The sequence below is a fragment of the Micromonospora sp. WMMD975 genome (assembly GCF_029581215.1).
Lineage (GTDB): Bacteria > Actinomycetota > Actinomycetes > Mycobacteriales > Micromonosporaceae > Micromonospora.
Genome location: NZ_CP120739.1, coordinates 2309902 through 2365051 on the forward strand (window position 1 = coordinate 2309902; position 55150 = coordinate 2365051).

At 74.2% G+C, this 55150-nt stretch carries 58 protein-coding genes (2 of these 58 running past the window's edge); 31 read left to right on the plus strand and 27 right to left on the minus strand.

Features of this window, described 5'->3' with window-relative positions:
* A protein-coding gene (locus tag O7613_RS09810; RefSeq protein WP_282293414.1) for a histidine phosphatase family protein crosses the window boundary here: on the minus strand, positions 1-169 show its beginning. Its footprint begins 443 nt before the window's first position; 169 of the gene's 612 nt are visible here — the first part of the coding sequence; its start codon is at positions 167-169; its stop codon lies off the left edge, out of view.
* A gap of 159 nt (positions 170-328) precedes the next feature.
* On the opposite strand from O7613_RS09810, the gene O7613_RS09815 reads away from it, so the two are divergent.
* Positions 329-523: a CsbD family protein gene (locus O7613_RS09815; protein ID WP_281589449.1), complete on the plus strand. Its 195-nt coding sequence runs from the start codon at positions 329-331 to the stop codon at positions 521-523.
* 114 nt (positions 524-637) lie between these two features.
* On the opposite strand, the gene O7613_RS09820 is transcribed toward O7613_RS09815, so the two are convergent.
* A complete protein-coding gene (locus tag O7613_RS09820) occupies positions 638-2026 on the minus strand; it encodes a lysine 2,3-aminomutase (RefSeq protein ID WP_281590294.1) in 1389 nt (462 codons plus the stop codon).
* Between the two features lie 173 nt (positions 2027-2199).
* Here O7613_RS09820 and O7613_RS09825 point away from each other — a divergent pair, with 173 nt between their 5' ends.
* From O7613_RS09825 to O7613_RS09865, 9 genes are all read left to right on the plus strand, one after another.
* Complete coding sequence (locus tag O7613_RS09825; RefSeq protein WP_282294515.1) at positions 2200-3249, plus strand: zinc-binding alcohol dehydrogenase; 1050 nt, start codon at positions 2200-2202, stop codon at positions 3247-3249.
* A 4-nt stretch (positions 3250-3253) separates the two neighbouring features.
* Positions 3254-4825 (plus strand): amidohydrolase family protein, encoded by a 1572-nt coding sequence (locus O7613_RS09830; RefSeq protein ID WP_282293415.1) that lies wholly within the window; start codon positions 3254-3256, stop codon positions 4823-4825.
* Positions 4822-6378 carry a lysine 5,6-aminomutase subunit alpha gene (locus O7613_RS09835; protein WP_282293416.1) on the plus strand — a complete coding sequence of 519 codons (1557 nt, stop codon included), beginning with the start codon at positions 4822-4824 and terminating at the stop codon, positions 6376-6378. Before O7613_RS09830 ends, O7613_RS09835 begins: the two co-directional genes overlap by 4 nt.
* 53 nt (positions 6379-6431) lie before the next feature.
* Positions 6432-7187 (plus strand): OAM dimerization domain-containing protein, encoded by a 756-nt coding sequence (locus O7613_RS09840; protein WP_282294516.1) that lies wholly within the window; start codon positions 6432-6434, stop codon positions 7185-7187.
* Positions 7184-7576 carry a hotdog domain-containing protein gene (locus tag O7613_RS09845; protein ID WP_282293417.1) on the plus strand — a complete coding sequence of 131 codons (393 nt, stop codon included), beginning with the start codon at positions 7184-7186 and terminating at the stop codon, positions 7574-7576. Before O7613_RS09840 ends, O7613_RS09845 begins: the two co-directional genes overlap by 4 nt.
* A gap of 118 nt (positions 7577-7694) precedes the next feature.
* On the plus strand, positions 7695-9029 hold the full coding sequence (locus O7613_RS09850) for a glutamate mutase L (protein WP_282293418.1): 1335 nt from the start codon (positions 7695-7697) through the stop codon (positions 9027-9029).
* 531 nt (positions 9030-9560) lie between these two features.
* Complete coding sequence (gene lnt / locus O7613_RS09855) at positions 9561-11111, plus strand: apolipoprotein N-acyltransferase (protein WP_282294517.1); 1551 nt, start codon at positions 9561-9563, stop codon at positions 11109-11111.
* A gap of 22 nt (positions 11112-11133) precedes the next feature.
* A complete protein-coding gene (locus O7613_RS09860; protein ID WP_281589439.1) occupies positions 11134-11910 on the plus strand; it encodes a polyprenol monophosphomannose synthase in 777 nt (258 codons plus the stop codon).
* A 51-nt stretch (positions 11911-11961) separates the two neighbouring features.
* The gene (locus O7613_RS09865; protein WP_282293420.1) at positions 11962-12495 is read left to right on the plus strand and encodes an FxsA family protein; all 534 of its coding nucleotides are present in this window, start codon (positions 11962-11964) and stop codon (positions 12493-12495) included.
* A gap of 72 nt (positions 12496-12567) precedes the next feature.
* On the opposite strand, the gene O7613_RS09870 is transcribed toward O7613_RS09865, so the two are convergent.
* The 4 genes from O7613_RS09870 to O7613_RS09885 all read right to left on the minus strand — a co-directional run bounded on the left by O7613_RS09870 (position 12568) and on the right by O7613_RS09885 (position 16423).
* Positions 12568-12909 (minus strand): RNA polymerase-binding protein RbpA, encoded by a 342-nt coding sequence (locus O7613_RS09870; RefSeq protein WP_007460094.1) that lies wholly within the window; start codon positions 12907-12909, stop codon positions 12568-12570.
* A 258-nt stretch (positions 12910-13167) separates the two neighbouring features.
* Positions 13168-13758 (minus strand): pyridoxamine 5'-phosphate oxidase family protein, encoded by a 591-nt coding sequence (locus O7613_RS09875; RefSeq protein WP_281589435.1) that lies wholly within the window; start codon positions 13756-13758, stop codon positions 13168-13170.
* A 130-nt stretch (positions 13759-13888) separates the two neighbouring features.
* Positions 13889-15070: a hypothetical protein gene (locus O7613_RS09880; RefSeq protein WP_282293421.1), complete on the minus strand. Its 1182-nt coding sequence runs from the start codon at positions 15068-15070 to the stop codon at positions 13889-13891.
* 12 nt (positions 15071-15082) lie between these two features.
* On the minus strand, positions 15083-16423 hold the full coding sequence (locus tag O7613_RS09885; RefSeq protein ID WP_282293422.1) for an MFS transporter: 1341 nt from the start codon (positions 16421-16423) through the stop codon (positions 15083-15085).
* 67 nt (positions 16424-16490) lie between these two features.
* On the opposite strand from O7613_RS09885, the gene O7613_RS09890 reads away from it, so the two are divergent.
* From O7613_RS09890 to O7613_RS09905, 4 genes are read left to right on the plus strand one after another with little or no spacing between them, the layout of a single operon-like run.
* Positions 16491-17135, plus strand: coding sequence for a TetR/AcrR family transcriptional regulator (locus O7613_RS09890; protein ID WP_282294518.1), 645 nt, complete (start codon positions 16491-16493; stop codon positions 17133-17135).
* A 56-nt stretch (positions 17136-17191) separates the two neighbouring features.
* Positions 17192-18502, plus strand: a complete 1311-nt coding sequence (locus tag O7613_RS09895) for an NAD(P)-binding domain-containing protein (RefSeq protein ID WP_282293423.1) — start codon at positions 17192-17194, stop codon at positions 18500-18502.
* Positions 18499-19323, plus strand: a complete 825-nt coding sequence (locus tag O7613_RS09900) for an SDR family NAD(P)-dependent oxidoreductase (RefSeq protein ID WP_282293424.1) — start codon at positions 18499-18501, stop codon at positions 19321-19323. Before O7613_RS09895 ends, O7613_RS09900 begins: the two co-directional genes overlap by 4 nt.
* A 10-nt stretch (positions 19324-19333) precedes the next feature.
* Positions 19334-19843, plus strand: a complete 510-nt coding sequence (locus tag O7613_RS09905) for an NUDIX domain-containing protein (RefSeq protein WP_282293426.1) — start codon at positions 19334-19336, stop codon at positions 19841-19843.
* Here O7613_RS09905 and O7613_RS09910 read toward each other — a convergent pair whose 3' ends face one another.
* The 4 genes from O7613_RS09910 to O7613_RS09925 form a co-directional block, all read right to left on the minus strand.
* Entirely contained in the window at positions 19844-20860 is a 1017-nt protein-coding gene (locus tag O7613_RS09910) for a LacI family DNA-binding transcriptional regulator (RefSeq protein ID WP_282293428.1), read from the minus strand. It abuts the gene before it with no gap.
* Complete coding sequence (locus O7613_RS09915) at positions 20857-23280, minus strand: glycoside hydrolase family 3 C-terminal domain-containing protein (RefSeq protein WP_282293429.1); 2424 nt, start codon at positions 23278-23280, stop codon at positions 20857-20859. Before O7613_RS09915 ends, O7613_RS09910 begins: the two co-directional genes overlap by 4 nt.
* Positions 23281-23520: 240 nt before the next feature.
* Positions 23521-24747: an ROK family transcriptional regulator gene (locus tag O7613_RS09920; protein WP_282293430.1), complete on the minus strand. Its 1227-nt coding sequence runs from the start codon at positions 24745-24747 to the stop codon at positions 23521-23523.
* A 71-nt stretch (positions 24748-24818) separates the two neighbouring features.
* Positions 24819-27152 carry a TIM-barrel domain-containing protein gene (locus O7613_RS09925; RefSeq protein ID WP_282293432.1) on the minus strand — a complete coding sequence of 778 codons (2334 nt, stop codon included), beginning with the start codon at positions 27150-27152 and terminating at the stop codon, positions 24819-24821.
* 114 nt (positions 27153-27266) lie between these two features.
* Between O7613_RS09925 and O7613_RS09930 the strand changes: the two genes are divergently transcribed.
* Entirely contained in the window at positions 27267-29276 is a 2010-nt protein-coding gene (locus tag O7613_RS09930) for a beta-galactosidase (protein WP_282293434.1), read from the plus strand.
* A 13-nt stretch (positions 29277-29289) separates the two neighbouring features.
* Here the strand turns inward: O7613_RS09930 and O7613_RS09935 are convergent, their stop codons facing one another.
* Positions 29290-29940 carry a LysE family translocator gene (locus O7613_RS09935; RefSeq protein ID WP_282293436.1) on the minus strand — a complete coding sequence of 217 codons (651 nt, stop codon included), beginning with the start codon at positions 29938-29940 and terminating at the stop codon, positions 29290-29292.
* Between the two features lie 100 nt (positions 29941-30040).
* On the opposite strand from O7613_RS09935, the gene O7613_RS09940 reads away from it, so the two are divergent.
* Positions 30041-30589, plus strand: coding sequence for a GNAT family N-acetyltransferase (locus O7613_RS09940; protein ID WP_282293438.1), 549 nt, complete (start codon positions 30041-30043; stop codon positions 30587-30589).
* 31 nt (positions 30590-30620) lie between these two features.
* Here the strand turns inward: O7613_RS09940 and O7613_RS09945 are convergent, their stop codons facing one another.
* Positions 30621-30806, minus strand: coding sequence for a YkvA family protein (locus tag O7613_RS09945; RefSeq protein ID WP_282293439.1), 186 nt, complete (start codon positions 30804-30806; stop codon positions 30621-30623).
* 285 nt (positions 30807-31091) lie between these two features.
* Here O7613_RS09945 and O7613_RS09950 point away from each other — a divergent pair, with 285 nt between their 5' ends.
* Positions 31092-31706, plus strand: a complete 615-nt coding sequence (locus O7613_RS09950) for a hypothetical protein (protein ID WP_282293440.1) — start codon at positions 31092-31094, stop codon at positions 31704-31706.
* A 141-nt stretch (positions 31707-31847) separates the two neighbouring features.
* Positions 31848-32339 (plus strand): DUF1992 domain-containing protein, encoded by a 492-nt coding sequence (locus O7613_RS09955; protein ID WP_282293441.1) that lies wholly within the window; start codon positions 31848-31850, stop codon positions 32337-32339.
* A 24-nt stretch (positions 32340-32363) separates the two neighbouring features.
* Here O7613_RS09955 and O7613_RS09960 read toward each other — a convergent pair whose 3' ends face one another.
* Complete coding sequence (locus O7613_RS09960; protein ID WP_282293443.1) at positions 32364-33044, minus strand: TetR/AcrR family transcriptional regulator; 681 nt, start codon at positions 33042-33044, stop codon at positions 32364-32366.
* A gap of 61 nt (positions 33045-33105) precedes the next feature.
* On the opposite strand from O7613_RS09960, the gene O7613_RS09965 reads away from it, so the two are divergent.
* Entirely contained in the window at positions 33106-33984 is an 879-nt protein-coding gene (locus O7613_RS09965) for a 2-dehydropantoate 2-reductase N-terminal domain-containing protein (protein WP_281589402.1), read from the plus strand.
* 162 nt (positions 33985-34146) lie between these two features.
* On the opposite strand, the gene O7613_RS09970 is transcribed toward O7613_RS09965, so the two are convergent.
* The 5 genes from O7613_RS09970 to O7613_RS09990 form a co-directional block, all read right to left on the minus strand.
* The gene (locus O7613_RS09970; RefSeq protein WP_282293444.1) at positions 34147-34701 is read right to left on the minus strand and encodes a hypothetical protein; all 555 of its coding nucleotides are present in this window, start codon (positions 34699-34701) and stop codon (positions 34147-34149) included.
* Positions 34698-35474 carry a class I SAM-dependent methyltransferase gene (locus O7613_RS09975; protein ID WP_282293445.1) on the minus strand — a complete coding sequence of 259 codons (777 nt, stop codon included), beginning with the start codon at positions 35472-35474 and terminating at the stop codon, positions 34698-34700. The genes O7613_RS09970 and O7613_RS09975 overlap by 4 nt, the downstream gene beginning before the upstream one ends.
* Before the next feature lie 19 nt (positions 35475-35493).
* Complete coding sequence (locus tag O7613_RS09980) at positions 35494-35913, minus strand: nuclear transport factor 2 family protein (protein WP_281589396.1); 420 nt, start codon at positions 35911-35913, stop codon at positions 35494-35496.
* A gap of 229 nt (positions 35914-36142) precedes the next feature.
* Positions 36143-36601, minus strand: a complete 459-nt coding sequence (locus O7613_RS09985; RefSeq protein ID WP_282293446.1) for an HNH endonuclease — start codon at positions 36599-36601, stop codon at positions 36143-36145.
* Between the two features lie 135 nt (positions 36602-36736).
* A complete protein-coding gene (locus O7613_RS09990) occupies positions 36737-37045 on the minus strand; it encodes a hypothetical protein (protein ID WP_282293447.1) in 309 nt (102 codons plus the stop codon).
* Between the two features lie 206 nt (positions 37046-37251).
* On the opposite strand from O7613_RS09990, the gene O7613_RS09995 reads away from it, so the two are divergent.
* The gene (locus tag O7613_RS09995) at positions 37252-38082 is read left to right on the plus strand and encodes a pentapeptide repeat-containing protein (RefSeq protein WP_282293448.1); all 831 of its coding nucleotides are present in this window, start codon (positions 37252-37254) and stop codon (positions 38080-38082) included.
* 41 nt (positions 38083-38123) lie between these two features.
* On the opposite strand, the gene O7613_RS10000 is transcribed toward O7613_RS09995, so the two are convergent.
* Positions 38124-38942, minus strand: a complete 819-nt coding sequence (locus O7613_RS10000; RefSeq protein WP_282293450.1) for a TIGR04222 domain-containing membrane protein — start codon at positions 38940-38942, stop codon at positions 38124-38126.
* 114 nt (positions 38943-39056) lie between these two features.
* Here O7613_RS10000 and O7613_RS10005 point away from each other — a divergent pair, with 114 nt between their 5' ends.
* The 4 genes from O7613_RS10005 to O7613_RS10020 all read left to right on the plus strand — a co-directional run bounded on the left by O7613_RS10005 (position 39057) and on the right by O7613_RS10020 (position 41444).
* Positions 39057-39545, plus strand: a complete 489-nt coding sequence (locus O7613_RS10005) for a GNAT family N-acetyltransferase (protein ID WP_282293452.1) — start codon at positions 39057-39059, stop codon at positions 39543-39545.
* 91 nt (positions 39546-39636) lie between these two features.
* A complete protein-coding gene (locus tag O7613_RS10010) occupies positions 39637-40203 on the plus strand; it encodes an isochorismatase family protein (protein WP_282293453.1) in 567 nt (188 codons plus the stop codon).
* A gap of 129 nt (positions 40204-40332) precedes the next feature.
* The gene (locus O7613_RS10015; RefSeq protein WP_282293454.1) at positions 40333-40860 is read left to right on the plus strand and encodes a DUF2087 domain-containing protein; all 528 of its coding nucleotides are present in this window, start codon (positions 40333-40335) and stop codon (positions 40858-40860) included.
* 149 nt (positions 40861-41009) lie between these two features.
* Positions 41010-41444: an Hsp20/alpha crystallin family protein gene (locus tag O7613_RS10020; RefSeq protein WP_281589383.1), complete on the plus strand. Its 435-nt coding sequence runs from the start codon at positions 41010-41012 to the stop codon at positions 41442-41444.
* A gap of 5 nt (positions 41445-41449) precedes the next feature.
* Here O7613_RS10020 and O7613_RS10025 read toward each other — a convergent pair whose 3' ends face one another.
* Entirely contained in the window at positions 41450-42472 is a 1023-nt protein-coding gene (locus O7613_RS10025; protein ID WP_282293455.1) for a YafY family protein, read from the minus strand.
* An 83-nt stretch (positions 42473-42555) separates the two neighbouring features.
* Between O7613_RS10025 and O7613_RS10030 the strand changes: the two genes are divergently transcribed.
* The gene (locus tag O7613_RS10030; protein WP_282293456.1) at positions 42556-43542 is read left to right on the plus strand and encodes a tyrosine-type recombinase/integrase; all 987 of its coding nucleotides are present in this window, start codon (positions 42556-42558) and stop codon (positions 43540-43542) included.
* A gap of 134 nt (positions 43543-43676) precedes the next feature.
* Here the strand turns inward: O7613_RS10030 and O7613_RS10035 are convergent, their stop codons facing one another.
* Positions 43677-44708 carry a hypothetical protein gene (locus O7613_RS10035; RefSeq protein ID WP_282293457.1) on the minus strand — a complete coding sequence of 344 codons (1032 nt, stop codon included), beginning with the start codon at positions 44706-44708 and terminating at the stop codon, positions 43677-43679.
* A gap of 229 nt (positions 44709-44937) precedes the next feature.
* A complete protein-coding gene (locus O7613_RS10040; protein WP_281589377.1) occupies positions 44938-45309 on the minus strand; it encodes a VOC family protein in 372 nt (123 codons plus the stop codon).
* Between the two features lie 123 nt (positions 45310-45432).
* Here O7613_RS10040 and O7613_RS10045 point away from each other — a divergent pair, with 123 nt between their 5' ends.
* Positions 45433-45891, plus strand: coding sequence for a hypothetical protein (locus tag O7613_RS10045; protein ID WP_281589376.1), 459 nt, complete (start codon positions 45433-45435; stop codon positions 45889-45891).
* A gap of 4 nt (positions 45892-45895) precedes the next feature.
* On the opposite strand, the gene O7613_RS10050 is transcribed toward O7613_RS10045, so the two are convergent.
* The 3 genes from O7613_RS10050 to O7613_RS10060 all read right to left on the minus strand — a co-directional run bounded on the left by O7613_RS10050 (position 45896) and on the right by O7613_RS10060 (position 48860).
* Positions 45896-46570, minus strand: a complete 675-nt coding sequence (locus tag O7613_RS10050) for a thymidine kinase (RefSeq protein WP_281590285.1) — start codon at positions 46568-46570, stop codon at positions 45896-45898.
* Between the two features lie 111 nt (positions 46571-46681).
* Positions 46682-48073, minus strand: coding sequence for an MFS transporter (locus tag O7613_RS10055; protein WP_281589374.1), 1392 nt, complete (start codon positions 48071-48073; stop codon positions 46682-46684).
* A 19-nt stretch (positions 48074-48092) separates the two neighbouring features.
* Positions 48093-48860: a glycerophosphodiester phosphodiesterase family protein gene (locus O7613_RS10060; RefSeq protein ID WP_281589372.1), complete on the minus strand. Its 768-nt coding sequence runs from the start codon at positions 48858-48860 to the stop codon at positions 48093-48095.
* A gap of 87 nt (positions 48861-48947) precedes the next feature.
* On the opposite strand from O7613_RS10060, the gene O7613_RS10065 reads away from it, so the two are divergent.
* Both O7613_RS10065 and O7613_RS10070 read left to right on the plus strand, forming a co-directional pair.
* Positions 48948-49418, plus strand: coding sequence for a helix-turn-helix domain-containing protein (locus O7613_RS10065; protein WP_281589370.1), 471 nt, complete (start codon positions 48948-48950; stop codon positions 49416-49418).
* Positions 49411-49779, plus strand: a complete 369-nt coding sequence (locus tag O7613_RS10070; protein WP_282293459.1) for a DUF4180 domain-containing protein — start codon at positions 49411-49413, stop codon at positions 49777-49779. The genes O7613_RS10065 and O7613_RS10070 overlap by 8 nt, the downstream gene beginning before the upstream one ends.
* Before the next feature lie 7 nt (positions 49780-49786).
* Here O7613_RS10070 and O7613_RS10075 read toward each other — a convergent pair whose 3' ends face one another.
* Positions 49787-50557: a lysophospholipid acyltransferase family protein gene (locus O7613_RS10075; RefSeq protein ID WP_281589366.1), complete on the minus strand. Its 771-nt coding sequence runs from the start codon at positions 50555-50557 to the stop codon at positions 49787-49789.
* Between the two features lie 149 nt (positions 50558-50706).
* Between O7613_RS10075 and O7613_RS10080 the strand changes: the two genes are divergently transcribed.
* The 3 genes from O7613_RS10080 (at position 50707) to O7613_RS10090 (ending at position 54727) form a co-directional block, all read left to right on the plus strand.
* Positions 50707-52119, plus strand: coding sequence for a cytochrome ubiquinol oxidase subunit I (locus tag O7613_RS10080; protein WP_282293461.1), 1413 nt, complete (start codon positions 50707-50709; stop codon positions 52117-52119).
* 13 nt (positions 52120-52132) lie between these two features.
* Entirely contained in the window at positions 52133-53131 is a 999-nt protein-coding gene (gene cydB / locus O7613_RS10085; RefSeq protein ID WP_282293463.1) for a cytochrome d ubiquinol oxidase subunit II, read from the plus strand.
* 90 nt (positions 53132-53221) lie between these two features.
* Complete coding sequence (locus tag O7613_RS10090; RefSeq protein WP_282293464.1) at positions 53222-54727, plus strand: hypothetical protein; 1506 nt, start codon at positions 53222-53224, stop codon at positions 54725-54727.
* Positions 54728-54739: 12 nt separating this feature from the next.
* Here the strand turns inward: O7613_RS10090 and O7613_RS10095 are convergent, their stop codons facing one another.
* On the minus strand, positions 54740-55150 hold the 3' portion of the coding sequence (locus O7613_RS10095) for a hypothetical protein (protein WP_281589358.1). It continues 279 nt past the right edge of the window; only the last 411 of its 690 coding nucleotides appear in the window; its start codon lies beyond the right edge, outside the window — the gene reads right to left on this strand; its stop codon occupies positions 54740-54742.

Here is a 55150-nt window from a genome sequence, read left to right on the forward strand (position 1 = left end):
GCCGTGGGCTGGACAGCACGCGTACGAAGCGTCGGCCGGCGAGCAGGGGGGCGAGCGCGCGGGCCTGTCGTTCGCCGTCGGGGGTCAGCTCCAGGTCGGTGTACGAGGTGTGCCGGTGGCTGGCGCTCCAGGTGGTCTCGCCGTGCCGGACCAGCAGGATCTCATTCACCGCCCCAGTCAAGCATGCCCCGGACGGGGCCGCTCGGCGTCCACCTTCAACCTATTATCCTAGGACGCTCTACCGGGTGTGCCCACCCGCACCGCGTTTGCCCACGCCCACACCGGGGACGCGACAAGCGCAACGGGCAGCCCAGACGAGGAGGGCGAGATGAGCTTCACCGACAAGGCGAAGAACAAGGCCCAGGAGATGACCGGCATGGCGAAGGAGCGCATCGGTGACGCCACCGACAACGAGCGGTTGCGGGCCGAGGGCGCCAGCGAGCAGAGCACGGCGCGCGCCAAGCAGGCCGGGGAGAACGTCAAGCAGGCCGGTCGCGACGTGAAGGACGCGTTCGAGAAGTGAGCGTGCGATCGGTGGGCCACCGAGATCCGGTGGCCCACCGACGTGTCTCCGGGGCGGGAACGGCGTCGCCCCCGCGGCCGGCTCGGCCTGCGGGGGCGACGGCTGGCGTGGAGATCAGTCGTCGCGGTGGGTGTGCCACCAGGACTGGCCGGCGTCGGGCAGGGTGTCGATCGGGTCGTAGTAGGCGTAGCGCTTGTTGAGCGCTTCCAGGTCGGCCGACTCGATCGAGGTGCGGTAGTTCTTGGTCCAGTAGGAGATGCCGTGCTCGCGGTCGTAGTCGGTGAGCATGTGCACCCAGCGCTTGCCGACGAACGGGACGTCGCAGACGATGCGCGGGGTGGCGTAGCCGGGCAGGTAGCCCATGATGTCGTGCTGGAGCTGCTGGGCGTGCCAGACCGGGACCCGCCAGTGTTCGGCGTTGGGGATCATGTCGCACATGTAGAAGTAGTACGGCAGGATGCCCGCCTCGCCCTGGAGCGCGAAGCAGAGGTCGAGCAGGTCGGCGCTGGTGGCGTTGACGCCGCGCATGAGCACGCCCTGGTTGCGGACGTCGCGTACGCCGACGTCGAGGGCGGTCTGGGTGGCCTTGGCGACCAGCGGGGTCAGCGACTGGGCGTGGTTGACGTGGGTGTGGATGGCGAGGTTGACGCCGCGGCGGGCAGCGGTGCGGGCGACGCGTTCGAGGCCCTCGACGACGTCGGGTTGGAGCCAGTGCTGGGGCAGGCCCATGAGGGCCTTGGTGGCGAGCCGGATGTCGCGGATGGTCTCGATCTCCAGCAGGCGCATGAGGTAGGACTCGAGGTTGCGCCAGGGCACGTTGGCGACGTCGCCGCCGGAGACGACCACGTCGCGGACGCCGGGGTGGGCCTTGAGGTAGGTGATGTGGGCGTCGTACCTGTCGACCGGTTTGAGGGTGAGCTTGAGCTTGTCGACGGCGGGGGTGGAGTTGCCGACGAGGTCCATACGGGTGCAGTGGCCGCAGTACTGCGGGCAGGTGGAGAGCAGTTCGGCGAGGACCTTGGTGGGGTAGCGGTGGGTGAGGCCCTCGGCGACCCACATGTCGTGTTCGTGGAGGCTGTCGCGGCTGGCGTAGGGGTGCGAGGGCCAGTCGGTGCGGCGGTCGGAGGCGACCGGGATCATGTAGCGGCGGATCGGGTCGGCGAGCAGCGCCTCGGTGGTCATGGGCGCGAACGGCACCATCGTGTTGATCATTTGTGGTGGCACCAGCATGGACATGGTGGCCAGGGCCTTCTGGTCGGCCTCGAGGTCGGCGTAGAAGCTTTCGTCGACGAGGTCACCGAGCACGGTGCGCAGCTGCTTGATGTTCTTGACGCAGTTGACCCGCTGCCACTGGGCGTTCTCCCATTGCTCGCGGGTGACGTGGCGCCAGCCGGGGAAGCGGGTCCAGTCGGGTTCGACCAGGGGGGCGCGCCGGTATTCGTAGGGCTGTCCGGCGGCGGGGACGGCGACCGGCGTGGAGCGGGGCGTCGGGATGGTTTCCACCGGTTGGGTCTGTGTCACGGCCCCTCCTCGTCAGTGGTGCGGGTAGATCAACCTTGCGAAGGCTACTGGAAAATCTGCGGTCTAGAAATTAGTCTGCCGTAAGTTTTCCCGCGACGCGAACCCTGGCCGGGGTTTCGGGCGGCTGGACATAGGGGGTCGGCGTGACGTCACCGGTGGGTCTGCACCGAGTCGTGGAACCTGCGGGGGTGCTGCCGCAGGCGGCCTGGCGCTTGGACGCCGATCCCGCTGTCGCGGCGAACGAGGTGCGGATCCGGGTGCAGCGGCTGAACCTGGACGCGGCGAGTTTCCGGCAGCTGGCGGAGAAGCACGGCGGGGACGGGGAGAAGGTCCGCGCCGAGGTGCTGGAGATCATCTCGACCCGGGGGAAGATGCAGAACCCGGTGACCGGTTCGGGCGGCATGTTGATCGGCGTCGTGGAGGAGGCGGGTCGCCGCTCCCCGCTGGGACTGCGGCCGGGGGACCGGGTGGCGACGCTCGTGTCGTTGACGTTGACGCCGCTGATGATCATCGACGGGCTGGCCCGGTGGGACGGGCGCAGTGAGCAGGTGCCGTGCGACGGCTACGCGATCCTGTTCGCGCGGTCGATCGCGGCGGTGTTGCCGGACGATCTGCATCCGGAGTTGTCCCTCGCGGTGCTGGACGTGTGTGGGGCGCCGGCGTTGACGGCGCGGGTGGTGGCCGAGCAGGTGGCGCGGCGTGGCCGGGAGGGTGATCCGCGTCCGGTGGCGGTGGCGGTGATCGGTGGGGCCGGCAAGAGCGGGTCGCTGTCTCTCGCGGCGGCGCGGCGGGCCGGTGCGGGTCGTACGGTCGGGGTGGTGCCGGTGGCGGCGGAGCGGGACGCGCTGGAGCGGGCCGGGTTGGCCGACGCGGTGGCCCTCGCGGACGCCCGGGATCCGGTGGGGTTGTCGACGGCGGTGACCACGGCGCTGGGTGTGCCGGCGGACGTGACGGTGGTGTGCGTGGACGTGCCGGGGTGTGAGCACGGCGCGGTGCTGGCCACGGCGGACGGCGGCACGGTGGTCTTCTTCTCGATGGCGACGAGTTTCGCGGCGGCGGCGTTGGGCGCGGAGGGCCTGGCGGCGGACGTGACGATGCTGGTGGGGAACGGGTTCGTGCCGGGGCACGCGGAGCTGGCGTTGGAGTTGTTGCGGGCCGAGCCGGGGGTGCGTGGTCTGTTCGAGGCGCGGCTGGCGGCAGACTGAGGCCATGACGAACCCCTCGACGCTGTACCGCGGTGGAGTGCTGCACTGTCCGGCCGAGCCGAGCGCGACGGCGCTGCTGGTGCGGGACGGGCGGATCGCCTGGTTGGGTGCGGACGCGGACGCGCCGCCGGCCGATCGGGTGGTGGAGTTGGCCGGGGCGTTGGTGACGCCGGCGTTCGTGGACGCGCATGTGCACGCCACGGACACGGGGCTGGCGTTGTCGGGGCTGGATCTGTCGGCGGTGCGGTCGGCCGGTGAGTTGTTGGCGGCGGTGTCGGCGTTCGCGGGCGGGTTGCCGGGTGACGCGGTGGTGCTGGGGCACGGGTGGGACGAGTCGTCGTGGGTGGATCCGGTGTTGCCGGACGCGGCGGCGGTGGATCGGGCGGCGGGGGGCCGCCGGGTGTATCTGTCGCAGGCGTCGATCCATTCGGCGTTGGTGTCGGCGTCGTTGCTGGCAGCGTGTCCGGAGGCGGCGGGGGCGGCCGGTTTCGACGGGTCGGGGTGGTTGCGGCGTGACGCGCACCATGTGGTGCGGGCGGCGGCGTTCGGGTCGGTGACGCGGGCGCAGCGGGTGGCGGCGCAGCGTCGGGCGTTGGCGCATGCGGCGTCGTTGGGGATCGCGGCGGTGCACGAGTGCGGTGGTCCGGACATTTCCGACGAGGAGGACTTCACCGGGCTGTTGGCGGTGTCCGGGGACGGGGTGCCAGAGGTGTACGGGTACTGGGGTGAGCTGCTGGGTGCGGCGCGGGCCCGGGATCTGGGTGCGGTGGGCGCCGGTGGGGATCTGTTCGCGGACGGGGCGTTGGGGTCGCGGACGGCGCACGTGTCGGCGGCGTACCTGGACGGGGAGTCGGGGGCGTGCGGGCACGGGTACGTGTCGGCGGAGCAGGTGCGTGACCATTTGCTTGATTGTGCGGCGCACGGGATGCAGGGCGGGTTCCACGCGATCGGGGACGCGGCGATCGACACGGTGCTGGCGGGGTTCGCGCAGGCGGCGGCGACGTTGGGCACGGAGCGGGTGCGGGCGGCCCGGCATCGGGTGGAGCACGCGGAGATCATGAGCAAGCGGTTGATCGCCGGTTTCGTGGAGTACGGGATCGTGGCGTCGATGCAGCCGGCGTTCGACCGGTTGTGGGGTGGTTCGGGGCGGATGTACGAGTCGCGGTTGGGGTTGGCCCGGTCGTTGGAGTCGAATCCGATGGGCGCGATGCACGGGGTGGGGGTGGCGTTGGCGTTCGGGTCGGATTCGCCGGTGACGCCGGTGGATCCGTGGGGGTCGGTGCGGGCGGCGGCGGCGCATCACAACCCGTCGCAGCGGATGAGTGTGCGGGCGGCGTTCGCGGCGCACACGCGCGGCGGGTGGCGGGCGGTGCACCTGGACAACGAGGGTGTGTTGGCGTTGGGTGCGCCGGCGACGTTCGCGGTGTGGGACACCCCGGCCGGGGTGGAGCGGGGGCTGCCGGTGGTGTTGGCGGAGGACCCGGAGTTGCGGGGGCCGGCGGATCCGACGCCGTTGCCGGTGTGCCGGGCCACGGTGTTGCGCGGTGACGTGATCTATCAGGAAGGCAGTTCGTGAGCAAGCTTGGGTTGGATCCGGCGCTTGTGGCGCGGGCGCGGGAGTTGGCGCGCCGGGCGGGGCAGCCGGTGGTGGATCTGGCGCGGAGTCACACCACGGTGTCGGTGGAGCGGGCGGTGCTGCGGTTGGCGGGGGTGTCCGGCGCGGACCCGGACGGTATTCCGTGGGTGAACCGTCTCGTCGACGCGGTGGTGGCGGACGTGGGGTTGGGGCACGGGGTGGCGTTGCCGGTGTTCGACGCGCTCGCGCGGGAGGGTGTCACGGATGTGACGTTGCTGGCGCAGAAGGCGGCGGCCGGGTCGGTGCGTTTCGACCGGCCGTCGGGGAAGGCGGCGACGGCGGCGCGGCGGGCGTCACGGCGGGCGGTGGCGGCGGGGATCCGGCAGGTGGATCGGCGGCGGGCGGAGCGGGACCGCCTGGTGAAGCGGTTCGGGGATCCGAAGCAGCGGCCGTGGATCTATTTGATCGTGGCGACGGGGGACATCTACGAGGACATTCCGCAGGCGCAGGCGGCGGCGCGGGCGGGCGCGGACGTGATCGCGGTGATCCGGTCGACGGGGCAGTCGTTGTTGGACTACGTGCCGGAGGGGGCGACCCGGGAGGGGTTCGCCGGGACGTATGCGACGCAGGAGAACTTCCGGTTGATGCGGGCGGCGTTGGACGAGTCGTCGAAGGAGTTGGGCCGGTACGTGCGGTTGACGAACTACGCGTCGGGGTTGTGCATGCCGGAGATGGCGACGCTGGCCGGCCTGGAGCGGCTGGACATGATGCTCAACGATTCGATGTACGGGATCCTGTTCCGGGACATCAACCCGATCCGGACGTTCGTGGACCAGCGGTTCTCCCGGCAGGTGCACGCGCGGGCGGGGATCATCATCAACACCGGTGAGGACAACTATCTGACCACCGCGGACGCGGTGGACGAGGCGCACACGGTGACGGTGTCGCAGTTGTTGAACGAGTTCTTCGCGCACGAGGCGGGGTTGCCGGACCGGTTGTTGGGGTTGGGGCACGCGTTCGAGATCAACCCGGATGTGCCGGAGTCGTTCCGGTTGGAGTTGGCGCACGCGTTGTTGGCGCGGGAGTTGTTCCCGGACGCGCCGTTGAAGTGGATGCCGCCGACGAAGCACATGACCGGTGACGTGTTCCGGGGGAATCTGCTCGACGGGTTCTTCAACCTGGTGGGCGCCATGACGGGGCAGGGGATCCTGCTGGTGGGGATGATGACGGAGGCGGTGGTGACGCCGTGGTTGTCGGACCGGGACGTCGCGTTGCAGAACGTGCGGTACGTGTTGGGCGCGGCGGGCAATCTGCACGAGGATTTCGCGCCGGCGGCGGGTGGGTTCATCCAGCAGCGGGCGAACCGGGTGCTGGGTGAGGCGGTGGAGTTGTTGGAGCGTATCGGTGGGCAGTCGTTGTTGACGGCGATCGCCGAGGGCACGTTCGGGATCATGAAGCGGCCCGCGGACCGGGGCAAGGGCATCGACGGTGTCGCGAAGCACGAGACCGGCTACTACAACCCGGCCACAGAGATCCTGGAGCAGCCGGCATGAGCGAACGCACCGAGCGCAGCGAGGGCCGTGAGGGCATGCCCAGCCGGCACGGCATGACGGGTAAGACGGTCGTGCGGCCGTACGGGGACACCACCGGCGACGGGATGGTGCAGGTGTCGTTCACGTTGCCGGTGCCGCACGACAAGCGGGCCGAGGGCGCGGCCGTGCAGTTGGCCAACAAGATGGGCATGGATCCGGCGATGCTCGTGCACGCCAAGCCGATCGGCGACGGGTTCACGTTCTTCGTGGTGTACGGGCGGGTGAACCACCTGGTGGATCTGGACCGGGTGCAGGTGGTGGAGCGGGACTTCCCGTTGTTGTCGGCCAAGGAGGTCAACGCGGTGGTGAAGCGGAGGTTGCGCCGCAAGTTGTCGGTGGTGGGCGCGTGTATCGGCACGGACGCGCACACCGTGGGCATCGACGCGATCCTGAACGTGAAGGGCATCGCGGGGGAGAAGGGCCTGGAGTACTACCGGGAGTTGAAGGTGACCAACCTGGGTGCGCAGGTGAGCGTGCCGGAGTTGGTGGAGGCGGCCCGGCAGGAACGCGCGGACGCGGTGCTGGTGTCGCAGGTGGTGACGCAGCGCGACGCGCATCTGCACAACACGCGGGAGATGTCGGCGGCGTTCCGGGAGGCGATGCCGGCGGGACGGCGACCGCTGCTGATCGTGGGTGGGCCGCGGTTCGACGAGACGATGACCGGCGAGTTGGGCGTGGACCGGATCTTCGGTCGGGGCACCACCCCGGGCGAGGTGGCCAGCTTCCTCGTGCACGCTCTGATCACCTCCAGGAAGGCGAACGCCGCATGAGTGACCCTCGGCTCGGTCTGACCGTCACCCACCGCCGGTATGTGCCGTACGCGCACGCCCACTACGCGGGGAACCTGGTCGACGGGGCGTACGCGTTGGGGTTGTTCGGGGATGTGGCGACGGAGGTGTGCATCCGCGCGGACGGCGACGAGGGTTTGTTCGCCTCGTACTCCGAGGTGCAGTTCCGCGCGCCGATGAGGGCCGGTGACGTGCTGGAGGTGGTGGCGACGGTGACGCGGGTGGGCACCCGTAGCCGCACGATCGACTTCGAGGCGCGGGTGGTGTGCCGGGGCCGCCCGGACCGGGGCGACTCGGCGGCCGAGGTGTTGGAGCCGCCGATCGTGGCGGTGACGGCGACCGGCACGGTGGTCGTGCCGCCGGCCCTGTGAGCGCGAGGAGCGAGCCGGTTCTGCGAGCCCCGCAGTCGCGAACGAACGACAGCCCTGTGAGCGCGAGGAGCGAGCCGGTCCTGCGAGCCCCGCAGTCGCGAACGACGGACAGCTCCGCGTGAGCGTCGTGGTCTGCGCCGACGTCGGGTCGACGTACACGAAGGCGGCGGTGGTCGACCTCGACGGCGGTCGGCTCGTCGGCGCGGCGTCCGCGCCGACGACCGTCGGTTCGGATGTGCTGCACGGTCTGGACGCCGCGGTCGGTGCGGCCCGCGCGGCGGCCGGGGTCGGTGACGTGCCGTGGTACGTGTGTTCGTCGGCCGGTGGTGGGTTGCGCCTGGCCGTGGTCGGCTACGAGCCTCTGGTGACGGCGCAGGCGGGCCGGCGGGTGGGCCTGTCGGCGGGGGCGAACGTGGTGCACGTGGCCGCCGGCCGGTTGGGCGCGGCGGAGTTGACGGCGTTGCGGGCGGCCCGCCCGGACGTGGTGCTGCTGGTGGGTGGCACCGACGGCGGCGACGCCGACACCCTCACCCACAACGCGACCCGGCTGGCGCGGGCCCGGTGGCGGGTGCCGGTGGTCCTCGCGGGCAACGTCGACGCCCGCGACGGGCTGTACGCGGTGTTGGCCGGCGCGGGTGTGCCGGTGACGGCGGCGGACAACGTGCTGCCCCGGATCGGGGTGTTGGCGCCGGGGCCGGCGCGGGCGGCGATCCGGGAGGTGTTCCTGCGGCACGTCATCGGCGGGAAGAAGTTGTCCCGTGGGGTCCGGTTCGCGCGGCTGGTGCGGGCGGCCACCCCGGACGCGGTGCTGACCGGCGTGGAGGTCCTCGCCGACACCGTCGGCGGTGACCTGGCCGTGGTGGACGTCGGCGGCGCCACCACCGACGTGTATTCGGTGTTGACGCCCGACGAGCGGGAGTCCGGCCCGGGTCGGGAGGTGACCGGCACGCTGTGGCGGGCCCGCACCGTCGAGGGGGACCTGGGCGTGCGGTGGTCGGCGCCGGGGGTGGTGCGGGCCGCCGCGGAGGAGCGGCTGCTCGCCGCCGGGGAGCGGGACGCTCTGGCGGTGGCGGCGGCGGCGCGGGCCGCCGACCCGGGGTTCCTGCCCGGCGGGGACGCCGAGCGGGCCGTCGACGGCCGGATCGCGGCGTTGGCGGCGACGGTGGCGTTGCGTCGGCACGCGCGCGGCGCGGCGACCGGGGAACGGGCCGGGCGGGACCTGCGGGAGGTGCGGCTGCTCGTCGGTTCCGGTGGGGTGCTGCGGCACGCCGAGCCGGCGTCGGCGGTGGGTGTGCTCGACGCGGTGCTCACCGATCATGCGGGCGGGTGGGCGTTGCCGCGGGCCGCCCGGCCGGTCGTCGACGTCGACTACGTGCTGGCGGCGGCCGGGTTGCTCGCCGGCGAGCATCCGGTCGCGGCGGCGGCGGTGCTGCGGCGCCACCTCGGCGGCTGACCGGACGGTCCACCCATCGAGACGCGCCGACGCGACACGCCGTGGCGCAGCACACGACAGGCCGGGGTGGGTTGACAGCGGCGGGGGTGCACGCCGTACCGTCTTTGAGTCCTACCACGGGAAGCGGCTGTTGTTCGCTTCGTCCTCTCGTCCGCTGGCCGAGCGACCGGAAGGTTGCGGCGGCCAGGTCCAGCGGGCGGGGGTCGGCGGGGCGGCGCGAACCGGTCGCGGTTACCGGTGTACGGGCAGGGTGAGAGGAACGGCCAGTAGACAACGGCCAGGCGGGGGCAGCCAGTCCACGTCGGGTCGGTCCGAAGGTCGGCGCCGATCATCTTCGCCCCACCGGCCGGGAAGGGCCTGGGAGCGTCGGGGCGCGGCTTACGCCGCGCCCCGATTTCCGTTTCCGGGGCCGCCCGTGGGCCGGTCGGCGGCCGGGCCGGGTAGCCTTCGGCCCGTGATCGTGGTGAGGTGCCGGTGACGACGCTGGACCGGGAACAGCCGCGTGCCACGGGCGGGGCACGCCCGGGCGGCGTGGCGCGTCGCCCGCTGCCGCTGACGCTGGCCGCGCCGGCCGCGGTGCTGGCGGGGCTGGCGTTGCTGCTGGCGTTCCCCCCGTACGGGGTGTGGCCGCTCGCGCCGGTCGGGGTGGCGTTGCTGGCCGCCGCGGCGCACCGGCGGCGGGTGCGCGCCGGCGCCGGGTTGGGGTTCCTGACCGGGGTGGTGCTGTTCGCGCCGCTGCTGGAGTGGACCAACCTGCACACCGGTTGGCTGCCGTGGGTGCTGCTGTCGGTGTCGCAGGCATGTTTTCTGGCGCTGCTCGGCGCCGCCACCGCCTGGGTGTCGCCGCTGGCCGACCGGCGGGCGGCGGCGTGGCCGCTGCTGACCGGTGTGTTGTGGGTCGGGCAGGAGGCGCTGCGTGACCGCATCCCGTTCGGCGGGTTCCCGTGGGGTCGGTTGGCGTTCAGCCAGGACACGTCGCCGCTGCTGCGCCTGGCGGCGCTCGGCGGCGCCCCGCTCGTGACGTTCGCCGTGGCGTTGGCCGGGGGCATCCTGCTCGCCGCCGGGTGGCGGGACTGGTCCCGCCCGGCCGGGCAGTGGCGGCCGGTCGCCGCGTTCGCCGCCGCGCTGGCCGCGTTGCTCGCCGCCGGGCCGGTCGTCCCGGCGGGGGTACGCGGCGCCGGGGACACCGTCACCGTGGCCGTCGTGCAGGGCAACGTGCCCCGCCTCGGTCTGGACTTCAACGCGCAGCGGCAGCAGGTGTTGAACAACCACGTCGACGCCACCCTGAAGCTGGCCGAGCGGGTCGGTCGGGGTGAGCAGGCCCGCCCCGACGTGGTGGTGTGGCCGGAGAACTCCAGCGACATCGACCCGCTGCGCAACCCGGCCGCCGGCTACCGGATCTCCCAGGCCGCCGACGCGATCGGCGCGCCGATCCTGGTCGGCGCGGTGCTGCTCGGCCCCGGCGAGGGTCAGGTCCGCAACGCCGGCCTGCTGTGGCGGCCGGGCAGCGGCGCGGACCTGACCCAGCTGTACACCAAGCGGCATCCGGTGCCGTTCGCCGAGTACGTGCCGCTGCGGTCGATCGCCCGGAAGGTCAGCGCGGAGGTCGACCGGGTCCGCTCCGACTTCGTTCCCGGTGACCGTCCCGGGGTGCTCGACGCCGGGCCGGCCGTCCTGGGCGACGTGATCTGTTTCGAGGTGGCCTACGACGGGATCGTCCGGGACACCGTCACCGGCGGCGCGCAGCTGCTGGTGGTGCAGACCAACAACGCCACCTTCGACGTGGCCGAGGCCCGCCAGCAGTTGGCCATGGTGCGGCTGCGGGCCGTGGAGCACGGCCGTGCCGCGTTGATGTCCTCCACGGTCGGGGTGTCCGGGTTCGTTTCCCCCGACGGGCGGGTAGACGGTGCCACCGGGTTCAACACCGCCGAGGTGGTGGTGCGGCAGATGCGACTCGGGGACGGGCGTACCCCGGCCACCGTGGCGGGGGTGTGGCCGGAGGTGGCGCTCGCGGCCCTGGCGGTCGCGGCCCTGGCCGGCGCGGCGGTGCTGCGCCGCCGCCGGGAGCCCACCGGCGGTTGAGCCGACGAGAGGCGGTGCGACGGTGGGTGTGGCAGCCGGCCATCCCGGGGTGGGGCGGGTCCTCGTGGTCATCCCCACCTACAACGAGGCGGACAACGTACGCCGCATCGTCGCCCGGGTCCGCGCGGCGGCGCCGGCGGTGGACGTGCTCGTCGCCGACGACGGCAGCCCCGACGGCACCGGCGGTATCGCCGACATGCTCGCCCGGGTCGACCCGCAGGTGCACGTGCTGCACCGGCGGAGCAAGGACGGCCTCGGCGCGGCGTATCTGGCCGGGTTCGGGTGGGCGCGTGAGCGCGGCTACGACGCGGTGGTGGAGATGGACGCCGACGGCTCGCACGCCCCGGAGGACCTGCCGGCGCTGCTGCACGCCGCCCGCGACGCCGACGTGGTGATCGGCTCCCGGTGGACGCCCGGCGCGCGGGTGCTGAACTGGCCGTGGCGGCGGCTGCTGCTGTCGCGGGTGGGCAACCTGTACGCGCGGGTGGCGCTGGGCATGCCGGTCAGCGACGCCACCGGCGGGTACCGGGTGTACCGGTCGACGGCGTTGGAGGCCATCGACCTGAACTCGGTGCGGTCCCAGGGGTACGCGTTCCAGGTGGAGTTGTCCCGGCTGGCGCACCGTGCCGGGGTGCGCATCGTGGAGGTGCCGATCACGTTCGCCGAACGGGAACACGGCGACAGCAAGATGAGCCCGTTGATCGTGGCGGAGGCGCTGTGGCGGGTCACCCGGTGGGGGGTGCGGGACCGGCGGGCGGCGGTGCGGGGCCGCCCGCGGGCGTTGGCGCGGTGGCCGTGAGCGCGGGCGTGTCATGCTGGAGGGGCGTGACGACGCACCGGATGGGGTGAGATGCGCCGAGGACTGCGATTCATACCACTGGCTCTGCTGCTGTTGACGCTGCTGGAGCTGGCCGTTTTCGTCCTGGTCGGCCGGGCCGTCGGGTTCGGCGCGGCGCTGCTGCTGGTGTTCGCGGCGTCGCTGCTGGGGTTGGTGCTGCTGCGCCGTGAGGGCATGCGGGCGTGGCGGCGTTTCCGGGCCGCCGCGCAGGCCGGGCAGCCGCCGGGTCCGCAGGTCACCGACGGGCTCGTCGGGTTGGCCGGTGCGTTGCTGCTGGCGTTGCCGGGGCTGGTCAGCGGGGTGGTGGGGCTGCTGCTGATGGTGCCGCCGGTGCGCCGGCTCACCGCCGCCGGGGTGCGCCGGTCCACCGAGCGGCGGGTGTCGTCGATGGTCGCCGGTGACCTGTTCGGCCCGCGTCGGGTGCGGGTCTACCCGGGCGCCGCGCAACCGGCGCCCCCGCAGCCGACGCCGACGCCGACGCCTGAGCAGCCCCCGGCCGCGCATCAGCCGGGCGCGGCGATCGAGGGCGAGATCGTCGACCGCTGACAAGCGACGCTCGTGACGTGACGAAACGCCCCCGGGGTGATCCCCGGGGGCGTTTCGACGGTTTCGGTTTGTTCAGGCGCGTCCGCGGCGGGTGCGGACCTCCTGCAGCCGCTCGGCGAGGATGTCCTCCAGCTCGGCGATGGAACGCCGCTCCAGCAGCATGTCCCAGTGCGTGCGCGGCGGCTTGGCCTTCTTCTGCTCCGGCTCGTTGCCGTCGACCAGCCGGGCGACGCTGCCGTCGAACTTGCACTCCCAGGTCGTGGGGACCTCGGCGTCGACGGCGAACGGCACCTCGAACTGGTGGCCCTTGGCGCACAGGTACTCGCGGGTCTGCCGCGGCGCGAGCTCCGTGTTCCGGTCGGATTCGTAGCTGACCGCGCCCAGCCGGCTACCGCGCAGCATGCGCTCGCCCATGATCGACTTCCCCTCGTCCGTGGTGCTGGTCCTCAGGTGTAACGGCCGGTCACCGCCCACCCATTCCCCACCCACGTCGGATGAGGCCGTCCGCGGGTCGGGAACCTCAAGGGTAACCGGCCGCGACAGCCCCTCGAATCGGTGGAGTGTTCCGGCCGTCACCGGGGATGGTACCGACCACGCGCGCCGGAGGTGACGATGAGCAGTGACGCGCCGGTCGGGGCCCGCCGGGAAGACCTTCCTCCGCCGCCGCGCGGCTCACCGCGCCGGGGTGGGCGGCAACGGCAACGGCAGGCCGGGCAGCCCGTCGATGCTCGTCGCCACGTGCTCCTTGCCGGCGAAGTACGCCGACAGCGACGCGTCGTCCTCCCGGGCGAACCGGCGGCCGTGCAGATCCCGGTCGGTGTCGTAACTCATCAGCGGCACCGCGTAGCCGCATGTGTCGCGGATCAGCTCGGCGCGCACCACGATCACTGCCCGCAGGCCGTGCGGGCCCGGGTCGATGTCGGGGAAGTGCCGCAACAGGTCGGGCCAGCGCGGGTCGTCGCGGAACACCGGCTCACCGCGCCCGTGCACCCGCACGATCGTCGGCGGGCCGGCGAACGCGCACCACATCAGCGTCACCCGGCCGTTCTCCCGCAGGTGGGCGATGGTCTCGGCGTTGCTGCCGGCGAAGTCGAGGTAGGCCACGGTGCGTTCGTCGAGCACCGCCAGCGCGCCGCGCAGCCCCTTGGGGGACAGGTTGACCGTGCCGTCGCCGGCCAGTGGGGCGGTGGCGACGAAGAACACCGGCTGCGCCTCGATGAACTCCCGCAGCCGGCCGTCGATGCGCTCGTACGTCTTTCCCATGCCAACATCCTGGCCCGGCGGGCCACCGCCGCGCTGCCCCGTCCCGGTCCGTGGCCGGGCTCCCCGGATCGTGGTGCGGGACGGCCCCCCAGAAGGCGCGGTCTCCGCCTGGACGCCGCCGGCGGACGGGTCAGCCGGCCCGCGAGCCGAGCGCGGCCAGCGCCCCGGCCAGGTCGCTGACCTGGTCGGCGAGCTGCCCGACGCGCCGTTCGGCGGCGTCCCGGTCGGCGTCGGCCGCGACCAGCCGGGCCGCCGACTCCTCCGCCCGGGCCTGCGCGGCGGCCACCGCCCGGCGGGCCTCGACCAGCTCGGCGGCGAGCGCCGCCACCTCCGCCCGGGTCGCGTCCGCCGCCGCGACCGCCTCGGCGCGGGCGACGTCGGCGCGGTCCCGCTCGGCGCGGGCGGTGTCGGCGGCGGCGACGGCCTCGGCGCGGGCGGCCTCGGCCCGGTCCCGCTCGGCGCGGGCCGCCCGCGCGGCGACCGCCTCGGCGTCGGCCCGCTCGGTCGCCGTCTGCGCCGAGCGGCGGTCCTCGACCGCCTGCGTCCGGGCGGCCTGCGCCTCGGCGCGCGCCGCGTCGGCCTCGGCGCGCAGGCGCTGTGCCCGGTCCAGGGCCTCCGCGGCGGACCGGGTGGCGCGTTCGGCGTCGGCGCGGGCGGTGTCCCGTTCGGCGGTCAGCTCGGCGACCCGCTGCCGCTCGCCGTCGCGTTCGGTCCGCACCGTACGCAGCTCGGCGCGCGCGGCGTCGCGGTCGCGTTCGGCCTGCACCCGCAGCGCCTGCGCGGCGCCGGCCTCGGCGCGGGCGGCGTCGCGGGCGGTCTCCGCGGCGGCGGCCCGCTCGACGGCCGCGTCGGCCGCCGCCCGCGCCTGCTCGGCGTGGCCCCGGGCCGCGTCGCGGTCGGCGTACGCGGCCCGGGTCTCCTGCCGGTCCCGGGCCGCCGCGGCGGCGGCGTCCTCGGCGTCGCGGCGGGCCTCGTCGCGTTCGGCGTGCGCCGCGGCGACCTGCGCGGAGGTCTCCGCGCGTACCTCGGCGAGCTGCCGCTCCACCCCGGCCGGGGACAGCTCGGCGTGCAGCGCCTCGGTGAGCGTCTCCACCACCTGGTCGAGTCGGTCCACCGCCTCCCAGGTGCGGGCCACCTGCCCGGGCAGGCCGGGGGAGTTACGGTGCCGCATCCGCGAGTTGCGGGCGGCCCGCTGGCAGGCGCCGTCGTTGTCCCGGCAGTAGCGGAACGGCCGGCCGGCGCCGACGCGCTGCGGCACCTCCCGCCCACAGTGGGCGCAGGGGCGGGTCTCGGTGGTCAGGTCGGCGTCCATCGGGGGCGAAGTCTAGTGGCCGCCGTCGGCGCGGGCCGCGCCGTCGAGGGTGTAGCGGCGCTGCACCAGCACCGCGACCACCATCACGGCGGCGGGCAGCAGACCGAAGCCGTACCGCAGCGCCGCGAGGGCCTGCGCCGACTGGGTGACGGACTGCCCGGCGGTCGACGCGACGAAGCCCCCCGCGGCCAGGCACAATGCGTACGCGTAGGGGCCGAGCGCCGCGCCGGTGGCCTCGGTGGCGGTCCACACCCCGGTGTAGGTGCCGGCCCGTTCGGCGCCGGCGGCGCGGATCACGTCGGGCAGCATCGAGAACGGCAGCAGCTGCATGCCGGCGAACGCCACCCCGAGCACCGCCACGGCGGCGACCAGCACCGGCAGCCCGGCCGGACGGCCGACCGCCAGCACCATCGACCCGGCGGCGAACGCGACCTGCGCGCCGAGCAGCGCGCGTTGCTTGCCGACCCGCCGGGCCAGCGCCAGCCACGCCGGTGTGACAAGCAGCGCCGGCGCGACGAACGCGGCGACCAGCACCGTGGCCAGCCGGGCCCGGCCCAGCTCGTACTGCGCGTAGTAGGGCACCCCGGCCAGGACCAGGTGGGTGGTGGTGGACATGGCCAGGTACGCGCCGGCCAGCCGGCGGAACTGCCGGTCCCGCAGGCTCGCCGCCAGCGTGCGCCACCCGCCGGCGCCGGGCCCGAGCGTCGGGGTGGACGCCGTGCGGCGCAGCCGGCCGATCCCGGCCACCCCGACCGCCATCGCGGCGAGCATGCCGGCGGCCAGCGCCACGGCCATCCGCAGGTAGCCGCCGCGGGTGGCGGCGTCACCGCCGGCCAGCAGCGGCGCCAGCAGCCCGGAGACGAGGATGCCGAGCGTGAGCACCACCATCCGGAAGGCCATCAGCCGGGTCCGCTCGTGATAGCCGATCCGCAGGTCCGCCGGCGTCGCCAGGTAGGGCACCTGGTAGGCGGCGAACAGCAGGTTGCCGGCCACGAAGAACACCGCCACCCAGGCCGCCGCACCCGCGCCGGTCAGCCCGCCGGGCACCGCGAACAGCACGGCGAACGCCGCCGGCAACGCGCAGCCGGCCAGCAGCAGCCGCCGGCGGTGGCCCCGGCGGGCCTGCTCGAGGTCGCTGCGATGCCCGACCCACGGGTGCAGCAGCACGTCGGCGACCTTTGGCAGCAGCAGGGTCAACCCGGCCAGCCACGGCGCGACCGCGAGGACGTCGGTGAGGAAGTAGAGCAGCAGCAGGCCGGGCACGGTGACCCACACGCCCATGCCCAGCGACCCGGCGGCGAAGCCGAGCAGCGGGCCACGCGGCAGGGCGACGGTCTCGTGTCGCTGCTCCATCCCGGTCATCCTCGGCACCCCAATCCAACGGTTGCTGGATTGTAGGGGTGACAATGGCCGGATGACCATGCCCCGCCGCCGGCCGGGCCGGCCCCGCCGCGACGACCAGCGACCCACCCGCGACCTCGTGCTCGACGCCGCCACCGCGCTGTTCGCGCAGCGAGGCTTCGACGCGGTCAGCGTCCGGGACGTCGCCGCCGCGGCCGGCGTCGACGTGGCGACCGTCGCCCACCACACCGGCGCCAAGGCGCAGCTCTACGACGCCTGTTTCGCCCGGGTGTTCACCGCCGAGCGGGCGGCGCTGGAGGCGGCCGGGGAACGCGCGCGCGCCGCCCTGGCGGCCGGGCCGACCGATGCGCTGCGCGCCCTGCACGACCTGGTCGACGTGTTCGTCGACTTCCTGGAGGACCGGCCCGAGACGACCGCGCTGTGGCTGCGTCGTTGGCTGGAGCCGCAGCGGCACGCCGAACTGGACCGGCGCTACGCCGCGCCGCTGTACGCGCAGGTCGAGCAGTTGCTGGCCGCCGCGTCCGCCGCCGGGGCGCTGGTCGAGCCGGCCCCGCACGTGACCGTACGCAGCCTGGTCTGGGCGGTGCACGGGCACGTGGTGGCGCTGGCCGCGGGCACCGGTTCCGGGGCGCGGGAGCGGCGGGAGTTCCGCGCGTTCGTGCACCGGTTCCTCGACGGGCTCTACCCGCCGGCCACCGCTTGACGACGGCACGCCCGCCGGGGAATTATCCAGCAGTCGTTGGATTAAGGGGGGCGGTCATGGCGGCACCACCCAGGGTGGCGGTCATCGGCGCCGGAGCGGCCGGGCTGGCCACACTCAAAGCGCTCGCCGACGTCGGCGTGCCGGCGGTAGCCTTCGAGACCGCCGACACAATCGGCGGGCTCTGGGTCTACGGCGCGCCCGGCTCGCCGGCCTACCGGACGCTGCACCTCAACACCAGCAAGGGGCGCACCGAGTTCGCCGACCATCCGATGCCGGCCGACTGGCCCGACTACCCCGACCACGCCCGCGTCGCCGGCTACCTCGACGACTACGCCGACCGGTTCGGCCTGCGCGAGGCGGTGCGGCTGCGGCACACCGTCGACCGGGTCACCCGCGCCGGCGACGGCTGGCGGGTACACGCCGAGGGTCCCGCCGGGCCGGTCGAGGTCGACGTCGCGGCGGTGGTGGTGGCAAACGGGCACAACCGGGTGCCGCACCGGCCCGAGCCCTACCCGGGCGAATGCGCCGCCGAGCAGATGCACAGCCACGACTACCGCGGGCCGGAGCAGCTCGCCGGCCGGCGGGTCCTGGTCGTCGGCGGCGGCAACTCCGCGATGGACATCGCGGTCGACGCCTCGTACGCCGCCACCCGGACGCTGCTGTCGCTTCGCCGCGGCGTCTGGGTGGTGCCGAAATACCTGCTCGGCCGTCCCTCGGACACGCTCAACGGGGCGCTGGCCCGCCACCTGCCCTGGCGGCTGCGGCAACGGATCAGCCAGGCCACGCTCACCGCCGCCGTCGGCCCACCCGCCCGCTACGGACTGCCCGCCCCGACACACGGCTTCCTCCAGGACCACCCGACGCTCTCCGACACGCTGCTGTCCCGGCTCACCCACGGCGACATCCAGGCCCGGCCTGGGATCGCGCGTTTCGCCGGCGGGCGGGTCGCGTTCACCGACGGTCGCGTCGACGCGATCGACCTGGTCATCTGGTGCACCGGCTACCGGGTGCGGATGCCGTTCATCGACCCGAGCCTGCTCGGCGACGGCGCCGACCGGCTGCCGTTGTACCGGCACGTGTTCCACCTGGATGCCCCCGGGCTGGCGTTCGTCGGGCTCATGCAGTCCACCGGCGCGGCGTTCCCGCTGCTGGAGGCGCAGGCCCGGCTGGTCGCCGCACGCCTGGCCGGCACCTGGGCACCGCCGGATCCGGCCCGCCAGGCCGCCGCCTGCCGGGCTGAGCTACGCGCCGCCACCGCCCGCTGGGGGCAACGCCGCCCGCACATGCGGGTGGACTTCGACGCCTACCTGGCCGAGCTGCGCCGGGAACTGGCCGCCGGCGCGCGGCGCGCCGGAGCGACCCGGTGAGCGCGCTGGCCGGCCGCCGGGCGCTGGTCACCGGCGCGCGGGGCACCTTCGGCCGGCGCCTGGGCGACGCGCTGACCGCCGCCGGCGCGCACGTGGTCGGGCTGGACCTGCACGCCGACACCGACGCCACGCCGCCGGTGCTCGGGGTCGACCTGACCGATCCGGCCGCGACGGCACCGGCGGTGGCCGCCGCCGTCGACCGGCTCGGCGGGCTGGACCTGCTGGTCAACAACGCCGGCGTCGGCGGACCGGCGCCGGCCGAGCTGCCCCCGGACGAGGTGGTGCGCCGCCAGCTGGAGGTGAACCTGCTCGCCGCCTGGCGCACCACCGCCGCCGCGCTGCCCGCCCTGGAGGCCACCCGCGGTCGGGTGATCTTCGTGGCCAGCCGGATGGCCGTGCTGCCGCTGCCCCTGGCCGCCGCGTACGGGGTGAGCAAGCGGGCGCTCGTCGCGTACGCCGACGCGCTGCGCCACGAGGTCGGCACACACGTCGGAGTCAGCGTCGTCTACCCCAGCATGGTCCCCTCCCCGATCCACGACAGCACCGAGGCCGCCGGACTGTCGCTGAGCGGGGTGTCCCGGCCGGAGCCGGTCGACGGGGTGGTCGCGGCGATCCTGCGCGCCGCCGCCGCCCGCCGCGCCCCCCGGGACGTGGCCACCACCCGACGCGGCCGGGTCGAGCTGGCGCTGGCCCGGCACGCGCCGGGCCTGGCCGACCGGCTGGTGCGGCGTACCGTCGCCGGCCGCATCGCCGCGGGTGACCTCGACGGCGCGGCGCTGGCCGCCGGGATGCTCCGGCGGCACCGGCGGGCCGGCCGGTAGCGTGCTCGCCATGCCCGTGTCGCCCTACATCGCCCGGCTGCGCCAACACGTCGGCCACGACCTGCTCATGCTCTACGGGGTCAGCGCCGTGGTGACCGACGACGCGGGGCGGGTGCTGCTGGCCCGCCGCGGCGACAACGGCCGCTGGTCGGTGCCGGCCGGCACCGTCGACCCGGGCGAGCAGCCCGCCGACGCGCTGGTCCGCGAGGTCCGGGAGGAGACCGGTGTCGACGTGGCCGTGGACCGGCTGGCCGGGGTGGCCACCCACCCGGTGGTCTACCCCAACGGCGACGCCTGCGAATACCTCAACGTGTGGTTCCGGTGCCGGGCCGTCGGCGGGGCGCCCACCGCCGACGGCGACGAGTCCCTCGCGGTGGCCTGGTTCACCCCCGACGCGCTGCCCGACCTCGACGACTGGGCCCGGCTGCGGATCGACTCGGCGCTGACCGACGGCGCCGCGCCCTGGTACGCGGCGCCGGGGGAGCACCATCCGGCGCTGCGCCGCCCGGACAACCTCTGATCACCCGACGCTGGTGTCGCGGACGGTCAGCCGGGGCTCCAGCAGCGTCACCTCCGGCACCGGCTCGTCGCGCAGACGCCGCATCAGCAACGTCACCGCCTGCCGGCCCACCTCCTCGGCCGGCACCGGCACGCAGGTCAGCCCGGACGGCTCGGCCAGCTCGTCGGGGCAGACCGCGACCACCGCCACGTCCTGCGGCACCCGGCGACCCAGCAGCGGCAGCGCCGCCAGCACCGGGCCGACCGCCGACTCGTTCTGCACCACCAGCCCGGTGACGTCGGGATGCTCGGCCAGCAGCGCCGACAGGTCCCGGCGCACCGCCGCCGGACCTTCCTCGCAGGACCGGGTCACCGCGTCCACGCCGAGCCGTGCGGCGGCGGCCACCACCCCGTCGCGGGTGCGGTGGGCGAAACCGGTGCCCCGGTCGTAGACGGCGGCCGGGGCGCCGAGCAACGCGACGCGGCGGTGCCCGGCCGCCGCCAGGTGCTCCACGCACAGCTCCCCGGCCCGCCGGAAGTCCAGGTCCACACAGGCCAGGCCGGTGCTGTCGGCCGGATGCCCGATCAGCACGCCCGGCAGCGCCAACTCCCGCAGCAGCGGCACCCGGGAGTCCTCCAACTCCACGTCCATCAGCAGCACACCGTCGACGAGGGCGCTGCCGGCGATGCGGTGCAGCCCGGCCGGGCCCTCGTCGGCGGTGACCAGCAGCACGTCGTGGTCGTGGCGGCGGGCGGTGGTGACCACCGCGGTGGCGAACCGCATCACCACCGGCACCTGCATGCCGGTGCGCAGCGGCAGCACCAGCGCGATCACGTTGGCCTTGCGGCTGGCCAACGCCCGCGCCCCGGCGTTCGGGTGGTAGCCCAGGGCCCGGACGCTCGCCAGCACCCGGCCGCGGGTGGTCGCCGAAATGGTGCGCTTGCCGCTGAGCACGTACGACACGGTGCTCGCCGCCACCCCGGCGTGGCGGGCCACGTCGGCGATGGTCACCTGCTCGCCGGCGGCCCGGCCGCTCACCGGGCGGCCCCGCAGCGCCGCGCCACCGACCCGACCGGCGCGTCGCCGCCGGTCACGGTGAGCGCCCCGACCAGTCGGACGTCGCGGGCGGAGCGGCCGACCAGCACCGAGTGGGTGGCGTCCTCCACCACCGCCGCGGCGCGGTCGGCGTCCCACCAGCACAGTTCGGCGGTACGCAGCCGCAGCGTCACCCGGGCCGCGCAGCCCGGCTCCAGGGTGACCCGGGTGAAGTCGCGCAGCTGCCGCAGCGGCTGCTTGACCCGGGAGCGTCGCTGACGGGTGTAGAGCTGCACCACCTCGGTGCCCGGGCGGCGGCCCGTGTTGGTGACCTCGACGCTCACCTCGACCTCCTCGCCGGCCTGCGCCGTCGCGGTGCTCAACCGGAGATCATCGTAGTCGAACCGGCCGTAGCTGAGTCCGTGGCCGAACGGGTACAGCGGCTCCCCGCGGTGGTAGAGGTAGGTGGCGTCGGCGCCGATGACGTCGTAGTCGAGCAGGTCGGGCAGCTCGGCGGTGTCGGCGTACCAGGTCTGGGGGAGCCGGCCACCCGGGTCCTCCGCGCCGAGCAGCACGTCGGCGAGCGCGTTGCCGTGTTCCTGCCCGCCGTGGGCGCTCCACACCACCGCCGGCAGGTGCTCGCGGGCCCAGCCGACCGCGTACGGGTAGCTGCTGGTCAGCGCCAGCACGGTGCGCGGGTTCGCCGCGTGCACGGCGCGTAGCAGCTCCTGCTGGCCGCTGGGCAGGGTCAGGTCGGCCCGGTCCTCGGTCTCCCGGCCGTTGACCATCGGATGGTTGCCGAGCACCACCACGGCCACGTCGGCGGCGGCGGCCAACGCGGCGGCCTCGGCGGCCCCGTCGACGCGCAGCTCCACCGTGAACGCGGCGGGGTCGCCGGTGGTGACGCTGAGCCGGCCGTCCGGGTCGACGCCGACGTGCCGGCCGGTGGCCAGGTGGTGCAGCAGCGCGGTGCCGTCGGGCCGGTGCTGCGGGCGGAACGTCTCGCGGACCACCCAGCCACCCGGGCCGGGCCGGTCGACGACGAGCGCGCCGTCCTCGTCCGCGCCGACGTACCGGCCGGTGTCGACCGCGCGCAGCGCGACCACCCCGTGGCCCCAGTCGACCACGTCGAACTCGGTGGGCGCCGCGTCGGCCAACGCCAGCGGCCCGCCGTCGGCGCGGCACACCGCCCGGCCGGCGACGCGCAACGCGATCCGGTCCGCGCCCGGGTGGGTGGTCACCTCCGGCAGCCGCCCGAGCAGCCCGGCGTACGGGCTGACCGCGTACGGCAGGGTGCCGCTGTACCAGTCGGTGAGCACCGTGTCGGCGAGCGGGCCGAGCACCGCGACCCGCAGGCCGGCCGGGAGCGGCAGCAGCCCGTCGTTGGACAGCAGCACGATCGACTGGCGGGCGGCCTCGCGGGCGAGTTCCCGGTGGGCCGGGCAGTTCACCACGTCGGCCGGCACGTCGGCGTACGGGTCGTGGCCGGGCGGGTCGAGGTCGCCCAGGCGCAGCCGCACCGACAGGATCCGCCGGACCGCCCGGTCCACGTCGGACTCGCTGATCAGCCCGCGTGCCAGCGCCTCGGTGAGCCGCGCGACGGTCGGCTCGGGGTCCTCGTCGTCCTCGGTGAAGCTGTCCACGCCGGCGCGCAGCGCCGCGGCGAAGCCGGTCACGTGGTCGGGCAGGTGTTCCTGCACGCCGGCGATGTTGCCGACGGCCCCGGCGTCGCCGACCACCATGACCTCGTCGTCGGCCCAGCCGCGCAGCTCGCCGTCGATGAGCGGGCTCAGGTGCGCCGGCACGCCGTCGACCAGGTTGTACGACGCCATCACGGCGACTGCCGCGCCGGCGGCCAGCGGCGCGCGGAACGCCGGCAGCTCGTACTCGTGCAGCACCCGCGGCGGCAAGTCGCTGGAGGTGACGGCCCGGTCGGTCTCGTTGTTGTAGCCGAGGAAGTGTTTGAGGGTGGGTGCGGTCCGCAGCAGCGTCGGGTGGTCGCCGCGCAGCCCACGCGCGTAGGCGGTGGCGAGGTGGCCGGTCAGCCAGGGGTCCTCGGACCAGCCTTCCTCGTTGCGGCCCCACCGCGGGTCGCGCAGCGGGTTGATCACCGGCGCCCACACGTTCAGGCCGACCCGCTGCGGGTCGGCCCGGTGCTTGGCGCGCACCTCGTCGCCGACGGCGGCGCCGACGGCCCGGATCAGGTCCGGGTTCCAGCTGGCGGCGAGGCCGAGCGCCTGCGGGAACACGGTGGCCTCGCCGAGCCAGGCGACGCCGTGCAGCGCCTCGGTGCCGGTGCGGAACGCGGGCAGGCCGAGCCGGGGGACCGGTGCCTGCCACTGGTGCAGCAGGCCGAGCTTCTCCGGCGTGGTGAGCCGGGCCAGCAGGTCGTCCAGCCGGTGGTGCGGGATGCGGTCGGTCATGTCGGGCGCCTCCGGGTGGGCGTACGGGTCGCTCCGCTTCCCTGTGTCGAAGCGCTTCGACACAGGGGCCGGTGAACGGCGACGCGCACGCGTCAAGGTGTTGGTGGTAGGCCGGCGGCGTCGGCCCGGAGCGATGGTGAAGCGCTTCGACGACCGCCGGAAAACACGCCGCCCGCGGAAGTGCCCGGTCCCGGTGGCGGCGCTACCGAGGTTGGCACCCGGCGGCGGCGCGGTCAAGGGTCACCCGACGGGCAGTTGCCCGGCCTCCACGGTGGCCAGCGCGGCGGTGGCGCCGCCGAGCGCGCTGGCCGCGGACCCCAACGCGCTGGCCTCGATCCGGACCGCGGCCGGTGGTCCGGGGGCGCGGGCGGCCACTTCGGCGCGGGCGGCCGGCAGCAGCCACGGCGCGAGCGCCGCCAGGTGCCCGCCGACGGCGACGACCTCCGGGTCGAGCAGGTCGACCAGGACGGACACCGCCTGCCCGAGCTGCCGGCCGATCTCGGTGAGCCCGGCGCGCACCGGCTCGTCACCGGCGCGGGCGAGGGCCTGGATCCGTTCGATCTCCGGCAGGTAGTCGGTGATCGGGCCGTCCAGCGCCGCGTCGGGCAGCAGGCGGCGCACCACGGCGTCCACGCCGGCGAGCGCGGTCAGGCAGCCGTGCCGGCCGCACCGGCACGCCGGCCCGTCGGGCGGGCCGGCCAGCACGGGCAGATGGCCGATCTCGCCGGCGAAGCCCCGGCCGCCGCGCAGCAGCCGGCCGCCGCTGACCAGGCCGGCGCCGATGGCCAGCCCGCCGGTCAGATGCACCAGGTCGGCCGTGCCGGCGTACGGGCCGTGCCGCAGCTCGGCGCAGGCGGCGAGGTTGGCGTCGGTGTCGACGCCGACGGGGTAGCCGGGATCGTGTAACGCGCGGCGCAGCTCGGCGGCGAGCGGCACATCGCGCCAGCCCAGCGCGGGCGCGGACGGCACGGCGCCGGCGGCGTCGACCAGTCCGGGCACGCCCACGGTGAGGCCGAGCACGGTGCGGTCCGCGCCGGTGATCCGGGTGACCGCCCGGCGGGTCAGCGCGGCGAGCGCCCGTACCGTCTCCTGCGGTCCGGCGGTCGCGGCGGCGAACGCCCGCCGCCAGGTGAGCAGCGGCCCGCCGGTCAGGTCGGCGGCGACCACGACCAGCTCGTCGGCGCCGATCTGCAGGCCGAGCCCGACGTATCGGGAGCCGTCGAGCACGAGCATGGTGGCCGGCCGGCCGACCCGGTTCTCGGTCAGCCCGGTCTCGCGCAGCAGCCGGTGCTCGATCAGCTCGCTGACCAGGCTGGAGACGGTGGCCTTGTTGAGCCCGGTGTGCGCGGCCACGTCGGCGCGGGAGCAGGGCGCGTGCCGGCGCACGTGGCGCAGCACCACCGCCCGGTTGGCCACCCGCACGTCGCCGAGGTCGGCCGTCTGGACCGGCCGGTCGATGCTGATCACGTGGTGCCCGCCTCCCGCGCCGCCGACCATCGAGTTCGGCTACAGCTTAAACTAAATAGGCGCGGCGCCCGTCAGGTGCCGAACCAGGGCTCGAACGGAGTCACCGGCACCGGTTCGCCGTTGAGCGTGATCCGGCGCGGCGCGTCCGCGCCGACCACGCTGACCCGGCGGACGTCGAGCGGCCCGTCCACCCGGACCCGCAGCGTGTCGCCGTCGCGGGTGGCGGTGACCGTGGTGTCGCCGCCGTCGTCGTGCACCACGCCCACCCCGTCGACGCCACCCCACGAGACGAGTGTGACCTCACGGAACGGGCCCTCGGCGACGGTCGTCGCGGGCGGCGCCACCGGCACCAGCGCGCCCCGACGCACGTACAGCGGCAGCCGGTCGAGCGGCACGCGTACCCGCAGGTGCCGGCCGCCGGCGTGCCGCTGCCCGGTGGCCGCGTCCAGCCAGTCGTCACCGGCCGGCAGGTAGACGGCGCGCTCCCCGCACGGGTCGAGCACCGGCGCCACCAGCAGGTCGGTGCCGAGGCGGTACTGGAGGTCGCTGGTCCAGGCGGTCGGGTCGTCGGGGGTGTCGACGAGCAGCGCCCGCATCATCGGGGCGCCGGTGCGGGCCGCGGCCACGGCCGCCGACCACAGGTACGGCAGCAGCCGGTAACGCAGCCGCAGCGCGGCCACCGCGTGGCGTTCCGCCTCGGGCGGGAAGTCCCAGGGCAGGCGGCTGGTGGTGCCGTGCAGCCGGACCAGCGGCGACAGTGCGCCGAACTGGGTCCAGCGCACGTACAGGTCGGGTTCCGGGGTGCCGTGGAACCCGCCGGTGTCGTGGCTCCAGAACGGCACCCCGGACAGCCCGTGGGACAGCCCGCCGCGCAGCGTGCTGGCCATGCCCGGCCAGGTGGCGTTGACGTCGCCGCTCCACTGCGCGCTGTGCCGCTGCCCGCCCAGGTACGACGAGCGCGCCCAGACCGTGCGGTGCCCGGCGACCTCCTCGGTGACGTCGGCGACCACGTCGTTGAACAGCAGCGCGTAGACGTTGTGCAGTTCGACGCCGCTCATGCCGTTGTGCGCCACCGCGTCGGCGGGTACGGCCTCGGCGAAGTCGGTCTTGAAAACCGCGACGCCCTGGGCCAGCAGGGGGCGCAGCAGGCCCTGGAACCAGCGCACCGCCGCCGGGTTGGTGAGGTCCACGATGGCGCAGACCGGGTAGCTGCCGTGCCAGGTGTCGGCGACGTACGTGGCGCCGTCGGGGCGGCGCAGGAAGTAGCCGGCGGCCTCCGCCTCGGCGTAGAGCGGGCTGTCGGTCATCAGGTAGGGGTTCATCCACAGGCACACCCGGAAGCCCTGTTCGGCGAGGTCCTTGAGCATCCCGGCCGGGTCGGGGAACGCCTGCTCGTCCCAGCGCAGCTCCGACCAGCGCCCGGCGACCTGCCAGTAGCAGTCCAGGTGCAGCACGTCGCAGGGGATGCCCCGGTCCCGGATCAGCCAGGCCCGCTCCCGCACGCGCTGCTCGCTGTCCGGGAAGAACCCGGAGGAGATCCACGCGCCGAACGCCCACTTCGGCGGCAGGTACGGCCGGCCGGTGAGCGCGTCGAGCCGGTCCAGGACCTGCGCCGGGGTCGGGCCGGCCAGCACGTAGTAGTCGAGCAGGTCGTCCGGGACCAGCAGCTGCACGCTGCTGTGGGTGCTGGCGCAGACGTCGAACTGCACCGGCAGCCCGCTGTCGACGAGCACGCCGTAACCGCGGTCGGACAGGTAGAACGGCACGTTCTTGTGTGACCGGTCGGACTCGCCGCCGAACGCGTCGAAGTTCCACATCAGGGGCCGCTGGCCGCGCTTGTCCAGCGGGGTGAACTTCTCCCCGAAGCCGACGAACCGCTCGTCGCCGGGTGCGACGAAGCTCTCGTGCCAGGCGACCGGCTCGCCGTCGACGGTGGAGCGACCCAACGGCAGGGTGCGTCGCCGGCCGCTGATGTCCCGGGTGCCGCTGTCGCCGGCCAGCAACAGCCGACCGTCCGCGGCGAAGAAACGCAGCCCCCACGGGTCGAGGCGGATCTCGGCGACCACGGCGCCGGCGTCCACCCGCGCGTACGTCTCGTCCACGGTGACCTCGGCCGGGTGCGGTTGCGGCCGGGTCAGGTCCAGCGCGCGGGCGGAGCGGCTGCGCACGGAGAGGTCGTCGGTCAGGCGTACCCGCAGGATCCCGTCCCCGGCGGCCTCGACGCGGCCGACGAGCGTGCGACCGGAGCCGCAGGTGACGGTGAGCGTGACACCGTGCGGGTCGGTCGCGGCCACGCGCGCCCGCAGCACGTCGTCGGCGCCCTCCTCACCGGGGGCGCGGACCGGCAGGTCGGGCGGGTCGGCCACGAACGTCTCGTACGGGACCAGCGGCGGGCGGTACGGCATGGGCGTCTCCTCGCGGCGACACGGGCGGTCCCGCAAGTTTCTTTGGAACCACAACTAACTGTCAATGATCGACGGCATTGACTTTCCGCCCCACCTGTTCCTACTTTGGCGCAGATGACAACTAAAGCGCTGTGGAGCGACGGCGGGCTCCGCTACGGCGGCGACTGGAACCCGGAGCAGTGGCCGCCCGAGGTGTGGCGCGACGACGTCGCCCTGATGCGCGCGGCCGGCGTCGACCTGGTCACCGTCGGCGTGTTCGCCTGGTCCCGCCTCGAACCCGCCCCCGGCCGCTACACCCTCGACTGGCTCGACCGGGTGCTGGACCTGCTGCACGACAACGGCATCCGGGCCGCCCTGGCCACGCCCACCGCCTCCCCACCGCCCTGGTTCACCCTCAACCACCCCGGCGCGCTGCCGGTCACCGCCGACGGGGTACGCCTGCACCACGGCAGCCGCGACACCTACTGCGCCGCCGCGCCCGCCTACCGCGCCGCCGCCCGCCGCATCGCCGAGGTGCTCGCCGCCCGGTACGCCCACCACCCCGCGCTGGCGCTGTGGCACGTGCACAACGAGTACGGCACCACCTGCCACTGCCCGCACGTCGAGACCGCGTTCCGCCGCTGGCTCACCGACCGCCACGGCGACCTCGACGCGCTCAACGACGCCTGGGTCACCAGCTTCTGGAGCCAGCACTACTCCGACTGGGCGCAGATCGGCCCGCCCCGCGCCACCCAGTACCTGGGCAACCCCGGCCACCTGCTCGACTTCCGCCGCTTCTGGTCCGACACCCTGCTGTCGGCGTACACCGAACAGCGGGACCTGCTGCGGGCGGCGAACCCGTCGGTGCCGGTGACCACCAACTACGTCCTCGGCGACTGGGTGCCGGTCGACCACGCCCGGTGGGCGCGCGAGGTCGACGTGGTCGCCGTCGACCACTACCCGACGCGGGTCGACCGGGGCGCGGAGGAACAGACCGCGCTCGCCGCCGACCTCGCCCGCGGCTGGGCCCGCCACGGCGCCGGCCGACCCGCGCCGTGGCTGCTGATGGAGAGCGCCCCCAACCAGATCCACACCGCCGGGCGGATGCACACCAAGGAACCCGGCCGGATGACCCGGCACAGCCTCGCCCACGTGGCCCGCGGCTCCGCCGGGGTGATGTTCTTCCAGTGGCGCGCCCCGGCCGGCGGCGCGGAACGGTTCCACTCCGCGGTGGTGTCCCACGCCGGCGCGGACACCCGCGTGTTCCGCGAGGCCAGCGACCTCGGCGCCGCGCTGCGCCGGCTCGAAGGGACCGCGACCGGCCACGTGCAGGCGCGGGTGGCGATCGCGTACGACGCCGCCAGCGGCTGGGCGCTGCGCCACCCCGGGATGCCCCGCGACGGCCTCGACCACCCCGGCGAGGTGGCCGCCGCGCACCGGACGCTGTGGCACGCCGGCATCACCGCCGACCTGGTGATGCCGGGCGACCCGCTCGACGGGCACCGGCTGCTCGTGCTCCCCGCCCTCTACCTGGCCTCCGACGCCACCGCCGACTGGGTACGCCGGCACGTCCACGCCGGCGGGCACCTGCTCGTCACCTGGCTCAGCGGCGTCGCCGACGAACACGCCCGGATCCGCCTCGGCGGCTACCCCGGCGCCTACCGGGACCTGCTCGGCGTGCGGGTGGAGGAGTTCCACCCCCTCGCCGACGACGAACGGGTGCCGTTGACCAGCGGCGGGATCGGCCGGATCTGGTCCGAGACGGTGCACCTGGCCGGCGCCGAGACGGTCACCGCGTACATCGGCGGGGTGCTCGACGGCCGCCCCGCGGTCACCCGCCACCGGATCGGCGCCGCCCGCACCTGGTACGTCTCCACCCGACCCGACGACGACACGTACCGCCGGCTGCTCGTCGACGCGGCCCGGCTCGCCGGCGTCGTCCCGACCTGCCCGGCGGCCCCGCCGGGCGTCGAGGCGGTCCGCCGCCGCGACGGCGACCGGAGCTGGCTGTTCCTGCTCAACCACACCGACCGGCCGCAGCGGGTGCCGGCCACCGGACACGAACTGCTCACCGACGAGCCGGTCGACGACGCGGTCACCGTGCCGCCCGGCGGCGTGGCGGTGCTGCGCGAACCGCCCGGCTGACCCGCGTACCGCCTCAGGGCGTGGCGACGGCGGCGCGGGAGCGGTCGGCGGCGATCCGCACCGCGAGCCCGGCCAGCACGGTGCCCATCACGTACCGCTGCAGGCGCGCCCAGCCCGGCCGGCGGGTGAGGAACGTCGACACCGCGCCGGCGCTGAGCACGATCACCGCGTTCACGGTCAACGCGATGCCGATCTGGGTCGCCCCGAGCAGCAGGCTCTGCACCGCCACGTGCCCGCGCGCCGGATCGACGAACTGCGGCAGCAGTGACACGTACAGGATGGCGATCTTCGGGTTCAGCAGGTTCGTCACCAGACCCATGGTGAACAGGCGCCGGGGCCCGTCCGGCGGCAGCGGCAGCGGCGTGAACGCCGACCGGCCGCCCGGGCGCAGCGTCCGCCACGCCAGCCAGAGCAGGTATGCCGCACCGGCCAGCTTCACCGCCGTGTAGAGCGGCGGGACCAGCACGAACACGGTGGCGATGCCGGCCACCGCGGCGGCCAGGTAGACCAGGAAACCGACCGCCACCCCCAGCAGCGACACCAGACCGGCCCGCCGCCCCTGGGTGACCGAGCGGGACACCAGATAGACCATGTTCGGCCCGGGTGTGAGCACCAGACCGAGCGCCACCAGGGCGATCCCCATCACCGCACCGAACGTGACCACGCCGCCTCCCGCCGTAGACCCTGCCCGGACCCTACGCCGCCCACCGCCGCCGGGAGGTCCGGGCTCGCGGCCGGGGCGGGTGACGCGCGACACTCGACAGATGCCCGTCGTGCTGTCCGCCGCCGCCACCCCGACCGCGCCCGGTCTGCTGCTGCGACCGTGGCGTGACGGCGACGCCGAGGCGTTGCTGGAGGCGTACCGGGATCCGGTGCTGCGCGCCTGGACCCGGTGGCCGGTGACGACCCGCGCCGACGCGCGGGCGTTCCTGCGCCGCGCCCGGCAGGGCTGGGCCGCCGACCGCCGGTTCAGCTTCGCCGTGCTGGAACCCGAGCCGGCGGGGGAGCGGCTGGTGGCGTGCGTGCTGCTCAAGGAGGTCCGACCCGGGTGCCCGGCCGCCGAGATCGGCTACTGGACCGCCGCCCCGGCTCGCGGGCGCGGCGTCGCGCCCCGCGCGGTCGACGCGGTCACCGGGTGGGCGTTCACCCGGTTCGCCGCCGCCGGCCTGACCCGGATGGAGCTGTTCCACCAGGTCGACAACCCGGCCTCCTGCCGGGTGGCGGAAAAGAGCGGGTACGCCTTCGCCGAGGTGCTGCCGGCCCGCCCGCCGTTCCCCCGCGACGGCCACCGGCACGTACGCCGACTGCCCTGAACCGACGCCGGCGACGTGCCCCGGCGTCGCGTCACCGGCGACGTGCCCCGGCGTCGCCGAGCAGGCGCAGCAGCAGCCGAGGCTCACCCGGCCACGCGTCGAGCAGCACCTGCCGGGGCACCTGCCGCCCGGCGTAGCGCAGGGCGAGGGCGACCACGACGACGTCGTCAAGCGGGCCGATCACCGGCAGGAACTCCGGGATCAGCCAGTCCCGCACGCCACCGCCCTTCTCTCGCCCGCCGGCACACTACGTGCATCCGGCCGGGTTCCGCCTTGATCGTGACGCGCCGGTGCACCTGCACCATCAGCCAGCAGGCAGGTCCCGCGTCAGCTGCATGGCCGCACGGTAGTGGACCGCTGTCCGACGGCACCGCCTGCCAATCCCCACGATCCCTCCGTCAGCGCATACTTGTCGTCCCACCCGAGCGCGGCGGCATGGGCCGCGCCGCGCGAGCGGGAACACCCGTGACGCGTCTACGAACGGTGCGAGGAGGCCTCCAGCATGGCGCAGGTTCCCGAACCGTCAGATCACGGCCGGACCGGTGCGGCATGGGGCACCACGCCGATGTCCCAAGAGATCTACGGCTGGCTCGGGACGAGATTCGCCGTGCTGGAAGCGCCACGCCACCGCGCTCACATGGTCGGCCAGCGCAGCGAGAGGACCCACATCGACACGCACGGCGTCGCGCGTGACCTGGGATGCGCCCGACCAGTCGAGGTCCGCGTCGGCCACGAACTCCACGACGACACGAGCGTCGACGTCACCACCGTCCGAGACGCCACCGGAGGCTCGGTCGTGCATCACCTCTGGGCGACGCTGATCAACTACCAACTGGCCCTCGCCGGGCGTCGAGGCGCACCACCGTGGGGTGGCGGCCCACCGCCACCGCAATTCATCGACCGGCTCGACACCAACAATCCGCCCGAGCCCACCGGCACCCACGCCCTGACCATTGACGGCAAGCGCGGACCGGCATGGCTCTACCTCGCGTGCCCCGACATGTCCAGCGAAACCCCGCTGGCCGCATGCGGCGGCCACATCGACGACTCCCTGGTCATCGTCACGGGACCGCGCGACACCGTACTGGCCGCACAACTACGCATGTTGCCGGAGTGAGAACGGCTCGCCATCACTCGCTGAGCCGAAGCCGACGCACTGCCGAGACCTCTTTCGGCCTTACCGGCGCGTCACGACATCCGGACCATGATCGGTCTCCCGACCACGGTTCGATCGATCCTCCCGCGCCGGATACGGTGTATGCGGGAGGTGACGGCGGTGACGTACGGCTGGGAGGCCGCGGTCGAGGCGCAGATCCGCTCGGCCCAGGAGCGTGGGGAGTTCGACAACCTGCCGGGCGCCGGCAAGCCGATCCCGGGCCGGGACATGCCCTACGACGAGGGCTGGTGGATCCGCGGTTTCATGGAGCGGGAGCAGATCCCGTCGGACCTGATGCTGCCCACCCCGCTGCAACTGCGCCGGCGCATCGAGCAGCTTCCCGACGAGGTGCGGGACCTGACCACCGAGGAGGCGGTCCGGTCGTACGTGGCGGTGCTCAACGCCGAGGTGGTGGCCTGGCTGCGCGCCCCCACCGGCCCGCGCGTGGTGGTCCGCCCGGTCGACGTCGACGAGGTGGTACGCCGCTGGCGGGCCGACCGGCAGCGCGCCGTCCCGGCCACGGCCGTCGAACCGGTGCCGCACGTCGCCCGTCCGGCGCGGACCCGGCGGCGGTGGCGCTGGTGGCGCCGCTGAAACCCGCCCCGGTTCACCGCATCGTCATGGCCTCCGGTCACACGGTCCGGCCGCCGACCGCGGCCGTCCCGAGACGTCAGGTCCGGTCGGTGGCGCGCTCATCGCCGCGGTCAGGAACGTGATCGCCCAGTTCCGGGCGGCCTGGCCCGTTTCCGGGGGGAGGCTGGCCGGAGGATCCTGGTGGTAGACCCCGACGCGGTCCACGGCGGTCACGGCGAGGATCCCCCGCATCCGGAACCACAGCTCTTCCTGGGGGAGGCCGGGCAGGGCGCGCTCGAAGGCCGCCACGAAACGGTCGCGGACCGTGTCCGCGGCCGGGCCGGTCCAGTTGCGCACCTCCTCGGCGGGATCGCTGAGGATCATCACGATCAGCCGGGACGTCCGGGCACCGCCCTCGTCGCCGGCCCGCATCCGGTCGAACAGCGGCCCCGCGAACGCCTCCACCAGGTCGGCGACGGGCGGGTCCGGGGTCTCGGCGAGCACCCGGTCGAGGCCGGCGGCCTGCGCGGCGGTGATCGGCTCGATCACCCGGCGGGCGACCGCGGCCAGGAGTTCCGCCTTCGAACCGAAGTGGTACCCGATGGCGGCCAGGTTCGCTCCGGCGCGGTCGGTGATCGCGCGGATCGAGGCACCACGGTAGCCGTGCTCGGCGAACAGGTGCTCGGCCGCGTCGAGGATCTGGGTGCGGGTATCGGATGACCCCATGAGCAGCTACTCTACAGACGTACGATTTAAACGGACGTATGAATGACTGGGTGGGATGGACATGAAACTGCTGGTGTACGGCGCCGGGGTCTGCGGCAGCCTGCTCGCCGCCCACCTGCACGAGGCCGGGCACGACGTGTCGCTCCTGGCCCGGGGTGAGCGCCTGGCCGCCCTGCGCCGGCACGGCGTGCGGCTCGCCGAGCAGACCAGCCCGACCGTCCGGCGGGTGCCGGTGCCGGTGGTCGAGCACCCGGACGGTGCGTACGACCTGATCGTCGTCGTCGTCCGCGCGCATCAGGTGGACGCGGTGCTGGAGTCACTCGCCGGCCTCGAAGGCGACGTGCTGTTCCTGGTCAACTGGGCAGCCGGCGCGGCGCCGCTGGGCGCGGTGATCGGCCACGAGCGGGTGCTGCTCGGCTTCCCCACCGCCGGCGGCACGATGGACGGTGACGTGGTCCGCTACCGCGCGCCCACCTTCCTGAACCGCCTGGCCCCGATGCCGATCGGCGAACCCGACGGCCGCGCCACCCCACGGCTGGAACGGATCGCGCGGGCGTTCCGCGCCGCCGGCATCAACGTCAAGGTCGAGCCGCGGATGGACGCCTGGCTCACCACGCATGCCGCGTTCGCGACGCCGCTCGGGCAGGCGGTGTACGCGGCGGGCGGTCCGGTGGCGCTGGCCGACGATCCGGACGCGATCCGCCACATGATCGGCCTCATCCGGCAGAACCTGGCCGCCATGCCGAGCCCGCCGGTCCCGCGCGGATTCGGTGCGTTGCGGACGCTGCCGGAAGGGCTGCTCGTGGCCGTGCTGCGGCGTTTCCTGCGCAGCTCGGCGGCGCTGCACAGCGGGCTCAGCAACACCGCGCCCGCCGAGGCGGCCGAACTCGCGCGGACGGCCGAACAGCTACGAGCCGCCGCAAAGGTGGGAAGGCGGTAGACGCTCCGCCTGCGCCGGGACGGAGCCTGCCGGGGACCGGCCGCCCGGTCTGACGACCGGAGAGCGATCGCGAACCGGGCCCCGCGCGGGCGTCGCATCGTGGCCAGACGGTCGGGCCACGTCGCGGACACTCTTCGTCCGCAGCCGGTGGCGTTGGGGGCGTCAGCCGATCGCGGCTCGCCAGGTCCACGACGTTCTGCGGGGCCGCTCGCCCAGCGCGGCCCGGCCGGTCAGCCAGAGCAGCACCGACGCCGGGTCGCCGGCCGGCGCGTCGGGAAAGAGCCGCCGCACCACCCCGGCGCACAGCCCGGCCGGCATCGACCAGCCCAGGTCAAGGCCGGCGGCCACGTCGTGGGTGTGCAGCAGGGTCTCGGCCACGCCCATCGCGGCGAAGCCGCCCGGATCGCAGGGACCCCAGTGCCAGGCCCGATCCGTCGGGTCGGCGCTGTCCACCAGGGCGGCCAGCATCCCGGCGGCGGCGGTCGCCACGGCCAGCACGTCGGCCGGTCGCGCGTCGGGGCGTACGCGCAGGTCGAACGGGAGATACGCGTCGCCGGGACGACCGGCGTACCCGGCCAGGTCGTGCGCGACGTGCGCGGCGGTGGTCCAGCACGACCAGTCCAGGTCGCCTGCGCGTACCGTCCAGTCCCGGTCGGTGACCGGCCCCAGCGCGGCGGTCATCGCGGCGGCGGCGCGGCGGACGTCCGTGCCGTTCACCGGCGCCGCACGCGCAGCACGCAGGTCAGCATCGGGAGGGTGAACTCGCCGTCGGCGGTTTCCGGCCGGCTGGCCAGGAACGCGCGGATCCGGCCGAGCGTGCGCTGCCGTTCGCCTGCCGGCATGACCAGCATGCCGGCCCGCGTGGCGAGCGTCGCCACCAGGGAATCGGCGGTACGGCGCTGCCCGTGCGGGAACTCGGCCTGCTCCGGCGCGTCGAACCGAGCGGGTTCGCCGTTTATCGGCAGGTGCATCCGCGCCGTCTCGACCCGCCAACCGACCGGCGTGTCGCGGGGGCCGACGGCGGCGCTGCCGCTGACCTCGGCCAGCCCGGCGACCCAGTCGACCCGGTCGTCCAGGACGTTCCACAGCCCGGCCAGGACGCCGCCGGGCGCGAGGACCCGGGCGATCTCGGGACCGGCCACGGTCATGTCGAACCAGTGCATGGCGTTGCCGGCGACCACGGCGTCGACGGAGCCGTCGGGCAGCGGGATCGCCTCGGCGCTGCCGGGCAGCGCGCGGACGCCGGGCAGCGCGCGGCGCAGCTCGGCCAGCATCGCCGGGTCCGGCTCGACCGCGGTGGCGTCGACGCCGACCGCGTTGAGCGTGGCGGTGAGCTTGCCGGTGCCCGCGCCGAGGTCGAGCACCCGGCGGCCGGGCGCGGTGTCGAGCGCCCAGCGCACCGCGGCCTGCGCGTAGTCCGGGCGGTGCTCGGCGTACGCGGTCGCCGCCGCGCCGAACGACGAGGAGTGCCGGAGCTCATGCTGTTCCATCGTGTTCCTCTCGTGCGCCTCAGCGCTCGCCCGCGCCCCCGGCCAGCGCAGCCATCAGGGGCAGCGGGTTGATGTAGTCGCGGTACGACACGACCTGGCCGTCCCGGACCCGGAACACCGCGATCACCGTCTGCTCGAACGGCGCGCCGGTCGCGACGACGGTGCCCACCGCCTCGTACTCCACGACGACCACCTCGGGGTCGGTGGTCTCGTGCGTCACCACGTCGCGGTGCTCGTCGAAGGTGATGAGCGTCCCGGCCGTCTCGGTCAGGTGCCGGCGGATCTCCGCGCGCCCCCGCACCCGCCCGGGCACACCCGCGGGTCGGAACGGCCACTCGATGTATCCGTCCGGGGCCATGGACGCCACGAACGCCTCGACGTCCTGCTCGCGGCCCGCGCGCAGGACCCGTTCGACGACCTCCCGCGACGACGCTGCCATCGATGCCTCCTTCGTGGATGCGGTAGACGGGTCAACCGTAGTGCCGGTCGCGGCCCGGCGGGGTGCCCGAGCCTTCGCATTGATTTAGCGAATTACCGCTAATGAAAATCTGCTAAATCACCGCCACGAAAGCCGCAAATCGCACGCACACCATAATGACAGTTCTTGTGCGTAAGGAATCAGGGTGGTGTATTCGGTCGCGCAGCCCGCGATCGGTCCCGCCGTGAACTCAGGGCCGGTAGCCGGCCTTCGCGGCGGCGACCTCGGCGGCACGCCGCTCGCGCCATCGCCGCTGGGCGTCGCTGTTGCAGCGGCGGCACACCCTCCGGAGCCGCCCGGTGGCCGGGTCGAGCTCCCGGTCGTGCCCGTTACGGCACGTCGACGGCTGCCGACGCTCCCGACAGTTGTCGGCGTGACTGAGCTGGCGCAGGTGGGTCGGCTCGATGCAGTCGGGGACGCCGCAGTCGTGACGTACCTCGAGATCGGGCCGGTAGCCACCCACGAAGACCGCGTACGCGGCGACGTGCGCCCAGGCCCGACCGGCAAGCTTCTGGTGGACGCCGCGCTGGCTGCCGTAGCCACGCACGACGAGGCAGCCGCTTGGTAGTCGCTGCGACCGCGCCAGCAGATAGGCCCTCAGCGACTCCTCGGTGAAGTGGCGGGACAGCCCGGTCACCTGAGACAGCATCCGGTGAGCATAGGCAGCGCCATCTCGCCGAGGTGGCGGCATCGGTGCGAGCGGGACACCTCCACCTCGGCGAGGTGGCGTCGATCATGCGCCCCGGTGGAGCCAACCCCGGCCGGAGCGGCTCGACCGACGCGGTCAGCCCTGCGTGCGGTCGTCGATCTCGGTGCCCGACTCGCCGGGCCGGGCACCGATCGCCTCCTCGGCGGCCCGGCCGCCGGTGCTCTCGTCACCCTGCCGCAGGGAGCTGCGGGGCAGCCCCGCCAGGTGCGCCGGGTCCTCGATCGGCTGGTCGGGCCAGTCGTCCTGGGTGCCGTCGGCCAGCCCGGCCCGGCGCAACACCTCGACCAGGTCGTCGTGCGACAGGCGCTCGGCATCCGAAATCCCGGCGCCACGCGCCATCGATCGCAGCGTCTTCAGGTCTTCGCTCGCGAATGTCTCGGCCATGCCGGAGCCTTCCCGGCGCCCAAGACAAGGAAACCTACCCCGGCCGGCCGTACGCTTTCGTTCCGCGGTGGGTGGTCCTGCGCCGAAACGAGCCCGATGGGGGAGACGCGCGGGCTCGACCCTCTGGTCGAATGGTGACCATGCCGCCAGCACGTCCCGGTCGTATGCGCCCAGGACCGTGGCCCGGCCGACTACGTCGCGTCCGAGTGTCCGCCGCCGACCCGCCTCGCCGCGACCTGGCCGCCTGGACGGGGGTCGCCACCGCCCTCGTCGCCGCCCTCGGCGCACTGGTCTTCAACGGCATCTCCGCCGTCTCTACCAACCGGCAGACCGAACAGGCCCGGCAGGGCCAATTGACCGACCGCTACGCCAAGTCGGTGGAGCAGCTCGGCGGCGCCTCGGCCGAGGTGCGCCTCGGTGGCATCTATGCGCTTGAACGCCTGATGCGGGACTCACCCGCGGACCAGCCCACGATCGTCGAGGTCCTCGCCGCCTTCATCCGGGACAACGCCAACCGGCGGACCGTCACCGGCGCTGTCCCGACCGCTTCCGCCGGGGCGGACCCGCGCTCCGCCTACCGGCACCGGGAGGAGGACATCCTGGCGGCGATCGCGGTCCTCGGTCGGCGTGACACCCGGCACGACACCGCCCGACAGCGCGTCGACCTGTCGTTCACCAGCTTCGCCGGACTGAACCTCACCGGCGTACGCCTCGCCCGCACGACCCTCACCGGCGCCGACTTCCGCGGCGCGGTTCTCAGCGGCGCCGATCTCGACTACTCCATCCTGGCCGGAGCGGACCTGCGCGAGGTCAGCATGCGGATCACCTCCCTGCACTGCGCCGCGTTGACCAACGCGAACCTGACCGGCGCGGATCTCACCGGCGCCGACCTGTCCGGCGCGCGGCTCGACCTGGCGCGCCTGGACAACGTGAACCTGGACGGCGCGACGCTGCCCGCGGCGGCGGACCTCGACCTGTCCGTGGCCAGGGGAACTCCCGATCCGAGCGGGAGCGCGACGGCGCCCTGGCAGTGCTGACCGGGGCAACGACCACCGGTGCGCCGTCCTCGGCGGCCCGCTCACCGGCGGGCGGGTTTGCGCTCCGGGCGGGGACGGCCGCGCTCCGGGTCGACGCCGACCTGGACGGCGAAGGCCGGATCGACGGCGAGCAGCGGCCGGGGGCCGAACAGCGCCATCGCGGTCAGCAACGCGTCGGTGTCCCGGCCGGCCCAGGTGGGACGGCGTTCGGGGTCCAGGTCGGCGTGCTCACGGCGTAGCCGGCGCAACAGCCGGCGGGCGGCGGCGCCGGTTTCCGGCACCTCGGTCAGCCACCAGCCACCGAGCGCGGTGGCGAGGCAGCACAGCAGCAGCCCGGCGACCGAGGCCGGACCACCGGCGGTCCGGCCTTCGACGGCGCTCTCCAGCAGCCGGGTCACGCCGACCGCGGCGACCAGGAACAGGGGCACGGTGCCCAGGGCGACCCGCCGCCGCTGGGCGCGGGTGAGCAGCCAGCCGTCGCGGACCAGCCGGCCGACCATCCGGCGCAGCGCCCGGCCGACGTCGGGGTCGGCGAGGACCGCGGCCCAGGTCTGCGGGCGGCGCAGCGCGGTGTGCAGGGCGCGGACCAGGGCGGCCGGCCGGGGCGGCGGTGGGCCCTCGGCGTGGAGGGTGGCGAGGTCACCGACGCTCACCCCGCCGGCGCGGCGCAGCGCGGCCACGCCGACCTGGCAGGCCAGTAGCGCCCGGTCGGTGAGGTACGCCAACTCGACCTGGTCGGGTGTCGCGCCACGGGTCCGGCGGCCGGTCGACTCGCGTACCGCCAGGGCGACCGCGACGGCCACGGCGACCGCGCCCAGGTAGTCGAGGAGGAAGAGCGGCCCGCTGACACCCCAGAGCATGGCGACAAGTATGGCCCGCGGTTTTCGGGGGGCGGGACGGCCCGCGGTGTCGCCGGCCCGGATGACCGGAAAAGCGGTGGCGGGGCGTACCGGGCCGGCGCTAGCGTGCCGGCGATGCGCATCCGCGACTGCACCGACGCCGACTGGCGGCACATCTGGCCGATCGTCGAGGACGTCATCACCGCCGGCGACACCTTCGTCTACGACCCGGCGTGGCCGGCCGAGGTGGCGCGCAAGGTGTGGATGGAACGCCCGCCGGGGCGTACCTCGGTGGCGGTGGACGACGACGGCACGGTGCTCGGCACCGCGAAGATGGGCCCCAACCGGCCCGGGCCGGGGTCGCACGTGGCGACGGCGAGCTTCATGGTCTCCGCCGCCGCCCGCGGCCGGGGCGTCGGCCGGGCGCTGTGCGAGGACGCGCTGGACTGGACCCGCCGGGCGGGTTTCGCCGCGATGCAGTTCAACGCCGTGGCGGAGACCAACACCGCGGCCGTGGCGCTCTACCTGCGGTTGGGGTTCACCGTGATCGGCACCGTGCCGGAGTCGTTCGCCCACCCGACGCGCGGTCGGGTGGGACTGCACGTCATGCACCGGTTCCTGTGACCGGCCCCGGCGAGCGCGTCGGAGCCGGCCGGGAAGTGTCGGGGGCTCCGGTTAGGTTCGCCCGGACGACAGCCGCCGAAGGAGCCTCGCGATGACCACGCTCACCGACCGTCCGCACACCGCACTGGTGGTCATCGACGTGCAGAACGGCGTGGTGGGCGACGCCCACGACCGCGACCGGGTGGTCGCCAACATCGCCGCCCTGGTCGACCGGGCCCGCGTCGCCGGCGTGCCGGTCGTCTGGGTGCAGCACCGCGCCGAGCATCTGCCCGCCGACAGCGAGCCGTGGCAGATCGTGCCGGAGTTGACGCGCCGCGACGGCGAGCCGCTGGTGCACAAGACCTACGGCGACTCGTTCGAGGGCACCGACCTGGAGCAGGTGCTCGCCGCCGCGCGCGTGGGTCGGCTGATCGTGACCGGTGCACAGACCGACGCCTGCGTCCGTTCGACGTTGCACGGGGCGTTCACCCGGGGTTACGACGTCACCCTGGTCGCCGACGCGCACACCACCGAGGACCTGTCCGCCTACGGCGCACCGCCGCCGGCGCAGGTCATCGCGCACACCAACCTCTACTGGGGTTTCCAGAGCGCCCCGGGTCGCACCGCCGGCACGGTCGACACCGCCGACGTCGACTTCGACGCCACCGTCCCGGCCTGACCCCGCCACGGTCCCGGCCTGAGCCCGCCACGGTCCCGGCCTGAGCCCGCCACCGTCCGGGCCTGGCCGCCGGGCGCCCGGACGGAAAACGCCTGGCCGTCTCCGGGGGCCGGTGGCAGGCTGCCGGTCATGACCGCTCAAGCTCTGGCGGGGGCGCTCGCCGACGAGCGTCGCCGCGTCGCGTTCGCCGCGATCGCGCTCGGCGCCCGGGACGTGCCCGACGTGGTGGCCCGCACCGGCCTGTCCGCCCGCGACGCCGCCACCGCCGTGCGTCGGCTCACCGACGCGGGCGTGCTGGTCGACGACGCCCCCGGGCTGCGGGTCGACGGTGACCGGTTGCGCGAGTTCGCCCGGGCCGGCGCGGCGGCGCCGGCGGCACCGGCGGCCGACCCGCGCGAGACGATCCTGCGCACGTTCCTGCGCGACGGCGCGCTGACCCGGTTGCCGGCGCAGCGCGGGCGCCGCCGGGTGCTGCTGGAACACATCACCGCGCGCAGCTTCGAGGTGGGGCGGCGCTACCCGGAGCGGGCGGTGGACGACGTGTTGCGTCCCTGGTGCGCCGGCGGCGAGGCCGATCACGTGACGCTGCGCCGCTACCTGATCGACGACATGCTGCTCAGCCGCGAGCACGGTGTCTACTGGCGGACCGGTCCGTGACCGGCCACCGCCCTCGCCGCGGCGGGAAGGCCGCCGCGGGATCGACGGCTTGACGGCGTGGCGACGCCGCGCTAAAACAGAAACCGGAAGTTGAGTCACCTCGACTCAACACGAGACCTTGGATCAGGAGAACCGAGGAGGCAAGGGCCATGTTGATGCGTACCGACCCGTTCCGTGAGATCGACCGGATCGCCGAGCAGTTCTTCGGCACCACCGCCCGCCCGGCCGTGATGCACCTGGACGCCTACCGCGACGGCGACCACTTCTACGCCGCCTTCGACCTTCCCGGCGTCGATCCGGACAGCATCGACTGCACCGTCGAACGCAACGTGCTGACCGTCCGCGCCGAGCGACGCCGCCCCACCGGCGACAAGGTCGAGCTGGTCGCCGCCGAGCGGCCGATGGGCACGTTCACCCGGCAGCTGTTCCTGGGCGACACGCTGGACACCGACCGGCTGGAGGCCGGCTACGACAACGGCGTGCTGACGCTGCGCATCCCGATCGCCGAGCGCGCCAAGCCGCGGCGCATCACGGTCACCGCGCCCGCCGAGAGCAACGGCCACCGGCAGCTCACCACCGCGTGAGCGCCTCACGCCGACGCGGGGGACGCCGGAGCGCCGGCCGCCCCCGCGCCGGCGTCGGCCGGATAGAGCCGGGTCAGCGCCCGCGCGGTCGCGGTGAACCGGTCGCGCAGTTCCGCCGGGGCCAGCACCTCCACCTCGGCGCCGAGCTTGAGCAGCTCGGCGTGGGCGTGACGCACCGACTCGATCGGCACGGTGGTCTCCAACCAGCCGTCCGGTCCGGGTTCGCCGGCCGCCGTCCGCGCCGCCCGGCTCATCTCCGGCGGGAAGACGTACGGCATGAACTCCAGCGCGGCGGCGGTGAGCCGGATCCGCGCCTGGTCGCGGTAGACGTCGCGTTCGTACCGGGCGGTCCACTCCCGCCAGTAGGCGGCCAGGTCGAACCCGTCCGGCCGCTCGTACCGCTCGTCGGTGACCGCCGCGTCGAGCACCGCGCCGACCCGGTAGGTGCGCAGCTGATCCGCGCACCGGGCGACCAGATACCACCGTCCGGCTTTGAGTACCACGCCCAGCGGGGCGACCAGCCGGGTGACCTCCCGTGGGGCGCGCCAGCGCCGGTAGCGCAGCCGCACCCACCGGTCGTCCCACACCGCGCCGGCGAGCGTGGCCAGGTGCGGGGTGGCCTCCGGGTGACGGAACCAGCCGGGTGCGTCCAGGTGGAACCGCTGCCGGATCCGGCCGCTGCGGTCGGCCAGGTCGTCCGGTAGCGCCGCGCGCATTTTCAACTCGGCGGCGGCCACCACGGACGCCAGGCCCAGTTCCGCGGCGGGGCCGGGCAGTCCGGTGAGGAACAGCGCCTCGGCCTCCGGGCCGGTGAGCCCGGTGAGGCGGGTCCGGTAGCCCTCCACCAGTCGGTAGCCGCCGGCCGGGCCGCGGTCGGCGTACACCGGGACGCCGGCGGCGCCGAGGGACTCGACGTCGCGGTAGACGGTCCGCACCGACACCTCCAGGGCGTCGGCGAGTTCCTGGGCGGTCATCCGCCCCCGGGTCTGCAGGAGCAGCAGGAGGGAGACCAGCCGGCTGGCGCGCATCCGGTGACGGTAACCCGTGCCGGGAATCCGGTCGGCGGCGCGCCTCGTCGCGAAACGCGCCGCCGACTGAGAACCTTTCTCACATGCTGCGTCCCGAGGTGCTTCCCCGCGCGCGTCCTGCCCTGCCCGGTGGCCCGGCCGACTTCACCGAGGCGTGGCTGCGCAACCGCCGCCTGTCCGAGCACACCCGCGACGCGTACCGGCGGGACGTCACCGGTTGGTTGCGCTGGTGCGCCGAGCGCGGGTTGGAGCCGCTGCGGGTCACCTTCCTCGACGTCAACGCGTACGGCCGGGACCTGGAGTCCACCCCGAGCGGGCGGGACGGCCGCCCGCTCACCCCGGCCACCGTGGCCCGCCGGCTGTCCGCGCTGTCGAGCTGGTACGACTTCCTGGTGAAGCTGGGGGCGGTGCCGGCCAACCCGGTCGCCGCCGCCGACCGGCCCCGGGTCGACCGGGACCACTCCGCCACCGTCGGGCTGAGCCCGGACGAGGTCGACGCGCTGCTCGCCGCCGCCGAGGCCGACACCGGCCCGACCGCCGCCCGGAACCGGGCCGTCGTCGCGCTCCTGGCCGACCTGGGGCTGCGGGTCGGCGAGTTGGTCTCGCTGAACCTGGCCGACCTGGGCGCGGAGCGCGGGCACCGCAGCGTCCGTTTCGTCGGCAAGGGCGGCAAGGTACGCCGCCGCGCGCTCACCCCGGGCACCGCGTACGCGCTCGACGCCTACCTGGCCGACCGGGCCGCCGCCCATGGTGTGACGGTGCCGGAGCTGACCGGTCCGCTGCTGGTCACCGCCTCCGGCGGGCGGCTGGACCGGCACGCCGTGTTCCGGCTGGTGCGCCGCCTCGCGCAGACCGCCGGGATCGCCGCCTGGGCGCGGTTGTCGCCGCACTCGCTGCGGCACGCGTTCGCCACCACGGCCCGCTCCGAGGGGGTGCCGCTGGAGGACGTGCAGGACGCGATGGGCCACGCCGATCCACGCACCACCCGCCGCTACGACCGGGACCGGCACAACCTGGACCGGGACCCGGCGTACGCGATCTGGGCGGCCCGGGCCCGCCGACGCGGCTGAGCGTCGAACCCGGCCGTAGTTCGGGTCGCGGTCGCCCGCGGTCCGCTGCGCTGAACCCTCAGACTGACACCGGGGCGGCGGAGGGCCGCCGCCCCGGTGCTCCGGTCAGCCGGGATCCCGTTCCGGCCGGGCGGTCAGAAGTTCTTCGTGAAGTCGTACAGCACCAGCGCGGTGTCGTCGAAGTACGGTGACGCCACCCAGGTCGCCCGGTCGGCCCGGCTGTTGATGCCGTTGACCAGACCCCACTGCCCGTCGTAGTTGATCAGCCAGGAGCCGCCGCTCGCCCCGCCGGTGAAGTTGCACGGGGTGATCTTGATGGTCTGCGTCCACACCGCCGGGTTCTCCTGCACGGAGCTCGCGGCGCACTGCTTGAGCCGGCGGCCGTTGAACGGCGCCTCCGCCGGGTAGCCGAACGCGTTCATGAACTGGTTCACGCCGGCGTTGACCCACAGACCCTGCGCGCCGTACCGGTTGATGTGCTGGCCGCCCTGCGTGCCCATGACAGCCACGGCCATGTCCTCGGCGAAGTTCGAGTCGTTGATCCACGCCGTCATGGTCCACAGCCCCGTCGCGGTCCAGGTGCCGAGCGGACGCGGGTTGGCCGCATCGCCGTTGTACGCCGGGACGAAGGTCCAGTTCGAGGCCAGGGTGCCGCCCCGGCCGCCGTGGATGCAGTGGCCGGCGGTCCAGACCTCGTTGCCGGCGGCCGTGTTCACGATCGTGCCCGAGCAGACGTAGTTCTTGCCGTCCATGGTGAAGAAGACCTTGCCGGCCGTGAACGCGGTCGGGTGGCTGGTCGGCAGGTTGGGGTCGGTCGCCTGGGTCGTCATACCCCCGGTGGTGGCGCCGCGAGCGGGCGGGACGATCAGCTCCTGGCCGCTGTTGCGCGGCGCGGGCGCGGACTTGAGGCCGGCCTGCGGCACCGTCAGGGCGCGCCGGTACTGCTCGGACTCCTCGACCGGGCGCGCGGCGCGCATCCGCGCCGGGGTCCAGTACGCGGCCAGCACCGCGTCGCGCGACAGCCGCTGTCCCGCCGCCGCCTCGGCGGCCCGGGTCGCGTCAGCGGTGACCGTCGGGGTGAAGCCGGTGATCCCGGCGGCGGCGCCGGGCGCGTCGGCCACCGCGTCGCGTTCGGCCGCGTCGGCTCCCGGCCCGACGACCAGCACGGGCACCACGATTGAGGCGATCGCCAGGGCCCGAAGGGCCCGTCGTGATCCGGTCGACCAAACCTTCATCTGTGCGGTCCTCCCTTTGCGGCGCCACCTGTCGCAGCGCCTCTGCGTACCGTGACCCTGGGCCCTGCGCACGTTCGGGAGGGCCGATCATGGACACGGCTGGACAGGGTTGGACACGCCTGGACGGCAGCGCCGGCGGGCCGCGGCCCGCCGCGCCGGATCAGTCCTTGCGGCGGGGGCACAGGCAGAACGGCTGCCCGATCGGGTCGAGCAGCACGGTCCAGCCCACGCCGCCCGGCTGGAACTCGGGTCGCGTCGCGCCGACGGCCAGCAGGTCCTTCTCGGCCAGCGCCACGTCGTCGACGACGAGGTCGAGGTGGTAGCGCTTGGCGCCGGTCTCGTCCGGCCAGACCGGGGGTGTCCAGCCGGGCACCAGGCCGAAACCGATCGAGGTGCCGCCGGAGACGATCATGGCGTACTCGGCCTGGCTGTGGGTGATCTCCCAGCCGAGGGCGTGGGCGTAGAAGGCGGCGTGCGCGGCCGGGTCGGAGCTGTCCAGGTTGACCATCGCGAGGTCGGCGTGTGTCGTCATGGCGGGCAGTCTGCCGACCCTACCTGCCATCTCCTGTCAGGTACGTCCGGCGGATCGGGGCGGAGGGGCGGGCCGGGCGCAACCGGCTGCGGGCCGCCCACCGGTTGCCTACCGTCGGTGGTGATGGGCAGGGAGCAGGTGTGGCACCGACCGGCCCGGCGTCGCCAGCCGCTGCGCGCCGGTGCGCTGGCCGCCGGCCTCGGGCTGGGCACCTGCCTGATCGGCGTGGCCGGCCTCGCGGTGTGGAACGCGCAGGTGGTGTTGCAGGCCGGCGGGCCGGTGCGGGAGACCGCGGACGGGTTCTTCCGCGACGTCGCGGCCGGCGACACCGACCGGGCGTACGGGCGGCTGTGCCGCGACGCGCGTAGCCGGTGGAGCCGGGCCGGGTTCGGCAGTTGGGTGCGGACCCCGCCGCTGGTCAGCGGCTACGAGATCGTCGACGTGTCGGTGACGACCCGCGCCGGCCGGCCGCGCGCCACGGTGGTGGTGCGGCTCAACCGCGACGGCGGCGGCAGCGAGGAACGCGAGTTGCCGGTGGTGTCGGAGGACGGGACGTGGCGGGTGTGCGGGGACCCGTTCTAGCGGCTCAGGCGCGGGGGCCGAGGTCGCCGGAGCGGTAGTGCCGCCGGCACAGCACCTGGTAGCGCACGTCCGCGGTGTCGACGGTGTCGCCGATGACGACCTGCGCGCCTTCGCGGACCACCCGGCCCTGCACCACCCGGGCGTTGAGCAGGCCCTCCCGGCCGCACCAGCACAGCACCTCGACCTGGATGCGGGCCACCTCGTCGGCCAGTTCGAACAGTCGCTGCGCGGCCGGGAAGAGGCAGGAGCGGAAGTCGGTGGCCAGGCCGAAGGCGTAGACGTCGACGTCGAACCTGTCGACCAGTTCGGCCATCTGCTCGATGTGCTCCAGGTCGTAGAAGGACGCCTCGTCGCAGATCAGGTAGTCCACGCGTACCCCCTCGGCCCAGGCGGCGCGGACCAGGTCGCGCAGGTCGAGGCCGTCGGTGACCTCGATGGCCTCGTGGGCCAGGCCGATGCGGGTGGTGACCTGCGGGCCCAGCGACCGGTCGATGCGGGTGGTTACCAGGCCCCGGCGGCCCTGCCGGGCGTGGTTGTAGTTCATCTGCAACGCCATGGTGGACTTGCCGCAGTCCATCGGCCCCCAGAAGAACTTCAGCGCGGCGGCGTGCAACGGCCGGCCGTCGACGCCGCGGGCGGCGGCGCAGCCGCCGGCGCGGTCGTCGCCGGGCCCCGGCAGGGGGCGGGCCAGGCAGGTCGGGGCGGCAGCGGCGTCGTCGGTCACGTCGGGGCAGCCTAGCCGATCGACGCCGCTGCATCCGGTCCGCGATGATCCACCGCGGGGTGCGTCTCAGAGCACCCGGGGCGGGGTGTTGCCGGCGGCGACGATGGCCCGGCGCATCGGCACGGCGGCCAGCAGCGCGAAGCCGACCACGAAGAAGATCAGCAGGGAGACCAGGCCGACCCGGTAGGACGAGGTCAGCTGGAAGACCAGGCCGAACGCGAGTGGGCCGAGCCAGCTCGTGCCCTTGTCGCTGATCTCGTAGAAGCCGTAGTACTCGCCTTCCTTGCCGGCGGGGATGAGCTGGCTGAACAGCGACCGGCTCAGCGCCTGGCTGCCGCCGAGGACCAGGCCGATGCAGCCGCCGAGGATCATGAACGGCACCGGGGCCTCGGCGGGCAGCCGGAACGCGGCGATGATCACGCCGGTCCAGAGCACCAGCGACAGCAGCACGGTCTTCCAGGCGCCGATGCGCTTGGCCAGGGCACCCAGGGCGAGCGCGCCGCCGAAGGCGAGGAACTGCACCAGCAGGATGGTCACGATCAGCGTGCCCTGTTCCAGCCGCAGCTCCTCGGTGCCGTACTGGCTGGCCAGGGTGATGACGGTCTGGATGCCGTCGTTGAAGACCAGGAAGGCGAGCAGGAAGAACAGCGTCAGCGGGTACGTCTTGATCTCGCGCAGGGTGTGCCCGAGTTGCCGGAACCCGTCGGTGAGCACCCCACCGCCGCCGTGGCGGGCGGCGGCGGTGGGGTGTTCACGCAGCCAGCGCAGCGGCAGCAGGGTGAACGCGGCCCACCACACGCCGGCCGACACGATCGACCAGCGGGCCAGGTCGAGGGTGCGCTGCGCGTTGCCGTCCTCGCTGAGCATCGTGACCGCGACCAGGTTGAGCGCGAGCAGCACCCCGCCGCCGAGGTAGCCGATGGCCCAGCCGCGGCTGGAGATGCCGTCGCGGTCGTCCGGGCCGCCGAGCTGCGGCAGGAACGAGTTGTAGACCACCACGGCGGCGCCGAAGGAGATGTTCGCGACCAGGAACAACGCGCCGCCGAGCAGGTAACGCTCGCCGGTGACGAACGCGAACGCGATGGTCGCCCCGGCGCCGGTGAACGCGGCGGCGGCGAGCAGCCGCTTCTTGTGCGCCGACCGGTCGGCGATCGCGCCGACCACGGGCAGCACGAACACGGTGAGGAAGACCGACAGCGAGATCAGGTACGGGTAGTAGGAGCCGGCGGCGACGCGGATGCCCAGCGGGTGCACCACGCCGTCGCACCTGTCGGCGCCCAGCTCGCAGCCGGCGGCCAGTTCGGTGACGGTGGTCAGGAACGGCCCGAGGAAGACCGTGATGACGGTGGTCTGGAACGCGGAGTTCGCCCAGTCGTAGAAGTACCAGCCGGTGCGTTCGCGGCGGGTGCTGCCCGGTGGGGCGGGGTCGACGACGACGGGGGTGACCGGATCGGCCATCGGGGCGGTCCTCGGGGGCTCAGGCGGCCCAGTGGCCGCGACTGCGGTAGACGTCGCGGAGCACGCCGACGTGATCGGTCATGATGCCATCCACCCCGAGGTCAAGTAAGTGGTGCATCTGGGTGGGTTCGTCGATCGTCCAGACGTGCACCTGCAACCCGATCCGGTGGCAGTAGGCGATCAACCGCCGGTCGACCACCGGGATCCGCCCGTAGGAGACCGGCACCTGGGCGGCGACCACGGACGGCGGCAGCCGCAGCGCCCGCCCGTGCAGGGACGCCATCCGCAGCCGGGCCACGCCGCGCATGCCGAGGCCGGTGGCGACCGTCGGCCCGGCCAGCGCGCGCAGCCGGGTCAGCCGGGCGTCGCTGAACGAGGCCAGCAGCACCCGGTCGCCGGCGCCGGCGCGCTCGACCGCGGCGACGGTGGGTTCCACCCCGCCGTCGGCCTTGACGTCGACGTTGAACCGGACCTGCGGCCAGGCGCCGAGGACGTCGTCGAGGCGGGGCACCACGGCGGCGCCGCCGACGCGTACCGAGGCGAGGTCGGCGAAGCGCAGGTCGGCGATGCGGCCGTTCTCGCCGGTGACCCGGCGCAGCGTCGGGTCGTGGAACACCACGGGCACTCCGTCTGCGGTGGCGTGCACGTCGGTCTCGACGTACCGGTAGCCCAGGGCGACCGCGCGGGCGAACGCGGCGGCGGTGTTCTCGTCGCCGTCGGCGGCACCCCCGCGGTGGGCGAAGGCCAGCGGCGCGGGCGCGTCGAGATAGCCGTGACGAGGCTGCACGCCGGCAGTATGCCGGCCGGAGATGACGCCCGGATGGCCGGCCGACGAAATTCCCTATCGTTCCCTGTTCCGCTATCTTAGGGTGCGATGGGTAACGACATGTACTCGGTGGAGCAGGTCGCGGCGCTGCTCGGGCTGCACGTGCGCACCGTGCGCGGCTACATCCGCGCCGGCCGGCTGCGCGCGGTGCGCATCGGCAAGCAGTACCGGATCGCCCGCGCCGACCTGGACGCGCTGACCGGCCGGCCGGCGACAGCCACGCCTTCGGCGGCGGAGGTGTCGAGCATCGTCGCGCTCGACGGCGTCGACCGGGCCGCCGCCGACCGCCTGGCCACGCTGGTGCTGGCCGGCGTCAACACCCACCCCGACCCGGACCGTCCACTGCGGGTGCAGACCGTGCACGACGAGGAGCGTCAGCGTATGAAGTTGGTGATCCTGGGCGATCTGGCCGCCACCGCCGACCTGCTGCGCCTGCTCGACGCGGTGCTCGACGGCGACAACGGCCTGCTCGACGGCGGCCACGGCCCGCGCACGGGGGAGGAGGCCGACCGTGGCTGACGAGCTGGTCGAGCGCGCCGGGGTCACGGTGCTGCTCTGCGACCCGGCCGGCCCGCCGATCGCCACCGAGGCCGACGCGCTGGACCTGATCGGCGCGGCGTTCGCCGGCGCGAGCGTGGTGGCGGTGCCGGCGCAGCGGCTCGACCCGCGCTTCTTCGCGCTGGGCACCCGCTTCGCCGGGGAGGTCATGCAGAAGTTCGTCACCTACCGGCTGCGCCTGGCGGTGGTCGGTGACATCTCCGCGCACCTGGCCGAAAGCGGCGCGCTGCGGGCACTCGTCGCCGAGTCCAACCGGCACGACCAGGTGTGGTTCGTGCCGGACCTGGCCGCCCTCGACGACCGGCTGCGCGCCGCCGGCTGAGCCCGGTTCAGCCCGCGCGGTGGCGGCGGTGCGCGCGGCTGGGGTCGCTCGGTCGGCCGGGGTCGACGTGCCGGGGCAGGTCGGGCTCGTGCGGGCGCAGCGGGACCAGGTCTTCGGTGATCGCGTCGATGATCCGGTCGGTGGCGTGGCGGGCCGCGCCCGGCGCGTCGTGGCGCAGGTCGGCCAGGGCCACCGGGGCGCCGAAGTGCACTCTGATGACCGGCCGGCGGCGCAGCGCGCGGGCCAGGCCGCGCAGCATCCCCTTCGGGGCGCGGTAGGGCAGCACCTCGTGCGAGCCCCACTGGGCGACCGGGACGACGGCGGCGCCGCTGGCGAAAGCGAGCCGGGCCGCGCCGGTCTTGCCCCGTTCGGGCCACATGCCGGGGTCGAGCCCGATGCGGCCCTCGGGGTAGACGAGCACCACCGAGCCGCCGGCCACCGCCTCGGCGGCGACCTCCAGCGAGCGGTGCACGGCGGTGGTGCCGCGGTCGACGCGGATGTGCCCGGCGCGGCGCATCAGCGGCCCGATCACCGGGGCCCGGAACAGCCCGGCGGTGGCCATGATGCGCGGCGCGACGCGCCGGACCCGGCAGGCGGCGGCGAGCACCACCGGGTCGAACGGGCTGATGTGGTTGGCCGCCAGGATCAGCGGCCCGCGCCGCAGCTCCTCGGGCACGTCGCCGGTGACCTCGAGCCGGCCGATCAGCGCGACGAGGGCGCGGGCGAGCGTCTGCGCGCCGCGCCACAGCAGCGGCGCGCGCCAGGGGGAGGTGTCCATCAGTGGTGGATGGTCGCACGACGGGCCCTGCGGCAAGGTGATCAGGGTCATTGGTCCCGGGTCGGTTCGGGCCGGGTGGCCCTCACCTTTTCTCTACGACGGCGAGTAGTATTTACTACGTCTCGTAGTAAGAAGGCTGGGGGTTTCAGGTGGACGCGTTGGACGTCGCCCGCTGGCAGTTCGGTGTCACCACCGTCTACCACTTCCTGTTCGTGCCGCTGACCATCGGCCTGTCCGTGCTCGTCGCCATCCTCCAGACGATGTGGCACCGCACCGGCAACGAGCGCTACCTCAAGCTCACCAGGTTCTACGGCAAACTGTTCCTGATCAACTTCGCGATGGGCGTGGTCACCGGCATCGTGCAGGAGTTCCAGTTCGGCATGAACTGGAGCGACTACTCCCGCTTCGTCGGCGACATCTTCGGCGCGCCCCTGGCCATCGAGGCGCTCGTCGCGTTCTTCCTGGAGTCCACGTTCATCGGCCTGTGGATCTTCGGCTGGGACCGGCTGCCCAAGCGACTGCACCTCGCCGCGATCTGGGCCGCCGCGATCGGCACCAACCTGTCGGCCTACTTCATCCTCGCCGCGAACTCGTTCATGCAGAACCCGGTCGGCTTCCGGATCAACCCCGACAGCGGACGCGCCGAACTCACCGACTTCCCCGCCGTGCTCACCAACAAGGTCGCCCTGATCACCTTCCCGCACACCCTCGCCGGGTCGTTCCTGGTCGCCGGGTCCCTCGTGGTCACCGTCGGACTGTGGCACGTGATGCGCAACCGCGACAGCGCCGACACCGGCGCCTACCGCTTCGCCACGAAGTTCGGCTCCTGGGTGGTGCTGGTCTCCTCGGCGCTCGTGGTGCTCACCGGCGACATCCAAGGCAAAATCATGACCGAGGTGCAGCCGATGAAGATGGCCGCCGCCGAGGGCCTCTACACCACCGAGAGCCCCGCCTCGTTCTCCGTGCTCACCGTCGGCAGCCTCGACGGCAGCCGCGAGATCCTCGCCGTCAAGATCCCGTACCTGCTGTCGTTCCTCGGCACCGGCGACCCGCACGGCACCGTGCAGGGCATCAACGACCTCCAGGCCCAGTACGCCAGCCAGTACGGCCCCGGCACCTACGCCCCGATCATCCCGGTCACCTACTGGAGCTTCCGCTTCATGATCGGCTTCGGCCTGGCCGCCGCCGCGATCGCCCTGCTGGTCCTCTGGAGCCAACGCCGGGGCCGCACCCCGACCAACCGGTGGCTGCTGCGCGCCGGCCTGGTCATGCCGGTGCTGCCGCTGCTCGCCAACTCCTTCGGCTGGATCTTCACCGAGATGGGCCGCCAACCCTGGATCGTCTTCGGCGAGATGCTCACCCGCAACGGCGTGTCCCGCAGCGTCTCCCTGACCGAGGTGCTCACCTCCTTCACCGCCTTCACCCTCATCTACGCCACCCTCGCGGTGATCGAGTTCAAGCTGCTCGTCCGCTACGCCCGCGCCGGCGTACCCGACGTCACCGACCAACCCACCGACGACGACACCGACGACGCGCAGCGCCCGCTCGCGTTCGCCTACTGACCCGGAGCCCACCGTGGAACTGACCACCGTCTGGTTTCTCCTCGTCGCCGTGCTCTTCACCGGCTACTTCATCCTCGAAGGCTTCGACTTCGGCGTCGGGATGCTGCTGCCCGTGCTCGGCCGCGACGACCGGCAACGCCGCGTCCTGATCAACACCATCGGCCCGGTCTGGGACGGCAACGAGGTCTGGCTGATCACCGCTGGCGGCGCCATGTTCGCCGCCTTCCCCGAGTGGTACGCCACCCTGTTCTCCGGCTTCTACCTGCCGCTGCTGCTCATCCTCCTCGCCCTGATCGCCCGCGGCGTCGCCTTCGAATACCGGCACAAGCGCCCCGAGGCGGCCTGGAAACGCCGCTGGGACCGGGCCATCTTCTGGGGCTCGGCGGTGCCGGCAGTGCTGTGGGGCGTCGCGTTCGCCAACATCTTCCGCGGCGTACCCCTTGCCGCCGACCACGAGTACGCCGGCGGCCTGCTCGACCTGCTGCACCCGTACGCGCTGCTCGGCGGCCTGACCACCCTCGGCCTGTTCGGAACCCACGGCGCGGTGTTCCTCGCGCTCAAGACCACCGGCGACATCCGCCACCGCGCCGGCGCCCTCGCCGTCAAGCTCGGCGCCGGCACCGCCGTCGCCGCGGTGGCGTTCCTCGGCTGGTCACTGACCATCCGCGCCAGCGCCGCCGCCGTCGTGCTCGCCGCCGGCGCCGCCCTCGCCCTGCTCGGCGGCCTGGCCGCGGCGAGGGTACGCCGGGAGGGCTGGGCGTTCACCGGCACCGCGGTGGCCATCGCCCTGGCCGTGGCGACGCTGTTCGCCGCCCTGTTCCCGAACGTGCTGCCGTCCACGCTCAACCCGGCCGGCACGCTGACGGCCACCAACGCCGCGTCCACCCCCTACACCCTGAAGATCATGACGTGGGTGGCGGTGGTGTTCACCCCGATCGTGCTGGCCTACCAGGGCTGGACGTACTGGGTGTTCCGCAGGCGGATCGGCGTGGCCAACATCCCGCAGCACTGAGCGTCACCGCCGCCCGCGGGGCTCCGACCCCCGCGGGCGGCGGCTATGCTTCCCGCCGACCACGATCCCGCCGCCCCCCGAGGACACCGCATGCCGTCAGCGGCCGTCGACACGCCGACGTCACCCTCCTCGCCGCGCCGGTGGCGGCCCCGGCCCGCGCACCTGCCGCTGGCCGTCCTGCTCACCGTCTACCTGGCCGCCCGGCTGCTCATCCTGACCCGCTTCACCGTCTACACCTCCGTCGACAGCACCTCCTACGCCGACCGGCCCGGCAACACCATCGACCTGCTGTCGTTCACCGGCCACGCACCCCGGCCCTGGGGCGTGCCGCTGCTCTACGCCCTCGCCGGCTCCGACCGTGCCGGCACGACCGTCCAATGGGGCATCAGCACCCTGGCCTGGTCGCTGCTGATCGGCGCCACCTGGCTGCTGCTGCGCACCCTGCCCGCCCGCCTCGCCGCCGCCGCGGCGCTGGTCGGCCTGGCCCTGACCCGGTCGGTCTACCCCTGGGACCACGCCGTGCTGTCCGAGTCGCTGTCCATCAGCCTCGGCGTCGCCGCGCTGGCCCTACTCGCCATCTGGGTACGTACCCGGTCCCGGGTGGCGCTGGGCGCGCTGGTCCTGACCACCCTCTGGTGGACCTTCACCCGCCAGGACGTACTGCCGTACGTGCTGCTGCTGCTCGTCGTGCTCACCGGCTACGCCCTGCTGCGCCGCCCCCGCCGGGCCGCGCTCGTGGCCGTGGCCGTCCTGCTCGGCGGCCTCGCCTGGAACACCGCCACCGTCCACCCCACCGACGAGAGCTACCGGGCCTGGTACTCCGGGCTGAGCCTGTCCGAGGCGACGTTCCTGTACCGCCTGCGCTTCCAGATCCTCAACGACCCGCCGGTCGCCCGCGCCTACCGCCGAGACCTGGGCATGCCCCGCTGCGCCCCGGCCGAACAGATCGCCGCCGGCACGCCGTGGCAGATGACCGAGTTCATCGCCGCCTGGCGCGGCTGCCCCGACCTGGTCGACTGGACCGCACGGGAGAAGGACACCGTCGCCTACCGGTACGCCCTGACCCACCCGCGGCACGCCGCCGCCACCACCGGCGAGGTGCTGCCCACGCTGCTCGGCGGCACCACCGGCCGCTACGCCGACCCGGTGGCGGCCCTGCCGACCTTCCCCGAGCGGGTCTTCTTCCCCGACCCCGACCGGGTACTCCCGGTGACCGGCCTGATCGTCGTGCTCGCCGCCGCCGTCGGCGCGCTCACCCGCGGGTTCCGGCGGGCCCGCTGGAGCGCCGCCGCCGGTGGCCTGCTCGTGGCCGCCAGCACCGCCAGCGCGGTGGCCGGCACACTGTTCACCGCCGGCGAGTATGCCCGCTTCGGCATCCAGGAGGCGGTGCTGCTGCGCGTCGGGCTGATCCTGCTCGTGGCCGCCACCGTCGAGGCGGCCACGACGGCGCTGCGCGACCGCGCCGCCGCCCGCCGGGAGCCCACGCCGACGCCGACCACGCCCACCGACTCGGCGGTCGACGCGCCGGGCGCGCCCGCCGAGCCCGCGCCGGCCGGCGACGGCCAGCCGGACCCGGCGGGCGCCCCCCGCTCCTGACCGGCCGTCCGCTCAGCGGGCCTCGCGCAGCTCCGCCAGCCGCGCCTCGATCTCGGCCAACTCGGCGCGTAACTTCTCCGCCTGCTGCTCCGCCTCGGCCCGCTCGGCGGCCAGGATCTGCTCCACCGCCTCCTGCACCCCCGGCACGTCCACCAGCGCCACCATCCGCAACGCCTCGGCCGGCTTCACCACGTACGGCCGGGCCAGCGCCTTCGCGCCCTGCTGCGCGGCGACCGTCCACTCGCCCTCGCCGTACGCCAACGTCACCGTCAACCCGGGCGGGGTCTTCGGCTTCACGGCCTTGACCGCCCGCTTCGCCGGCTTCGGCTCCGCCGGCTGCTGCTCCTGCGCCTTCTGTTCCTGGCGCGGCGCCGGCACCCGCGGCGTGTCCAGCACGAACTCCGGCTCCGCCGCCGCGGGCGG

Excerpts from the sequence above, each read along its gene's own strand:
- O7613_RS09865 (WP_282293420.1), top strand. The coding sequence starts at position 11,962 with ATGCGCCGAGGACTGCGATTCATACCACTGGCTCTGCTGCTGTTGACG.
- O7613_RS09975 (WP_282293445.1), bottom strand. The coding sequence starts at position 35,474 with ATGGAACAGCATGAGCTCCGGCACTCCTCGTCGTTCGGCGCGGCGGCG.
- O7613_RS09985 (WP_282293446.1), bottom strand. The coding sequence starts at position 36,601 with ATGCTGTCTCAGGTGACCGGGCTGTCCCGCCACTTCACCGAGGAGTCG.
- O7613_RS10055 (WP_281589374.1), bottom strand. The coding sequence starts at position 48,073 with ATGGCCGATCCGGTCACCCCCGTCGTCGTCGACCCCGCCCCACCGGGC.
- O7613_RS09960 (WP_282293443.1), bottom strand. The coding sequence starts at position 33,044 with ATGGGGTCATCCGATACCCGCACCCAGATCCTCGACGCGGCCGAGCAC.
- O7613_RS09870 (WP_007460094.1), bottom strand. The coding sequence starts at position 12,909 with ATGGGCGAGCGCATGCTGCGCGGTAGCCGGCTGGGCGCGGTCAGCTAC.
- O7613_RS09905 (WP_282293426.1), top strand. The coding sequence starts at position 19,334 with ATGCCCGTGTCGCCCTACATCGCCCGGCTGCGCCAACACGTCGGCCAC.
- O7613_RS09930 (WP_282293434.1), top strand. The coding sequence starts at position 27,267 with ATGACAACTAAAGCGCTGTGGAGCGACGGCGGGCTCCGCTACGGCGGC.
- O7613_RS10020 (WP_281589383.1), top strand. The coding sequence starts at position 41,010 with ATGTTGATGCGTACCGACCCGTTCCGTGAGATCGACCGGATCGCCGAG.
- O7613_RS09885 (WP_282293422.1), bottom strand. The coding sequence starts at position 16,423 with ATGGAGCAGCGACACGAGACCGTCGCCCTGCCGCGTGGCCCGCTGCTC.
- O7613_RS09880 (WP_282293421.1), bottom strand. The coding sequence starts at position 15,070 with ATGGACGCCGACCTGACCACCGAGACCCGCCCCTGCGCCCACTGTGGG.
- O7613_RS10015 (WP_282293454.1), top strand. The coding sequence starts at position 40,333 with ATGACCGCTCAAGCTCTGGCGGGGGCGCTCGCCGACGAGCGTCGCCGC.
- O7613_RS10075 (WP_281589366.1), bottom strand. The coding sequence starts at position 50,557 with ATGGACACCTCCCCCTGGCGCGCGCCGCTGCTGTGGCGCGGCGCGCAG.
- O7613_RS10005 (WP_282293452.1), top strand. The coding sequence starts at position 39,057 with ATGCGCATCCGCGACTGCACCGACGCCGACTGGCGGCACATCTGGCCG.
- O7613_RS09915 (WP_282293429.1), bottom strand. The coding sequence starts at position 23,280 with ATGACCGACCGCATCCCGCACCACCGGCTGGACGACCTGCTGGCCCGG.
- O7613_RS09955 (WP_282293441.1), top strand. The coding sequence starts at position 31,848 with ATGCGGGAGGTGACGGCGGTGACGTACGGCTGGGAGGCCGCGGTCGAG.
- O7613_RS09845 (WP_282293417.1), top strand. The coding sequence starts at position 7,184 with ATGAGTGACCCTCGGCTCGGTCTGACCGTCACCCACCGCCGGTATGTG.
- O7613_RS10025 (WP_282293455.1), bottom strand. The coding sequence starts at position 42,472 with ATGCGCGCCAGCCGGCTGGTCTCCCTCCTGCTGCTCCTGCAGACCCGG.
- O7613_RS09950 (WP_282293440.1), top strand. The coding sequence starts at position 31,092 with ATGGCGCAGGTTCCCGAACCGTCAGATCACGGCCGGACCGGTGCGGCA.
- O7613_RS10030 (WP_282293456.1), top strand. The coding sequence starts at position 42,556 with ATGCTGCGTCCCGAGGTGCTTCCCCGCGCGCGTCCTGCCCTGCCCGGT.
- O7613_RS10045 (WP_281589376.1), top strand. The coding sequence starts at position 45,433 with ATGGGCAGGGAGCAGGTGTGGCACCGACCGGCCCGGCGTCGCCAGCCG.
- O7613_RS09965 (WP_281589402.1), top strand. The coding sequence starts at position 33,106 with ATGAAACTGCTGGTGTACGGCGCCGGGGTCTGCGGCAGCCTGCTCGCC.
- O7613_RS09815 (WP_281589449.1), top strand. The coding sequence starts at position 329 with ATGAGCTTCACCGACAAGGCGAAGAACAAGGCCCAGGAGATGACCGGC.
- O7613_RS09895 (WP_282293423.1), top strand. The coding sequence starts at position 17,192 with ATGGCGGCACCACCCAGGGTGGCGGTCATCGGCGCCGGAGCGGCCGGG.
- O7613_RS09925 (WP_282293432.1), bottom strand. The coding sequence starts at position 27,152 with ATGCCGTACCGCCCGCCGCTGGTCCCGTACGAGACGTTCGTGGCCGAC.
- O7613_RS09830 (WP_282293415.1), top strand. The coding sequence starts at position 3,254 with ATGACGAACCCCTCGACGCTGTACCGCGGTGGAGTGCTGCACTGTCCG.
- O7613_RS09875 (WP_281589435.1), bottom strand. The coding sequence starts at position 13,758 with ATGGGAAAGACGTACGAGCGCATCGACGGCCGGCTGCGGGAGTTCATC.
- O7613_RS10090 (WP_282293464.1), top strand. The coding sequence starts at position 53,222 with ATGCCGTCAGCGGCCGTCGACACGCCGACGTCACCCTCCTCGCCGCGC.
- O7613_RS10040 (WP_281589377.1), bottom strand. The coding sequence starts at position 45,309 with ATGACGACACACGCCGACCTCGCGATGGTCAACCTGGACAGCTCCGAC.
- O7613_RS09990 (WP_282293447.1), bottom strand. The coding sequence starts at position 37,045 with ATGGCCGAGACATTCGCGAGCGAAGACCTGAAGACGCTGCGATCGATG.
- O7613_RS10065 (WP_281589370.1), top strand. The coding sequence starts at position 48,948 with ATGGGTAACGACATGTACTCGGTGGAGCAGGTCGCGGCGCTGCTCGGG.
- O7613_RS09890 (WP_282294518.1), top strand. The coding sequence starts at position 16,491 with ATGCCCCGCCGCCGGCCGGGCCGGCCCCGCCGCGACGACCAGCGACCC.
- O7613_RS09940 (WP_282293438.1), top strand. The coding sequence starts at position 30,041 with ATGCCCGTCGTGCTGTCCGCCGCCGCCACCCCGACCGCGCCCGGTCTG.
- O7613_RS09980 (WP_281589396.1), bottom strand. The coding sequence starts at position 35,913 with ATGGCAGCGTCGTCGCGGGAGGTCGTCGAACGGGTCCTGCGCGCGGGC.
- O7613_RS10010 (WP_282293453.1), top strand. The coding sequence starts at position 39,637 with ATGACCACGCTCACCGACCGTCCGCACACCGCACTGGTGGTCATCGAC.
- O7613_RS10000 (WP_282293450.1), bottom strand. The coding sequence starts at position 38,942 with ATGCTCTGGGGTGTCAGCGGGCCGCTCTTCCTCCTCGACTACCTGGGC.
- O7613_RS09840 (WP_282294516.1), top strand. The coding sequence starts at position 6,432 with ATGACGGGTAAGACGGTCGTGCGGCCGTACGGGGACACCACCGGCGAC.